The following is a 57,671-nucleotide window of genomic DNA, read 5'->3' as shown; positions in this document are numbered from 1 at the left end:
CCTCAGTCAGTCAGCAAGCCGGCAGCCACGAGGAGCACCTGGAAACTTCAAGCCGGCAATGATCCAATCCGTGTACATGTCGATCCGCAGGCGCACGCGCACATCGCCATTCGCTCTGGTGAGCGTCGTCATCACCGGCTCGGTCACACCATTCTCCGTTTCAGCGCGGACGCCAGTCTCGTCAGTCCACCCGCGGGCAACCATCGCCTTCACGATCTCTGAGTATCCAGAGCGAATCTCCGGAAGCACAGCATCGAGGCTTCTTGCTGGTCCATCCCGAACGGCCTCCGCGGTCCAGCTCTTCCAGGCATCGAGTTGAGCCAGGCTTCCGTCTGACTCATCGATCGCACACGGAGTGACTCGGGCAGGCTCGTCCGACAAGACTTTCGGTGGATCCTGTAGCGAGTTCAAGTCATCCAACGCCGGGGCCAACGTCATCTTCCAGGTGGAAAGAGCCTCTTCATCGGTGACCGTCGTCTGGGGATCGCGCGAACTGCCTGAGTAGTTGGCGAAAGCGACCAGCACCGTCGCCACGACAGTCAAGGCAACAAAGACCGAAACTACCGAAAGGACGATCATCCCAACGGCTTTCAGCAACTGCGACAACGTCCAGTCCTCCAGCGCACCCAGGCCAACTTTCAATGGACCAACAGATGTAGGTCGGCCGGGAGTCGCGAGCCGCCCAGATCGAACACCAAGAACCTAATACACACCCAGGGGTGTCGCGGGGTCTTTCTCAGGTCGGTGAACGAGCTGTGGAGGTGAGCGCATGACCGGGGCCATCAGGTCATTCGGTAGGCGCCGCGTCGACCACGAAGAGCTCGGCGCCCAGCGGGACCTGCGAGCCAGCGGAGGCTCCGACGGCGGTGACCACGCCGGCGAAGGGGGCCTTGAGAGCGACCTCCATCTTCATCGCCTCCAAGACACCGAGGACCTGGCCCTCCTCGACCTGATCGCCGACCTGGACGCGTACGTCGATGACGGTGCCGGGCATCTTGGCCTCGACGGCTCCGTCGCTGTGGTGGGCGGCGGCACCGGCGACGCGGTCGGGCGGGGAGAGGTCGAAGCGGTGTCCTTGGTGGACGATCTCGGCGAGGCCGGGCTGGACGTTGACGGCCGCCCAGTGACGTACGCCGTCGACGACCGCCACGAGGACGTGGTCGGCCGCGCTGATCTGCCGGACGAGGTGACTGACGCCATCGCTGGCGACACGGCTGGAGGGGCGGTCGACGGTGACACGGCGGTCGAGGTCGACGAGGGTCGGTGCCGGGGAGCCGGCCAGCCGCCAGCCGTCGGCGCGGAACGGCGTCGTGGTGTCCGAGATCGCCGAGAGCATCGCGCTGACCCAGGCGACGAGCGTGCGCGGCACGTCGGGGTCGGGGGCGGGCACCTCGTTACGGTCGAGCCAGGCAGTGTCGATCTCCGCGTCACGGAAGGCGTCGGAGGCCGCCAGTACGCGCAGGAAGCCGGTGTTGGTGGTCAGCCCGAGGACGGCGGTCGCGTCGAGCGCTTTGACCATCGCCGCACGGGCTTCCTCGCGGTCGGCGCCGTGGACGATGACCTTGGCGAGCATCGGGTCGTAGGCGGTGCTGACCACCTGCTCGCTCTCCAGAGCGTGCTCCACACGAGCGCTCTCGGGCCAGCGCACGATCGAGGTGCGGCCGGCCTGCGGCAGGAAGCCCTCGAAGGCGTCCTCCGCGTAGACCCGGACCTCGATGGCGTGGCCGTCGATGCGTACGCCGTCCTGAGCGATGCCCAGCGGCTCACCGGCGGCGACCCGGAGCTGGAGCGCGACGAGATCGGCGGCGGCGCCGTCGATGCGTACCGCCTCCTCGGTGACCGGGTGCTCGACCTGGAGACGGGTGTTCATCTCCAGGAAGTACGCCTCGCCGGACGCCTCGTCGAGGAGGAACTCGACCGTCCCGGCGCCGGTGTAGTCGACCTGGCGAGCGAGCGCGACGGCGCTGGTCAGGACCAGGTCCCGCTGCTCGTCGGTGAGCGTCGGGGCGGGCGCCTCCTCGATCACCTTCTGGTGGCGGCGCTGGACGGAGCAGTCGCGCTCGAAGAGGTGGATGACGTTGCCGTGGGTGTCGCCGAAGACCTGCACCTCGATGTGGCGGCCACGCTCGACGTACTTCTCGATCAGGAGGGTCTCGTCGCCGAACGCGCTCAGCGCCTCGCGGGCCGCGGCCGCGCGGGCCTCGTCGAGCTCCTCGGGCGAGCGGACGATGCGCATGCCCTTGCCGCCACCACCGGCCGCAGCCTTGACCAGCAGCGGGTAGGGGCTGTCCTCGCCCCGCGGCACCACCGGTACGCCGGCAGCGACCGCGATCTCCCGGGCCGCGTCCTTGCGACCCATCTGCTCGATGACCTCGGGCGTCGGACCGACCCAGGTCAGCCCCGCCTTCGCAACCGCACGCGCGAACTCGGCCCGCTCGGAGAGGAACCCATAGCCCGGGTGGATCGCCGCAGCGTCGGCCGAGACCGCGGCCGCTACCACCGCGTCCGCGTCGAGATAGGAGACCACTTCGACGGCCTCGTCGGCGTCACGTACGTGGGGCGCGTCCGCGTCGAGCGCGGTGTAGATCGCGATCGTGCGGATGCCGAGCTCGCGGCACGTCCGGAAGACGCGGCGCGCGATCTCGCCTCGGTTGGCGACCAGAACACTCTCGAACATTCCGGGTTCAGACATTCCAGTCACATCCTGAAGATTCCGTAGCGGGGTTCGGGGGTCGGCGCATTGGCCGCCACCGCGAGCCCCATCGCCAGCACCCGGCGGGTGTCGGCGGGGTCGATGATGCCGTCATCCCACAGGCGCGCGGTGGCGTAGTAGGGGGATCCCTGGGTCTCGTACTGGTCCCGGATCGGCGCCTTGAACTCCTCGTCGTCGGGCTTGCCGGCGACAGTCGCGAGCACCGATGCGGCCTGCTCGCCACCCATGACCGAGATCCGCGCGTTGGGCCACATCCACAGGAACCGCGGGTCGTAGGCACGGCCGCACATCCCGTAGTTGCCGGCGCCGTAGGAGCCGCCGATGACGACGGTGAACTTCGGGACCACCGAGCAGGCGACGGCGGTGACGAGCTTGGCACCGTCGCGGGCGATGCCCTTGTTCTCGTACTCGCGACCAACCATGAACCCGGTGATGTTCTGCAGGAACACCAGCGGGATGCCGCGCTGGTTGCACAGCTCCACGAAGTGAGCGCCCTTGAGCGCCGACTCGGAGAAGAGGATGCCGTTGTTGGCGACGATGCCGACCGGCTGCCCCTCGATGTGGGCGAACCCGCAGACCAGCGTCTCGCCGTAGAGCGCCTTGAACTCCTGCAGCTTGGACCCGTCGACGATGCGGCGGATCACCTCGCGTACGTCATAGGGGGTCTTCGTGTCGGCGGGCACCACGTCGGTGAGAGTCTCCGGGGACTCGACCGGCTCGTCGTACGGCACGGTCCGCGTCTCCTGCTCCGGCAGGGTCGAGACGATTCCGCGGACGATCTCGAGCGCGTGCTTGTCGTCGTCGGCCAGGTGGTCGACGACGCCCGACTTGGTCGCGTGGACGAGTCCGCCGCCGAGCTCCTCGGCGGTGACCTCCTCGCCCGTGGCCGCCTTCACCAGCGGCGGCCCGCCGAGGAAGATGGTGCCCTGGTCGCGCACGATCACGGTCTCGTCGCTCATCGCCGGGACGTAGGCGCCGCCGGCGGTGCACGACCCCATCACGGAGGCGATCTGCGGGATCCCGCGCGCGGACATGTTGGCCTGGTTGAAGAAGATCCGCCCGAAGTGCTCGCGGTCGGGGAAGACCTCGTCCTGCTTCGGCAGGAACGCGCCGCCGGAGTCGACGAGGTAGATGCACGGGAGGTTGTTCTCGGCCGCGATGGTCTGCGCCCGCAGGTGCTTCTTGACCGTCAGCGGGTAGTAGGTGCCACCCTTCACGGTCGCGTCATTGGCCACGATCATGCACTTGCGGCCGGCGACCATCCCGATCCCGGCAACCACGCCGGCCGACGGCACCGCCCACTCGTCCCCGTCGTCATACATTCCGTACGCCGCAAGCGGAGCCACCTCCAGGAACGGTGACCCGGGGTCGAGGAGCCCGTCCACCCGGTCGCGCGGGAGCAGCTTCCCGCGGTCGGTGTGCCGTTGCCGGGAGCGCTCGCTCCCGCCTTGCCGTACGCGCTCGAGCCGCTCACGCAGCTCGTCGGTGAGCTCCCGCAGGTTTGCCGCCATGGGGTCGAGGTTAACGGTTATTAACCTCTGCTGACAAGAGCTCGGCGCGCCTCGGCGGCCCGTCGGCGGGCCGCGGGGTAGGGCAGGTCGTCGGCCAGCTGTTCAGCAGCGGCCAGCAGGACCTCCGCATCAGCGCCGCGCCCGAGGCGCGAGCTCGCCAGCGCGAGCACGACCGTCGCATCGACTTCATCGAGATGCTCCCCGGCCTGACAGGCCCGCTCGACCTCGGCGGCGGCCACCCGGTGCGCTTCCTCGATGTTCTCGGCGGCGAACTGCGCCCGCGCGAGGAGAACCGGGACGTCCGTGGTTTCGGCGATGCTCGCGAGCGCCGCCTCCGGTTCCCCGGTGGCCAGGTGATGCTCGGCGAGGGCCGTCCGCACCACCTGTCGAGCCTGCAGGTCGCCGGCCGTGGTGACGGCATCCTCGGCACGGGCCAGCAGCGCTGCGGCGTCGTCGTGGCGGCCCGCCTCGGAGCGGACTGCCGCGAGCGCAGCCAACGCGTACGGCAGACACCAGGTCTCCTCCCACTCGGCGGCCGCCACCGCCTGCTCGGCGAGCTCACAGGCGGCGTCGCCCTCGCCGAGCAGCAGCCGGATCTCGGAGAGGTTGGCGCGCTCGAACGCGGCCGACGACGGGTCACCGGAGCGGAGGGCCAGCTCGAGCGCGCGGTCGCCGAGCTCGACGGCTCGGCGCAGCCGCCCGTGGCGCCGGGCGTTCTCGCGCAGCGTGGACAGCACGGCGACGAGCAGGGTCGGCTCTCCGTACGCCTCGGCCGGGGCCAGGGCTCGGTCCGCCGCCGCACGGGACTCGGCGGAGCGGCCGGCCAGACCGAGGTTGGTCGCCTGGCTCACGTACGCACGCGCGACCAAGCCGTGGCGTGCCGCTCCGGGCACTTCCTCAGCCGCGCGCAGTGCACGCAGCGCGGCGTCGTATCCGTCGTCGTAGCGCCCCTGCAACCGGCGCAGGATGGACCAGGCGAGCGCATGGTCGGCGGCGGCCTCGGCAGCGACTCCGGCACCCAGCGGGCGGTCGGCCAGCACCTCGGCGGCCCCGGCGACCTCGCCCAACCGTAGGAGTGTCTGCGCCAGGAGCGCGGTGCCGAGCACGCACTCGGACTCTTCGCCGCGCCGGCCGAGCTCGTCAATGGCGATCCGGAGCGTCTCCGCCGCGCGGACGAACTGCCCCATCCGATACAGCACGTGGCCGTGCGCGAGCCGTGCCCGAGCAGCGTCAACGTCGAGCCGGGTCACGAGGTCGCGGTAATAGCGATCGGCGGCGTCGTTGGCGTACAGCGCGGCGGCACGTTCGGCAGCGCGCCGCAGGTACTCACCCGCCCGCGGGTCGTCGGCTCGGGCGAAGTGGACCGCGAGCGTGTCGACCGCATCCGGTCGACGTCGCAGCACGGCCTCGGCGACGGCGGCATGCAGCTGCCGGCGGCGGACCCCGCTGAGCCGTTCGTAGCAGGTAAGCCGCACCACCGGGTGGCGGAACGCGAGCCCGTCCTCGCCTTGGCCCGAGACCACGACCTGCCGTTCCTCGACGAGCGATGCCGCGATCGCGCGCTCCACGGCGTCGGCGACGGAGCTGCCGGCAACCGGCGGCTCCAGCCCATGACGTGCGACGTCGAGCAGCTCGGTGAGCGCCACCTCGCCGCCGACCACGGCGATCGCCTCCACGATCCGCCGGGTGTCCAGGTCGAGCCGGTCGAGCCGCAGGCCCACCGCCTGCCCGACTCCGTCGGGCGTCTGAAGATCGCCGGTCGTACCGGTCCCCGGCCCGCGGGCCAGCTCGAGCGCGAACAGCGGGTTGCCCCTGGAGAGCCGCCACGCCCGCCGGAGCGTGTCCTCGTTCCGGTCGGCGGGCGGGACCGCGTCGCGCACCATGGCCACGCACGCCTCCTCGTCGAGCCCGTCGAGCCACTCGGTGACGCACAGACCTTGACGTATGAGGGAGGCGATGACCTTACGGCGGGGATCGCCCTCGGGGAGCTCTTCGGCGCGGTACGTGGCCAGGAAGCCCAGGTCGGTCCCGCGGTCGGCGGCGTGCCGGGCCAGGTGGCCGAGCAGCCGGAACGTACCGGCGTCGCCGGCCTGCAGGTCGTCGAGGACGACGAGGACCGGCCGCTCGGCAGCGAGCGCGCCGAGCACGAGCGCACCGGCACGGAACAGGCCGTCCCGCTCTTCCTCCGGCGTACGCTCGCCGTCCGCCGGCACCTGTCCGAGCGAGGGCAGCAGGGCGGCCAGCTCCGGGTACTCCGCTCCGACGTCGGCACGCTCGGCGGCGTCGCACCCTGCGAACCACCGGTCCAGGGCCTCCGCGAGCATCCCGTAAGGCGCTCCGCCTTCCGGCTCACGGCCCACGCCCCACAGGACCGCGGCTCCCGATGCGGCGGCGCGGGCCGCCGCCTCGGCCGCCAGCCTGGTCTTGCCCACCCCAGCCTCGCCGGTGAGCAGCACGACGGGCGGTCGCCCGGGGGCGGCGAGCCGCCCGAGCACCGTCTCCCGACCGCGCAACGGCGCGGCGGTGGCCGCCAGAACAGGCGCAGGCAGGCCAGGCGCAGCCGGGACCCGGGCCGGCGCTTCGGTGAGAGCCTCACGGTGCAGCCGCTCGATCGCCGGGCCGGGGCGTACGCCGAGCTCGGCGTCCATGGCCCTGCGGCACCGGTGGTACTGCGCCACCGCCTGCCGCCTCAGCCCCTGGCGCAGCGCCGCCTCGATGACGACCCGATGGGCAGCCTCGTCGGCCGGGCTACCGGCAAGGACCTGTTCGGCCAGGGCCACCGCGTCCCGCGGTTCGCCGGCGGCCAGCCGGACGTCCGCCAGGCGCAGCCGGAGCCGGTCGCGCAGCTCGGCGATCTGGTCCCGCCGGGCCTCCGTCCACGGCTCGTAGCGGTCCTCGGGCAGCAGATCTCCGGTGAACAGCGCCAGCGCACGGGCGAGCGCGTCGTCGCCTCCGTCTGCAGCCTCGCCGTTCGCCCTGAGCGCGGCCAGCCCCGCTTCCTCGGCCCGGTCGGCGTCGATCCGCACGGTCGCCGGGTCGAGCGCAAGCATCGGCCCGTCGGCCACCAGGTACGACGAGGCGGCCCGCGGCGCCAGCTCCGGCTCCAGCGCGTGACGGGCGGCATGCAGCGCGACGCGCAGGCTGCCGATGGCGGCCTGCGCGTCGATGCCGGGCCAGCAGGTCTCCATGACCTGCTCCCGGTGCAGCCGGTGGTCCGGCGTCACAGCGAGAAGCTTGACGAGGGCGCGCGCGCTCGGCCGCGGCCACTTCTCCGGAAGGGGAGGCCCGCCGTCACGCGTGACCCGGAACCCGTCGAGAAGGTGGAGCCGCAGCAGGGGTGCCGGGGGGTCGTGCCGCTCGTCCATCGGAGCGCCACTTTAGTCCCAGCGCGAGCAGACCGGTCGACGTCCTGCCCCGGGGGCAAGGCAGGACGCCGACCGAGACGGTCATGACAGGGAGTACGTCGCCATCCGGTGGATGGCGTTGTCCTGTCCGAAGACCCCTCCACCGATCAGCCCCGCGGTCCGGTTGACCCCGAAGTCGTCGTAGTTCAGCGAGACCATCTCATCGACTCCGTCACCGTCCAGGTCCGTGGCGAGGTAGTTCCGGCCCCCGGGCTGAGAGCCACTGCCCACCCCGTACTGGAATGACCAGCCCGTGGTCAGCACCGACGGGTCCCAGGCGCCCACGCCGCCATCGACTCCACCGAGCAACAGCGCGCGACCACCCGGGCCGGTCCCCATCGCGACGGACCGCAGCGGAGCGACCACCGAGCTGTAGGTCTCGACGCCGTCCGCGGCGAACCCGTGCAGCGTGCCGAAGCTGAGCTGGTAGAGGACACCGTCGGCGGTGAAGTAGTTGTCGTGCGACCAGGGGCTGCCACCGACGTACTGCTTCAGCAGCTCGCCGGTGCGCCCGTCGCGGATCTCGGTGACCACGTGCGGGGTGACTGCCGTGTTCGGGAATCCGGGCACATGGCTCATGATCAGCCAGGTGTGCACGACAGCATGGCCGTCGGCATAGGGGATCTCCGGCGAGGAGAAGACCGCCCGGTCGAGCAGCGCGCCGTGCATCAGCCCGCCGTCGGCGATCTCCGGGGCGTCAGGCTGAACCGTCCAGAGCGCCGTACCGGTGCCATCGAGCGCGACGGCCTGCTGGGTCGCGTCGTCGCGCTGCAGACCGTCGACGCTGCCGAACTGGGTGTGCACCCGGCCATCGGCGACGACGGTGTCGGAGAAGACGACATCGCCCTCGCTAGCGGGAGCAGCGTACGTCCACAGCGCCGTGCCGTCGCCGCGGTAGGCCCGCAGGGCGTCGGTGGGTACGAGGATCTCGGCCGCGTCGTCACCGGCGACGTCGGCGACGGTGACCGAGCGGACGTACTCGCCACCACCATCGATGGTGGCCTCGACCTTGCCGGTGGCGGCGTCGAGCACTGCGGTGGCGGTGTCGGCGGCGACCACGATCTCGGCATTGCCGTCGCCGTCGACGTCACCGGTCTCGATCCGGTGCACCTGGCCGGGAACCGTGGCCTCCCACAGCTGGCGCGGCTCGCCGCCCTTGAGCGACGTGCCGGACCAGGCCCAGACACCGCGCGAGGTCCCGCCCGCGACGACGTCCTTACGCCCATCGCCGTCGACGTCCACGTCCTGCGCGTACGCGAGGTCACCGCGCAGCGGGGTCAGGTCCGACTCCTTGCCGTTGCCCAGACCGTATGTGTGGATGTTCTGCTGCACGTCGACCGTACGCACCAGCGTGCTGCGGCCGGAGCGAACGACCTCGTGGTCCAGCGGTGATGCCGCCGTGCCGGCCCGGCGCCAGCGGACCTTGCCGTTGCCGCTGAAGGCGGTCAGGGACCCGAACTGGAAGCCGCTGAGGTTCTCCGCCCCGTTGCTGTCGGTGTCGTCCTGTGCCGAGGCGAGCAGGGTGCCGTCCACGATCGACAGCTCCCAGGTGCTGGAGCCGTTGCTGGCGTTGTCGGCAGCACGCTTGGTCGTGTGCGACCAACGGGTCACAGCCGGGTCGGTGCCGTCCAGGACACGGATCGTCGCGGCGTTGATCGCCAGGTTGGGGGCGAGCGTCGACTCACTGACCGCGTACTCGTCGCCGCTGCCGGCACCCAGGTCGCCGACCGTCATCGCGGTCGGGAACGCGTTGACCCGGGTGTCGCGGGTGGTGCGTTCGCCGCTCGCCAGAGCGTAGGACGCGACCTGATACCGGATCCCGTCGGTCGGGTCTGCCTGCTCGAGCGCGACCAGGCGGCCGCGGCCTGCGTCGAGGTGGAGCTGACGGACGTACAGATCGCTGTCCGACTGCCACCGCACGGCGCCGTCGGCAGTGTCGAGCACGAGCGTGCGGCCTCGGCCGGCGGCCTGGTCGGTCTTGTCGAGGTCCCACGCGGCGGCGATCATGCCGCCACCGAGGTCGGTGATCGCAGCCCACGCCGTAGGCCCGGCGGCCTCGGTGTCGTGGGTCCAGGTCGCCGTCGGCGTCAGCGCGCCGTCCGCGGCCTCGAACGTCATGCCGGTGAGCGTGGCGGTGCCACCGGTGCCGCGATCGTTGAGGCTGGGCGATTCCGCGACCAGGAGCGTGTCGCCCACGACCTTGAGGTGGGCCGCGTAGTTGTAGAACTTCGACCACAGGGTCTTGCCGGTGCGGCCGTCCAGCACGGTGACGTACGTGCCGACCTTGGCCGACCATCCCGGCGGGGACGACCCGACGCTGGTGGAGAAGACCACGTCTTCGACGCCGTCGCCGGACAGGTCGCCGGTGTCGTAGCCCTGGTCGGAGCTGGCGGTGAACGGACTGACCGCGTTGTAGCCGAGCACGAGGTGGGGACGGTAGAGCTCCTTCTCCCATGGCCGCCAGCTGCGTACGCCCCACTCGGTGTACAGCGAGTCGGTGGTGCGCGTCCAGGTGGTGGCGCCGTCGGCGTCGTGACGCTGCACGTTGCCGAGGCTGTGCAGCGTGAAGTAGCCGCCGCCGTCGGCAGCTGCCGTCACGCCCATCCCCTGCACGCCCTCGAGCGTGGACTCCTTGGTGAAGGTGACCGGGGTGTTCGGGTCGACGGGCTCCTCGGCGGAGTCCTCGGCCGCCGGCGGCGCATCTGCTGCGTCGTCCCGCTCGGCCGGCTCCTCCGGCGCGTCCTCGCCGTAGACGTCCACGTGGACGCTCGCGCTGAGGTCGGCGGCCTGCTCGCTGGTCAGGGTCATCGCCCCGTCGGCAGCGTCAGTGGTCTCGGCGGCGACCGCCTGAGGGGCGGCCGTCACCGCGAGGCTCGCGGCCGCGAGCGTGGTGGCGAGGCGGATGCCCCGCCTGGTGGTCCGATGGTTCATCACTGGTCTCCCTGTGCGAAGCGGATCGCCGAGCCGGCGGTGAGCACCGGCTGGTCGAAGGAGTATTGGAGGGCGTCGGAACCGAACTGGTTCTCGATGCCGACGGTGGCCTTGGAGCCCTTGGAAGGCACGGCCGCGTACTGCAGCGTGACCGAGTCGTCGGCCTCGGCGAAGACGGCCTCGAAGGTGACGCGGTTGCCGGAACCGTCAGCGACGAGCACGTTGGTCCACACCACCGCGAAGCGACGGTCGCCGGTCTTGCCGACCGTGCCCGTGGTCACCGTGGACTTCTTGTCGAGCGCGAGGTCGTCCCAATAGGCCGCGACGATCCCGTTGGGAGCGGCGTTCGACGGCAGCGCGTCGTTGTCGTAGTCGCCGACGCGCGGGGACAGGAAGTTCAGCAGGCCGTTGGTGGTGACCGCAACCTGGTTGTACGTCACACCGTAGAAGTCCACGCCGAAGGGGAGCGCGACGTTCGCCGCGTCCTCGTCGCCGCTGAGCGCGACCCGGGACTTGCCCGCGACCCAGCCGTAGGCGGTCGGGGCGCACGAGTGGCCCGAACGGTCGGTGCGAGCGGGCAGCGCGACCGTGGTGGTCTCGTCACCGTCGATGGTCAGGGTGGCGGCGTACTCGCCGTTGCAGAGCACGGGCTCGGCCGGCGTCGCCGTCAGCGTGTACTCACCCTCGGCGACCTGCGGCAGCGTGAATCGGCCGCCGGCGTCACTGGTCACTGCGTCGACGGGCGTACCCGCGACCGCGACCGTGACGCCGGCGAGCGGCTCACCCACGACGTCGAGCACCGTACCGGTCACTGCGTGGACCGGGACGGCCGTGAGGGACACGTCCTGGGTGAGATTCTGGTCGTCGGCGAGCTCGATGCCGGCGAGGGTGCGGGGCGCGTAGCCGTATCCGCTGATGGTGAAGTCGTACGTGCCGGGCAGCAGGTGGACCCGGTAGCTGCCGTCGGAGCCGGTCCTCACCGTGCGGGGGTTGGTGCCAGTGATCTCGACCTTCACGTCGGGCAGCGCAGCGCCGGTCACCTCGTCGGTGACGACGCCGGTGACGGTCGCGGCCTCCTTGCGGGCGGCGGTGACTGCGGCGAGCACGTCCAGCTTGCCCTCACCCCAGACGTTGTTGGCGTCGGCCGTGCCGCCGCAGTGCGTGTCGTCCACGTCGATCGCGGCACCGTTCAGGGCTGCCTGGGCGCCGGCGACGTCGCCGATCAAGGACGGGGCGGCCGAGAGAAGCAGCGCAGCGGCGCCGGCAACGTGCGGCGTTGCCATCGACGTACCGGAGATCGTGTTGTAGGACGAGTCCGGCCAGGTGGAGCGGACGTCGACGCCGGGCGCCGAGATGCTGGGCACCATCGACCCGTCGACCAGGGACGGCCCGAACCCGGAGAAGTTCGCGATCTTGCCGTTCACGTCGTACGCACCGACGCCGTAGGACGTCGCCTGCGCCCCGGGCGAATCGGCGGTCGAGCAGGTCACCCCGTCGCCGAAGTTCCCGGCCGCGAACGCCTGGAAGATCCCGGCGGCGTTCCACGCCTCGACCGTGTCCTGGTAGAAGGTGGTCTGGCCACCGCCCCAGGAGTTGTTGACGATGTCGGGGGCGAGCTCGGGGCGCGGGTTCGCGCCGTTCACATCCGTGGGCGCCAGGATCCACTGGCCGGCCTTGAGGAGCGACGAGTCAGAGCACGACTTGGCCTCGCAGCCCTTGGCCGCCACCCACGTGGCGCCCGGCGCGACGCCGATGCCGTCGGCGCCGACCATCGTGCCCATCGTGTGAGTTCCGTGCCCGTTGTTGTCGCACGGGGCGTCGGTGCACGTCCCGGTCGGGTCGTAGAAGTTGTAGTCGTGCGTGAACGTGCCGCTGCCGTCGTTGCCCCGGTAGGAGCCCACGAGCGCCGGGTGGTCGTACTGGACGCCCGAGTCGACGTTGGCGATGACGATGCCCTCGCCGCGGTCGCCGTACTGCGACCAGACCTGGTCGGCCTTGACCTCGGTGATCCCCCATTCAGGGGTCGCGGTCGTTTCGACCTCGCTGGTAACGGCGGCGTTCTCGCCCTCGGGGGCGTCCAGGGCGTAGTGCTGCTCCCGGACCAGCTCGGCGACGTCGCTGCGCTGCGCGAGCTCGTCGACGAGTGCCTCGCCGCCGGTGACCAGCACCGAGTTCGTGATCCAGAAGTCCTCGTGGCCGACCTTCTTGGCGTCGAGGTAGGAGGTCAGCGACTTCTGGGTACGGTTGGCCGCGGACCGGAGCGCACCGTAGGTCGCCGTCGCCTTGGCGTTCTTGCCCTTCTCGCTGCGGGCCTGCGCCAGGCTGGCCTGGTCCTTCAGGACGACGAAGAACGTGGCTTCGCCGCCGTCGGACACGGCCTTCTCCAGGGCCGGGTCGACCTCGACCGTGCTCGCTGGCTTCTCGGCCGCCGGCGCGGCCACGGCGGTGGCGGCGAGGGCCGGCCCTGCCAGCAACGCGACCGCGGCGGTGCTCGCCAGCGCTAGGGGCGCGAACCGCCGCCGGCGGGATGATGGGATCAAGCGCATCAGGGGTGCTCCTCGGGAAGATATGGGCACCCGTGACGCTACGAATCCGCCGTTACCGAGGCATTACTGCGTTGCGCGCCGAGGACGGCCGCGGGATCCCGTGATGGCGGTCGCCCCGGTCGCCGCGAACACGGTGAGCCTCATCGTGCACCGACGTACGCATCAGCAGCGAGCGGGTCCACGGCTGCGGCAGCGGTCCGTCGCCATGGGCTCGCGGAGACCGCTCGGGCTGCCGCACAGAGCGGTTTGACGAGGAGTGCGTACGCCGGCCACGGCACCCCGAGCCTGCGTACCTGGTCCGGCGTCCAGGCCGCTCGATCGATCAACCAAGCGAGGAAGCGTGCCGTTTGAGGAAGTGTGTTCCCGCGGATCCAGGCTCGCTGCTGGAAGTCGTCCCACTCCTGCTGTGTCATCAAGCGCGTCACCTCCGGCAGGAGTTGCTCCTCCTCGTGGCGAAGATGCTCGAGGAGGGGTGTCTCGAGATCGTCCAGCGCCGCGATGACGGCATCACCGTCGCCCCAGCCTGTGACGAGGCCACGAGCCGCGCTCTCGAGCGCCGCGAGGGGCCGGTCGATGGCCGCATGCTCGGACTGCATCTCGTCCAGCGACTGCTGGAGCCGCGCGTCGCGTTCGGCGAGGAACGGCCACAGCTCGATGTCCTCGCCCTCGTGGTGCCAACGAAGCTGCTCGATCAGCCAGAGAAGGTGCCGACCCAACCTTGCTTCGCGGGCACGGGATGCGCCGGTACCGAGGACCAGACGCGTACGCCGCAGGTCTCGACGGAGCGCGGAGTGGAACGCCACCATGGCGATCGGATCAGCCGGATCGGTCATCTTGGTCATGCATCCGTTGTATCGATCAATCCGCTGTATCGATAGCCAGTATCCGTAGTATCGTGATACCCGATGGATGCAGCCAAGCTCACGGCTTTCGTGGCCGTCGCCGAACGACGTTCCTTCAGCTCGGCCTCCGCGGATCTCGAGCTCTCCCAGTCGACGGTGAGCACCCGGGTGCGGGAGCTCGAGAGGGAGCTCGGTCAGGCGCTCTTCGTCCGGACCAGCCGGCGGGTGACGCTCACGGCGGCCGGCACCGCCGCCCTCCCGATGGCCCGGTCCGCGTTGGCGCACATGCGGTCACTGTCCGAGGTGGTTGACGAGGTGGCCGGCCTGCACCGCGGCACGGTGCGGCTCGGCATCATCGCGGGTGCCGCGCACGAGGATCTGCCCGAGCTCCTCGCCCGGTTCAGCACGAGCCATCCGGATATCGAGCTGACCATCACGTCGGCGCCGTCGGCCGACCTCGAGCGCGCCCTCGAGCAGGGCGAGCTCGACATCGGCTATCTCGTCACCGCCGAGCCGTCCCCGCTGTTCAGGCACTGGACACACGATCCCCTCTGCGCGGTCGCGCTGCCCCCGAACAGCCGCGGACAGGTCCCGATCAGCACGCTCCTCGGCAAGCGCCTCATCGTCCTCGACTCAGGCGCCTCCGCGCGCAGCAAGCTCGAACGTGTCGCCCGTGGCGCCGGCATCCGGCTGACGATCGGCGCACAGGTCGCAGACCCAGCGCTCGCCCTCGACCTGGGCGCGCACGATCTCGGCTACCCGATCATGCCCAGGGCCGTGTCACCGCCCGGCAGCCCGGTCCTCGTCGACCGCCAGGGGGCGCCGATCACGGTCAGCGCGGGCCTGGCCGCCCAGACCCAGCACCAGTCACCTGCCGCAGAGCTGCTGCTCGACACATTGAAGGACCTCGTGCCTGACGAACCTCGGTAGCACGATCCGTGAGCTGGTGGCGCCGGTCAGCCCAGTGCCGCGCGAGCCATCTTCACGAGTACGGCGCGAGTGGCCTCCTCGGGGAGGATCCGGTTGTGCGGGGTGGAGTTGATCAGCCCGAAGACGCCGTGGGCCATGGCGCGTGCGGTGTCGGGAGTCAGCGACGGGCTGAGGTCACGGAGCTGGTCGGCCCAGAGGTCGACGTACTTCCGCTGCAGGGTGCGCACCTGCTCACGCGCCTCGTGCGGGAGCGACTGCCAGTCGCGCTCCTGGACGACGATCAGGGCACGGTCGCGCAAGGCGAAGTCGACGTGCCAGTCGATCAGCGCCTCGATGGCCTGTGCGGTGCTCGACGCGCCCTTCACGCGGGCGCGGCCTTCGCGAAGCAGCTCCTGGGAGATCGAGACGAGCATCTCGGCGAGCATCGCGTCCTTGCTCGGGAAGTGCTTGTAGAGCGCCGGGCCGGAGATGCCGCAGGCCGCCCCGAGCTCGGAGACGGAGACTCCATGGAACCCGCGGGCGGCGAAGAGCTCGGCCGCGGTGTCGAGGATCTGCTCGCGCCTGGTCTTCGTCTGGGCCGCGGTCATTGCACGAGGTTAGCGCCGATTCACCGCCGTTTCACTCCTCGAGCATGTGACGTGCGCGAAGTACGGCGTCGAGCGCGATCTCGACATCGTCGATCTGCCCGCGGGTCGGCTCGCCGGCCACCGCCGCGTCGGGCGCGGGTGGCTGCCGCAGCCGCCGCAGCTGTCCCAGCAGGTCCTCCCGCTCCGCCCCGCGCAGATGCAGCAGCACGGACGCGTCGCGGTCGACCGTCCAGCACAGCTGGTGCAGCACCCCGAGCGAGTGGCCGCACACCGCGTGCCAGTAGCCGCAGGTGCAGGCAACAGTGAGCTCTTCGCCGTAGGGGACCAGCTCGACCCCCGCCTCCTCGGCGTGCTCGGCCACGTCCAGCGGGAGCTCGCCGACCAAGAGCGCCTCGGTCCGCTCAGCCGTCGCCACGACGACCTCCGACAGCGCCGCGACGGCATCTTCCGCCAGCACCGGCACCGAACCCGTCACGGTCCACAGCCCGCGCTCGTCCTCGACCGCCGCCGCGAACCGACCGGTCTCGACGACCAAGCCCCCGATCCGCCCCGAGCGGGCGAGCGACCGGGCGCCGGAGAGCTGGTTGTCGTCGTACGCCAACTCCTCGATCGCCCGCAGAAACGCCCGGCCCCACCACGACTCGACCCGAACGGCGCCGCGGCGGTGCGGCTCGCGGGCGAAGGTCAGCACGGCGCTCATCGGTTGCTCATCCGTTGCTCATCGGTTGCTCATGAGGCGATCCGGCGGCGCTTCTGGCGCTTCTGCGGACCGAGCTTGACCAGCTCACGCAGCTCTGCGTTCGACAGCTCGGTGAACGCGGCCTCGCCGCCGCCGAGGACCGCCTCGGCCAGGACCCGTTTGCGCTGCAGCAGCTCCGCCACCCGCTCTTCCACAGTGCCCTGGGTGATGAGCCGGTGCACCTGGACCGTACGCGTCTGGCCGATCCGGTGGGCCCGGTCGGTCGCCTGGTCCTCGACGGCCGGGTTCCACCAGCGGTCGACGTGGATCACGTGGTCGGCACGAGTCAGGTTGAGCCCGACGCCGCCGGCCTTGAGCGAGAGCAGGAAGACCGGCACCTCGCCGTCCTGGAAGCGCGTGACCATCCGTGAACGCTCTGCCACGGGGGTGCCGCCGTGCAGGAACTGGTGCCGGACGCCGGCGGCAGCCCAGTGGGTCTCGAGGAGACGGGCCATCGCGACGTACTGCGTGAAGATCAGGACCGCTCCCTCCTCGGCGAGCACCGTCGAGACCAGCTCGTCGAGGAGGTCGATCTTCTGCGATCGCCCGGCGATCCGGCCGCCCTCCTGTTTCAAGAACTGTGCGGGATGGTTGCAGATCTGCTTGAGCCCGGTCAGCAGGCTCAGCACCAGCCCGCGCCGCTGCGGGTCCTCGGCGTCGAGCCGCTCGATCCGGGCCATCGCGTCGCGTACGTAGGCCTCGTAGAGCACCGTCTGCTCCCGCGTCAGCGCCAGCAGGTGGTCGGTCTCGGTCTTGGGCGGTAGCTCGGGGGCCACCCCGGGATCCGACTTGCGGCGCCGCAGCATGAACGGGCCGACCAGCGCAGCGAACTCCTTCGCCTTCCCGACGTCCGCGCCCGCCTCGATCTGGCTCGCCCAGGCTCTCCTGAAAGCGAGCCGGCTGCCCAGCAGACCAGGCACGCACCAGTCGAGCAGCGCCCACAGCTCGGTCAGGTTGTTCTCCACCGGGGTGCCGGTCAGCGCCACCCGGGCGTGCGACGGGATCTCGCGGAGTGCCTTCGCGGTCGCCGAGGCGGCGTTCTTCACGTGCTGCGCCTCGTCGGCGACGACGAGCCCCCACGACACCGCGGAGAGGAGCTCGACGTCGCGACGCATCGTCCCGTAGGTCGTCAGCACCACGCCGGTGGCATCGTCGAGATCCCGGGCCGCGCCGTGGTGGCGGCGCACCTCCACCTCGGGCGCGAACCGGGCGATCTCGGCCTCCCAGTTGCCCAGCAGGCTCGCCGGGCAGACCACCAGGGTCGGATTCCCCCCGGGGTCTGAGCGAAGTGGCCCCGAGCCTGTCGAGACCCCCTGGCGATGGAGGTGGAGCGCGATCGTCATCAGCGTCTTCCCGAGCCCCATGTCGTCGGCCAGACAGCCACCGAGCCCGAGCGAGGTGATCCCTGCCAGCCAGGTCAGCCCCTCGACCTGATAGCCCCGCAAGGTGGCCTGGAGACCGGCGGGCACCTCGACAGCAGCCCCCGAGGTCGCCGCGATCACCTCGTCGCGGAGCCGCGCGATCGACGCTCCGATGATCACCTTCTCGCCCGGCGCAGCCTGGGTGATCTCCTCCGGAACCTGACCGGTCAGGGCGACCGCCAGCGCCTCCACACCGGTGATCCGCTTGAGCAGCCGCTTGCGCGCACGCCGCAGGACCGACGGATGGACGACCGCCCACGCGCCCCTCAGCCGCAGGACCGGACCCGCGGCAGAGGCCAGGGCGTCCATCTCGGCGGCATCGAGCGGCTCGCCACCGAGCGCCAGCTGCCACTGGAACGCGAAGAGCCCCTTCTCGCCTAGTGGCGACTCCCGCATCAGATCCTCGCGTGCGGCGGTCGACGAGGACGGCGCCCGGTCGACCGCGACCGACGTGGTCAGATCCCGCGACAGCGACCGTGGCCAGAGCACGTCGACACCGCGCTCCTTGAGCCATTCGACCCCGTCCTCCAGCAGGCCGACGACCTCGTCGGTCGACAGAGTCACCGAGGACGGCACCGGCAGATCGAGCAACCGGTCGAGGACCGGCCAGGCCTCAGCAGCGCCGCGGAGAGCGACCTGCGCATGCGTACGCGCCCGCGGGCCGAATCCGTGATCGTCCTCCTCGTCCCACAGCCGCGCGGCATCAGCCACGTGCAGCGGGTCGGCCTCGTCGTGCACCTGTGGCACCAGCGTCAGCGACCCCGCGAGCAGGTCCTCCTCCGGCGCCTCGACCCGGAACGAGAGCCGCACCAACGACGGCAGCTTGGCCGTCACCGGCCCCTCGTCGCTCCGATAGCGCGCCAACCGGGTCTGCAGCGACTCCCGGAACGCCCCCGACCCGGAAGCCTTCGGCGCCGAGGTCGGCACGGCGTCCGCCACCGCAGCCACGATCTCCCGCACCAACAGCTCGGCCGCCTCGCCGTCCACGTCGCCGTAGGCGCGCGACGCGGCCAGCAGCCGCACCCGCTCCTCGTCCTCCGGCGTGTAGCGGACCGCCCACGAACCACCATCGGGCTCGAGCTGGCCCGCGGCCACGAACCGGAGCCCGAGATGAGCTGCAGACGCGACCAGCGCGACCGAAGGATGCAGGTCGGAGGCGGCGTACGCCTTCTTCAGGACCGGCAGCGCGGCTCGCATCGGCAACGACACCGACCGTCGGGAGTCCACAAACTCCACGGCCGAGTCCCGCGGCGGCTGCGCGGGCCGGAAGACGGCGCGGCCGGTCACGGGTACGAAGGACATGGACACGACCGTAGCCGCCACCACCGACCGTTTCTCATCCTCGAGGATGAGAGGTTCGCCCCCAAAGATTGAGGCGGGCCGTCCCGGGGCACTGCGACGGTGGCTGACATGACCGAGACGACCCACCCACGCACCGGCCTCCCACCCGGCCAGCGACGCATCGACTTCTTCCCACGGTTCGGACGGCAGAACGACCAGCCGCCACCGACCGTCCCCGAGCACCCGACGGTGGTCTTCGGCGGAGCGCTCACGACTCCCATCGAGATCGCCGTGGACGAGCTCGTCGGCGCCGATCGTCGCGACCTCCATGCCGACTTCCACTGCGTCGCGGGCTGGTCGGCGACCGGCCTGCACTGGGAGGGCGCCGCCTTCGCCGAGGTCTATCAGCGGTACGTCGCACCCGCCGTCGTACCAGGCACGACCATCACCCACGTCATGGTGCGTGGTCTCGACGGTGAGCACTTCGTGGCCGAGCTGGCGGATCTGCTGGCCCACGACGTCATGCTCGCCGACCGGCTCGACGGCCGGCCGCTCGACGGCGACCACGGCGCCCCGCTACGGCTGGTCAACCCGGCGCAGTACGGGTATGCCAACATCAAGCACGTCTGCCGCATCGAGGTGCTCGCGGCCGCACCGCCGGAAGGCGCTCCGACGCTGGCCGACCGGCTGCTGCAGTCCCACCCGCGGGCGCGGGTCTGGGAGGAGGAGCGGCACGGCACGCTGCCCGGTTGGCTGATCCGCCCGATCTATCGAGTGATCAAAGCCGTCATGCTCGCCCCTATCGCTCGCCGCGAGCGTGACTCGAGTCACCGCTCAGATGCGAATAACAACTAGGTCCGTTAACAACTCACACGTAGGCTGTCAACCCGTGACAGAAACTTCTGCCAAGCCTGAGAAGGCGCCGGACGACCACCTCGACAAGAGCGTGCTCATCGTCGCGGGCGTCGTCGTGCTCGGATCGATCATGTCGATCCTCGATATCACCGTTGTCTCCGTCGCGCTGGAGACCTTCCAGCGCGAGTTCGACGCCACCTCCGCAGAGGTCGCCTGGACGATGACCGGCTACACCCTCGCCCTCGCGACGGTGATCCCGCTGACCGGTTGGGCCGCCGACCGGTTCGGCACCAAACGCCTCTACATGACCGCGATCGTGCTCTTCGTGCTCGGCTCGGTGCTGTGTGCGCTGGCTACGTCGCTGCCGATGCTGGTCGCCTTCCGAGTCATCCAGGGCCTTGGAGGCGGCATGCTGATGCCGCTCGGCATGACCATCCTGACCCGCGCCGCCGGACCCGAGCGGGTCGGTCGCGTGATGGCGATCCTGGGTGTGCCCATGCTGCTCGGCCCGATCATGGGCCCGATCATCGGCGGCGCGCTGATCGACTCCGCCTCCTGGCACTGGATCTTCCTGATCAACGTCCCGATCGGCGCCATCGCTCTGGTCTACGCCTGGCGGGCGCTGCCCAAGGACCACGTCGAGCCGTCGCAGTCCTTCGACTTCCTCGGCATGATCCTGCTGTCCCCGGGTCTGGCGTTGTTCCTCTACGGCGTCTCCTCGATCCCCGAGGCCGGCACGCTGCTCGACACCAAGGTGCTCTCGTTCATGATCGTGGGCCTCGTCCTGATCGCCGCGTTCGTCCCGTGGGCGCTCTCGCCCCGTAACGACCACCCGCTGATCGACGTACGCCTCTTTGGCAACAAGGAGCTCACCGTCGCGGTGATCACCCTGGCGATCTTCGCGATGGCGTTCTTCGGTGCCTCACTGCTCTTCCCGCTCTACTACCAGCAGGTACGCGGCGAGGACGCCCTCCACGCCGGCCTGCTGCTGGCTCCGCAGGGTCTGGGCGCGATGGTCACGATGCCGCTCGCCGGCATGCTCGCGGACCGCACCGGTCCGGGCAAGGTCGTCCTCAGCGGTCTGACCACGATCGCGGTGGGCATGTTCATGTTCTCGCGGCTCGACGAGGCCACGCCCTACTGGTACCTCCTCTTGTCGCTGTTCATCATGGGCCTCGGTATGGGCGCGACCATGATGCCGACGTTCGCCGCTGCCCAGGCGACGCTGCGTGAGCACACCATCGCCCGAGGTACGACCCTGGTGAACATCGTCCAGCAGGTCGCCGCCTCCGCCGGCACCGCGCTCTTCTCGGTGCTGCTCACCAACGCCCTCTCGGGCAAGGAGTCGATCTCCGCGGCGGACGACCTCGCCGACAAGCTCGGCGTCCCCGCGGCAGGCCTCGAGAAGTTCATGACCGACCCCGCCAACCAGCAGAAGATCGGTGAAGCGGCAGCCTCGCTGGGCCTCGACCCGGCCAAGCTGCCCGAGATCTTCAAGGCGATCCCGGTCGAGATGGCCGAGGCCTTCTCGACCACCTTCGTGATCGCCGCGGTCCTGGTGCTCGTCACGCTCATTCCCGCCTGGTTCCTCCCCAAAAGCAAGGCCGAGCACGGCGCCGCCGCCCCCACGGTCCTCCACTGATCCGCTCGCGCGCACGTACGCAGGGCCGGGCTGCCATCGGCAGCCCGGCCCTCGTTCTCTTCGTGACCGTGTTGACCCTCGCGGGCTGCCGCTCAGTTCCTGACGTTGGCCCCGCCGCAGACCCTGTTGCAGAGGTCGCGCTCCCGCCGACGGAAGGCGTCTTCGACTACCAGCTCGGCGGCACCTCCGACCGGCTCTCCGATGGCACCGCGATCGACGTCGTCGTACGTGACGCCACCGCTGCGCCGCTCGAGGGCGCCTATAACGTCTGCTACGTCAACGGCTTCCAGACGCAGCCCGACTCCGACTGGTCCGGGCACCCGAGTGCCCTGCTGCGTGACGCTTCCGGCAACCCCGTACACGACCCCGACTGGCCCGACGAGCTCGTCCTCGACCCCTCCACCGCGTCGGCGCGGAAGTCGATCCTGGAGGTCGTCGGTCCGGTCATCCAGGGCTGCGCGGACAACGGTTTCGACGCCGTGGAGATCGACAACCTCGACACCTGGACCCGCTTCGAGGCGATCTCGCACGACAGCGCCCTCGCCCTGGCCGAGGCGTACGTCTCCGCCGCCCACGACCTCGGTCTCGCGATCGCCCAGAAGAACGCCGCCGAAGCCACCCGCCCCGCACGTGACCTGGGTTTCGACTTCGCCGTCGTCGAGGAGTGCGCCGCCTACTCCGAGTGCGCCACCTACACCGACGTCTACGGCGACCACGTACTGCAGATCGAATATCCCGACACCTTGGGCGAGACAGGCATCTCCTTCGCCAACGTCTGTGACACCCCCGACCGCGCCCCGCTCACCATCCTCCGCGACCGTGACCTCGTAGCGCAGGCCCATCCTGCGTACAAGTACGACGCTTGCTGGGGCAACTATCGATAAACAATCGACGCTCGTGCATACCATGGTTATATGAGGCCATGACAGCCAAACACGTCATCTCGGGCGCATTAGCGGGCGCGGCACTCATGGCCGCCACAGCATGTTCTGCCTCCTTTCACATCGGCGGGTCCATGGACGAGGAAGACGTCGAGAGAAAGTTGTCGAAAGCGCTCGAGGACCAGACGGGAACGAAGCCCGACAAGGTCGACTGCCCCGACGATCTCGAGGGCAAGAAGGACGCCACCATGAAGTGCGTGATCGAGGACGGCAGCAACGACATCCCGGTCACGCTGACCGTCACCGAGGTCGACGGTTCCGACCTCAGATTCCGTTACGACGTCGCTGATGCCACCGAGGACGCGAGCACGTCAGGGGCGACAGTCGACGAGATCCAACTCGAAGAGCGAATCTCCACCATGCTCGAAGAAGAGGTCGGTCAGAAGCCCGACGCGATCGACTGCCCGGGCGACCTCGTGGGCGAGGTCGGTCAAACCATGAGATGCACGCTCACCGCGGGCGCCGACCAGCTGGGCGTCGCCGTCGAGGTGACCGAGATTGAAGGATCGACGGTGAACTTCCACATCGAGGTCGACGAGAGCTGAGCCGATGACACTGCCGCCATACGGCATCCCGCCCGATGCCGTACCCCTCTACGAACTTCTCTGTCGATCGACGGAAGGCTCGCCCTACATCGTGGAGCCGACCGCGAAAGGCTTCGACTTCAAGGTCGATATCGCCAACGCCCAATGGTGGGACCTCCTTGGCCGCTCGGGGCTCACCAAGTCGTACGTCCACCACATCACAGTCACCGACTCAGGCACCTATTCGATCACCGATGATCTCTGCACCATCAGCTGGAACGTCGGCGTCCCGACCGCGCATTACACCTACAAACGAACATACGGCCGGAACATATCCATCGGCTTCGGCAAGGCCTACGCGCTCGACGACGATCTGATACCCGCCGAGGTCTACAGCTACACGTACAGCACCGAGGAGAGTCGGCGGGTCATCCAGTCCGCCGCGCGATCGCTCGGCATGAAGGAAGAATGGCCCGCGGCCGCCATCGTCGGCCTTGTCTTCGCCATCATCGGCTCCCTCGGCGCCGTGGCCGCACTCATCACCGTCGGAATCCTTCGCCTAGCCAGTTAGGTGGATGACATGCCCACGCCGCTCGCGCAGATGCTGCCCGAGATCGTGACCCTGAACGTCCCGGGGCAGCCCTTCAGCTACTACGCCAAGGGCAATCAGATCATCGATTGGTGGGACATCGCCAAGGTGACCAGCCTCTACCCGACGCAGGCCACTCACGCCGACGAGTCCTACCGCCTCAACGTCACCCTCGACGAGCGCAATGGCTCGTTCGTCTACACCGAACTCCGCAAGTCGTCTGAGTGGAAGGCAGAGTTCACCGACGACTGCTTTAAGCTCGGCGGCGAGATGGGTGGCACGCCGGCAATCGCATCGCGAAGTCATGGAGCTCCCAGTTCGGCGGCCTCAATCGCTCCTCGACCGGCGGCAACGACGGCGAGACGAGACTCGATCCAGTCATATACTCCTCCGAGACCAGCCGGATCAAAGACCCTCTCTTCGGCTGGCTCCAGTCTCATGGCTGGACCCACAAGGTCTTCCTCGGCAAGCTCTTCGCACGCTGACTGGCGACACTGCGCGGACACTACATCGGCTCGCGGTCCACCTTGATACCGAAGTCGAAGGTCGTGCCGGCGTTCCCCGTCACGGTGATGACCGCCCCATAGCGCTCCCCGCCGGCCGCGGTGAGAACGCACTCGACCGTAACCCCCTCGCTGGGCTGGATGGCTCCAGGGCAGGCAACGTCTGCCGGGCGATCGCCAGTGCGCTCTTCGAGCTTGCCTGCGATGGCCGTTTCCAAGTCGTCTTGGGTGACGGTGGTGCCCTTCTCATCGACCTCCACGTCGAGATGGAAGTCAGCGCCGTCGACATCAGAGACGGTCACAGTCATACCCGTGCTGTCGTTCTCATGCGTGAGGGTGCAACGCATCTCCTCACCATCTTCGAGACGAATAGCATCGGGGCAGTCGATCCTGTCGACCTTGATTCCGATCTCCTTCTCAAGCGCTGATGATGCATACGCTTCGACATCCTTCTCTGGAAGCGTCTTGCTCGGCGCATCGGCCTCACCGCACGCAGTAAGCACCGTAAACACGCTCACTACAACGGCAGTCGACAGCTTGATCTTGGGCATCCGGCCCCCTTTGGTCCGATTGTTTGTCGCCCTGCAGCTCAGACCACCTTGCCCACGCAACACCAGGCCTGGGACTCAAGTCATACAGGGGCAGGCAGGGACGTCATTCCTTGACCAGCTTGGTGAGTTCTGGACCGAGGGTCTCGACTACTTCGGTGACGTGGTCACGGTTGGCCGGCGACACTGCCCAGACGGTCACGTCCGTCACCATTGTCGATCCGGTCTCGTGCTGGATCACCCGGACCAGCGGCCCCGGATCTGTCTCGGCAACGCGGCAGGACGATTCTCCTCCCGCATTTCCCGCTGATGCGCATCGGTCCGCACCGGCATCCTCGGCGGCATCTGAGGCACCCACGGCGTCGGCAGCACCGAATGACGACACCTCTGTCTTGATGTTAAGCAAGCCGTCTGGTGTCTCAGCGACCAGAGTGCAGCCCGTCCGCACCAGATATGGTGATTTGTTCTCCGACGGGGTGGGAGCCCGGAGAGTCCACGGACCAGGGTTCGATGACTTTGCCGCTGCTTCGGTAACGGCACACAAGTCGCCTTCAACAGCAGCGGCGGAATATCCTGCAGACGGGTTGGCGTCCGGGTCCTCACCGCAGGCCGCAAGCAACACCGCCCCAACTGCCAGGCTCCCGAGATGCATGAACGACCTGGTGGATCGGACGCCGTGCGACCTGAGTCGATGGGGGCTACCACTTCGATCCGTTCGTGAGGTCTCGACCGTCCAGCCCCGAGATCGTCGGCCAGGTACTCCTGCCGAAACGCGTCCGCGAGCGTCCCACTGGAAACCCGCATACTTACGAGTCATCGATTCGGATTCCGGTGAAACGAACTGCGGCGTCGAGAGTCACGCTGACCCTGTTCTCCGGGTGCTTCCTCTCTTGCGGCGGGACATCTTGAAAGTACGTGTCGCCTTGGCTGTCTTGCAACAACAGCAGTCGCTCTTGACCCTCCGGACCAAGCCCCATGATGCCGCCCTCCGAGTAGGCACTGAACGTCACTTGTATACCTGACAGGAAGACTTCCTGTCAGTCGACGCGTCACTTCGTACGCGTTCCGCTGGTTAAGGGAAACCGGGGCTGGCCACAGCCTCAGCGGCGCCCGCCCTCCGCCTCATTGGGAGTCCAGCCGAGGAGGCGTTGGAACCCAGGACGTCGCTAGCAGTCTCAGTCCAGTCGTCGGTGTAGTCGGCTTTCCCCCCTTGGTTCCGGCTGCCGTTCTGGTCACGCTTCTTGCCGCCGCGGCCACCGGCAGCGCCGGTTGCTCCGCGGCCAGCAGCGCCGCCCCGGGCCGCGCTGCGTCCCCAGCCCCAGCGCCTGCACCCGCACGACCGTCAGCAGTTCCTGCCCGGCGGCTATGGACTTGGCTGTGGCCGATACGAATGCGGCCACCCACCGCCGCTGACGTGATTACATGAAGGCATGGCAGCCAAACGCGCTATCTCGTGCGCTATCTCGTGCGCGGCACTGATCGCCGCCACAGCATGTTCCGCCTCGGACAACACCCGCTCTACATTGGACGATGTGGGACTCGAGCAACGACTCTCCACCTTGTGGGAGGAGCAGGGCGACCAGAAGCCCGACAAGGTCGACTGCCCGGATGACCTCAAGGCCAAAGAAGGCACGACCACGCGGTGCACCTTGACCACCGGAGGCAACCAAGTCATCGTCAAGGTCACCATCAAGGAACTCGATGGAACCACGGTGAGATTCAACGCCGAGGTTGATGAATAGGTCCTTGACGACAACCGAAGTTCTGGAAGGTCTCTAGCTTCGTTTCAACTGAGCGGAAGCGAATGGGCTCTCGGGATGAAGAAGAAGCAAAGGACTCGCGCGAACCGCGTCTTCCGATCGTCACCACCACCAGCCCTATTGCCGCACTCAACCTCGGGCGATAGCCGCGATCGTATCAAAGGCTCGGCTTCTCCTTTTGCCCCTCAAAGAGGCCGCTAGACCCTTCTGGAGGACATCCAGGATTCATCTCCGTGTGTTGAGACGGATCACTAGGATTCACGCAAATCCCGTACGAATCTCCGCGACTCATACTCGTACTGTAGATGCTCTTCTTTCCATAGAAAGTTTTCCCATCATAGTCGTATCGATAGACAACGATGTATGAACTGCCCGCATCTGTTAGTTCGAGAACCTCGGCGCTTCCTTCCTCAGTAAGAGCACTTACATCATCGCCGCCACGGACGAAGATAAACCACACAACTCCGAAAAAAATGGCAACCAGAGCGACTAGAGAGCCAACACCGATCAGAACCCACTTGAACACTCGAGTCTCCTATCCGAACAGCCGTACGCTAGACAACAGCGACGAGGCTAGCCGACGACCAGTCGCGGTGCCTGGGACCGCAGCGTGTACGAGGTACATGTCAACGCGGTCGGTTGCGATCAGCAGATCGTTATGCAACTCCAATCCCTCACGGGTCCCGCCCACAGACATGCTGAATGCTGCGAACGCCCCGCGCACGCCAACCATCTCGGGCCGAATGAGTTCCCCAGCGGCGGTAGGCCGTAACCGGGCCCTGACCCGATCTACCTCAGCGAGTAGGCGGTTGCGCAGCCCACCGACTGACTCCTGCTCTCCCGGCCGAACAGCGACGATGAGGCTTACCAGACTGTTCCCATCTCCGATCCACTGCCACATTTCGCCATGGGTTCCTACTGTATGAGTTGGCGACCAGGCAGGAGCTTCCAACGCCATCCGCCCTAGATCGACCAACCTCGTTGCCAGTGACGAAACCTCGCCTGCGGCATGCCCAGCTGTCACGTCGTCAACTCCTGCCGGCTCCGGCTGGTCGAGTTTCCGGTTCGACACCGACGAACTCCGTCATGTTTGGCGGACGAACCAGCGTGTGCTGCGTTGCCGTTTGCTTGACGCCGCCTTCGACTCGTCCGGCATCCTGGTCCGCTTCCGTGACAGTGGTCGCCCGCACAACCACCTGTCCGTGATCCATGGCGATATCCGCAGCACGGGACATGTCCCCTGATTTCAGAGCTTCCTCCATCTCGTTCCACTTGACATTGTCGCGATTCATCTTGAGTTCGACGTCCCCGCCCCCACCAGATCCTAGGCCGGGAATATCGAGGCCGAGCTTCTTGTTCGCAATCTCGCCGGTCAACGCGCCTGAGAGCGATACTTCCTGAGCCACACCGCGCGTGTTGGTCTTGACCTCGCCTGAGAAGTCGAACGCACCGCCTGCCTTCGTCCCTGCTTCCGGAATACCACCATTCACCCCCAACGACCCCTCAACCCTGATCCCGTACTCCCGCTTTTCCTCGTCATACCAGCCTTCGGCGCGGGCACCGGTATGAGTGTCAACATACGGAGTCTCGAATCCGATATCGGCTTTCACGTAAACGCCGACCCTCTTGCTAGTTACGTCCTGCTCGTTGACGTATTCTGCGAGACCGGTGGGCATCGGTCGTCCCGAGATCCAGCTCACGTCCTTCGCCGCGTCGTCGAGGCCCGCCAAGAACAGTTCGGCTTCCTCCTTGGACTTGAACGTGATCTCGAAGTCGGTGAAACCTCCAACACCGGCGCTGGCTTCGACCCCATCATCCACTCCGAGCCCGACCCCGGCTCCCATCTTGAGGGACATCTTCACCTCACCGTTCTGCATGACCCGATACTGCGCGGAACCCTCGAAATCAGCGGTGAGGAACTTGTAGACTGGGATGCTTCCTTCGAGGTAGGTCATGATCGTGTCAATGGCAATCTCGCTCCCGAACTTCTCAGCGATCTCCTCTGGACTCATCTGGTCGAGCGAAGGCGGAAGTTGGGCTGCCGCGGCCGCAGAGAGGGTCCCGTCGCCACCACCGGTCTTTCCTGAGGCAACATCCGCCATCGATCTGGCGAGGCCGACGTCGGCTGCATCAGCACGCGCGAGTGCTCTCTCGATGCGTGCGACGAACTCCTTCACCTGGGCGTCTTGGTCCTCGAGTGCGTCTTCGTAGCGGCCCTGGTCAGCCTCAAGATGATATGACGGCACGTTTGGATCTGGCTTCTTAAGTTTGGGCGGCAAGACCTCGCCGGTCTGTTGGTTCACCTGGTAGTCCCCACGGGACGCTTCGTCGAGGACCGCGTTCAAGTCGTCCTGCGCACCCTTGATCTCTTTGCCAGCCTCTTTCGTAGCGAGAGCGAGATCAGACAGTTGAGCTGCGATGTCGTTGAGTTCTAGTCGCTTCTCTTCGTACGCCTTCAAGGCCACTGCGCGCGACGGCGCGACCCAGGACTCGGGAGGCTTGGCGTCGTTGATCTCGTCCTGAAGTCTAACGACAATCGTGCGCTTGTCGTAGAAATGCTCGGCCAAACTGTCGACCACTCGCGGCTTCCACGCCAGCACTTCAGCGATGGTGACCATCAGAGATCACCACCCATCCGCTTGTCGAGATACGACATGCGGGCGCTGGGCGAATCACCCGGATCGAGGACCGCTGGTCCCCGATTTACCATGGCCCCTGAGGAGCCATCCTGCATCCCGTGGCTGATAACAGATTCTTGCCTTCTGCCCTCATCTGCAGCCAGTTGATCAGCGGACTCGTACTCTGCCGTCGCGTTCCGCAACGCGTCCGCCTGCTCAGTTGCGCCTTCGCACCAAGACTTGAACCGACGGTGAAACTCGCTTGAAAGTTTGGCCACCTGACCGGCCGCAGCACTACCAGGCATGGCCGTCGCCACCTCCGGCACTCGGTCCGTAGGATTCGCGTTTTTGACCTGATCGCTCGCCTCGTCCCACGCCTCAGCGGCACGCCTCATATCCGACGGCGTCACCTTGATCATGTCGGCGGGGTTACTGTCGATCAACACGGCGCGCCCTTGAATGGGTCGTATGAGGTCCCGGGGTCAACATCCTTCATACGGACGTCGCCCTCCGCTCGGATGGGCTCCAGGTCGCCGACGCTCACGAGCACCTGCTCGTGCCGTCGGTCGCTTCAGCTAACCCAAACTGGATCGTCGCCTTGGCCCTAGTGCACATATAACCCCCGAGATTTGCGGTCCATGACACCTACGTCTTACCCGATCCAGGGCAGTCTAAACGTAAAAATTCGACTCCGCGAGCATCGGAACGCCACCATTGAGGAAGAGTGCCCTCGAAGACTTGGACGCATTTCGGCGCCGTACGCCGCCGAGGGATGTTACCGGACTAACGACGGCTCGCGTCGTCCCCAGAATCGTCACCGTTCGACGCATTCGGGACCCAGCCTCGGGAGGCATTGGGGTCCAAGACGTCGCTGGCGGTCTCGGTCCAGTCCTCGGTGTAGTCGGCCTGCCAGTCCTGGTCCTGACCGTTCCGGGGGTCGTCCTTCTTGCCGCCGCGGCCAGCACCTGCACCGGCGCCAGCGCGGGATCCGGCGCGGCTGCCGGCACCGGCCGTGCCCCGTCCACCCGCGGCACCGGCACCGCGCGCGCCGGCTCCTCGAGCACCGGCCCCCGCCGCACGGCTTCCGGCTCCGGCCGCGCCTGTGCGGGCGCCGGCACCACCTCCGGCCCTAGCGGCTGTTGCACTCTTCGTGGCAGCCGACCTCGAGGTCGTGCCTGCGGTTGCTGCCTTCGCGGCGCCTCCGCCGAACTTGCTGGCGATCGCCTTGGCGACGCCGGCGCTCAGCAGCGCGCCACCAGCTCCGATGGCCAGTGCGGCGGCGCCGCCTGTGCCACCGCCCAGCGGGGCCAGTCCATCCGCTGTCTCGACCATTGCGTACGACGTCGCAGGGGCGGGCGAACCGTCGAAGTTGATCCACTGGCCCTTCTCGTTGTCCCACTCCGGACGGTTCTGGGCCTCGTACTCCTTGATGTTCTCCAGCTCGGCCGCCTTCAGGTCATGCCCCCAACCACCGGGGTACATGACACCGGCGTTGTAGTTCGCTGCCCGCGCACGCGCCGCCGCAATGTCGCTGTAGGAACCGGGCACCGCGGTCGGCGAACCCGACGGGCGCTCCTGACGGGTGTTGTCCGGGTCGATCAGCGCACGTACCTTCGGGTCTGCGTCGATCACTGCGGCGTCGACGGCCTGAACCTTCGCGGCTGCCTTGCGCTCGGCGTCCGCGATAGCTGCCTCACGGGCTGCGTGATCAGCTCGCGCCTGCGCCAATGCTGTGTCGTTCGCCTCGGCCTGCCGTTTCCCGACCTGCTTCGCATCCGTCGGGAAGTCAGCCGGGTTCACGCTCGGGTGCGAACCCGGAAGATCGTGGTCAATCTCCGCCTTGGCTTTCATCGCCTCGTAGACCCGCAGCCGCACCACATCGAGCGCGTCTATCGCATCCCGGACCTTGTCACGCTTCTCATGCGCGAACTTCGAGGAGTCGACCATGCTGTTCTTGATCGCTGCCCCGGACGCCGACGTCTCCGAGAATCCATCGCTCGCCTTGTTTGCGTTGTCGCTCATGGTCTTGCCGGCGTCGCTGAACGCCCGCCGCCCATCTTCCCAGCCATCAGTCATCGTGACGATCGCGTCAGGGTTGGCTCCCCGCACATAGTCATCGAGCCGAAGCGCCCAGAAACCTTTGACAGACACGAACCCTCCCGGAAGCGATAAAGGGCCCGTCCGACCCCGCCTGAGTAAAGTACACAACATCGTGCCAGGACTGGCCAGAGTCCTTCCACGGTTTTGCTCTACCCTCGACGCATGATGACCTCTCGGCCACTCTCGTTCGCCGCCCTAGCCATCGCAGCGACTCTGACCGTATCGGCCTGTTCTTCCGGCGAGAAGCCGACAGCAGACCCGACAAACCCGTCAGAAAGTCCGTCCCCGGTCGCTGAGTCTAGCGCGGCGACCGTTCCCTCGGACTGGCAGACCGTGGACCTCGACGGCGTGGCCGAGATCTCCGTTCCCCCCGACTGGACCGTCAAGTCCACCGGCGACGCCTTGGACACTCTGCAAGCCCCGAAAGACTCGGTGGGCTTCCCGCCCGGATCGGCCACGGTCGGGGTCGGAAACCTCGCGGGCGGCGATCAATCGGAGCAGTTGGAGCGGTCGGCCAATTACGAACTCAAGACCACCTACGCGGGCTACACCAACCTCAAGCGGCTTCCCAACGAGGTCATCAACGACACCACGTTCTTCAGGCTGCAGTTCGAGGGCGGGGCCGACTGGTACGACGTGTACGGCACCGTCACCCCCGACGGCGAGTACAGCATCGTGTTCCAATGGAAGTTCATGAAGACTCTTGATCGCAAGCAGGCCGAGGCGATCTGGAGTCCCGTGATGCCGACGTTCAAGATGCTCTGAGACCAGGGCCGCCAGGGTCGCTTCAGAACGGAAGGTTGCGAGCCCTCGCGAGGGTGTCCTTGTTGAAGAGCACCAGCGGGGTGCTCATGATCCTGGTGGCCTCCACGAACTTCTGAATCACCACGGCAGCGGCCTCTGCCTCCGCGTCAGCACCTTCCAGCTCCTTGATCGCGAGCCCGACGCCTTCGTCCATCCTGGTGAGGGCGGTCTCGGACTCGGTCAGCGCCTTGTCGATAGCCGTATGGCCCTCCTTGACCAGGTTGAACAGGTACATCCCATCTGCAGATCCCCCGAACATCCCGTCCGCTGGAGCAGTCATTCCGTCCCGCGCGACGACGACGTTCTTCTTCTCGTCCTCAAGGTCCTTCCGCACCTGGCCGAGCGCGAGGTAGTCGACTCCGACCTCGTGTCCGTTGTCACCCATGGTCTGCCCTCCCGAGGCTTCCGTACGCACCCCCGGCGGGTGCCTCAGTAGGAGTAGTACACCGCAGATCAAGCGGGGGCGCGACCTGGATGCTCACAGTGCGACGGGGAGCGTGGCGTAGCCGCGGAGGATGCGGGTGGGGCGGCGTACGGCTTCACCCCTGACGCGCAGATCGGGAAATCGATCGAACAGCAGGCGGAGGCCTACGCGGGCCTCGAGGCGAGCCAGGCTGGCGCCGAGGCAGAAATGGGCGCCGGCGGAGAGGGAGAGGTGCTGGTCGGCGTTGGGGCGGGTGATGTCGTACGTGTCGGGGTCCTCGAACACCAACGGGTCACGGTTGGCTCCGCCGAGGACGACGGCGACGGCGGTGCCTTGGGCAACGTCGACGCCGGCCACGCTCGTCGGAGCGTAGGCCTGACGGACCGTGGCCATCACGGGCGGGTCCCAGCGCAGAGTCTCCTCGACGACACTGTCGGCCAGCGACGGATCTTCGAGGAAGAGGGAGCGCTGGGAAGGATGCGCATCCAGCGCGGCCACCGCGTTGCCGAGGAGGTTGACGGTGGTCTCGAAGCCGGCTGCGAGCAGCAGGAGACCGAGGGCGTGGAGCTCGATGTCGTCGAGGTCGCCCGCGATCACCAAGGCGCTGAGGAGGTCGTCGCCGGGGTCGGCGCGGAGGCGGCGTACATGGTCCTCGAACCAGTGGTGCAGCGACCTCATCGCAGCCTCGACCTCGGAGTAGTCCCGCCACGACAACCCAGGGTCGAGGATGGCGGCGGCCTGGTCGCCCCAACGGAGGATGTCGGCTCGATCCGAGTCCCGCACCCCCAGCAGCTCGGCGATGACAGCGATCGGGAGCTTCGCGGCGTACTCCTCGATGATGTCGACCTGCCCCTCGCGCGGGTCGATCTGATCGAGCAGGTCTCCGGCGACAGCAGTGACCATCTCGGCCATCGAGCTGATCCGGCGGGCGGTGAACGCCTTCGAGACGTGCTTGCGGTAGCGGGTGTGCAGCGGCGGGTCGACGGCGAGCATCGACGGCGGATCGACCGGACCGAGAGCATCGCGGGCACTCACCTTGGCGAGCAGCCACCGCAGCGGCGCCGGCAGCTCGCCCTGACCGTCGCCGACGCCGAAGTCGCTGCTGCGCAGGATCTCGTTGGCCGCGGCGTACGAGACCGTGCCGGCCATGAACGGGTTCAGATGGAGCTGCCCGCGCGCTCGCAGCGGCCCGTAGTTCGGTGTCCCCCGGGACCACATCAGCTCGGCGAGCGGGTCGCCGCGTCTGGATGCGAAGCTCAGCACCGCTCGGTTGATGCCCTGGGAGAGGGCCCAGCGGGCGTACGAGCGCGGCTTCTCGAGCACCGACAGCTCAGGCCGAGGCATCGGCGAGCTCCTCCCTGAGCTCGGGGGTGCCGATGCGGTCCATCAGCGGAGCCAGGTCGGCGAAGAGATCGGCGAAGGTCGCCTCGTACTCCTCCGGCGACAGGGCCGGGTCCAGCTGGGCCTGGAAGCGGATCCGCCAGCGATGCCGAAGCGCTTGGGCCAGCCGCTCCGGGGTGCCGAACGCCTCGGCATACTCCGTCGACCAGGGCAACCGGCGCGCGAAGCCGGTACGCAGCTCCGTCTCCGCCTCGTTCAGCAACCGGAACCGCTCATGGGTCTGCGTCCACGTCATTGTGTTCACCGTCCTCTTTGCTGGGTGATCACGACGCTATTGCCCCGGCCGGCCCCGCACATCGGACGCTGGCAGGCACCTGGATTCCTACCCAGGTAGGAGACCGGCCGCCTGCCACGGTCGGATGCGACCCAGATCACGCGTTCCTAGACTGGGCGACATGAGTGTCCAGAGCCTTGCGCGCGACGTACGCGACTTCCTGGACGGACGCGTACGCAGCAAGGACCTCGACATCCCCTGGTGGGCGCCGCTGCTGTCGGCCGCCGGGCTCATCGCGATGGTCACCGTCGCGGTGCTCCAGCGCGAGATGGCCGGCGCGATGGTCCTCGCCGGACTGGTCATCACCGTCCCGTCGCTGAGCATCTTCTTCATCCCCAACACGGGCGAGTGGCTCAAGCACCACATGTGGGTCGTCGACCTGGTGCCTACGCTCGCCGGTTCGGCCTGGCTGATGTCACAGCCGCCGACGGGGTTCTGGCCGCAGCACGACTTCGCGCCGGCCGTACTGGTGCCGCTCACCCTCGAGATGGTCGTCCGTGAAGGATTCCGGACCGGCACCCTCTACGCCATCGCTTCGGCCGTGGTGATGGGGGTCTTCGCCACCGACACCCCGAGCGGGATCGGGGTCCACTTCCTGCTGCTCTTCGTCGGCTGGATCCTCGGTCTGCTGATCCTCGCGCAGATGCGCGCGCTGCGCGCCGAACGGCTCGCGCGCGAACAGGAGCACTCGCGTGCCACGGAGGCCGAACGCACCCGGATCGCCCGCGAGATCCACGACCTCGTCGGACATTCGCTGTCGATCACGCTGCTGCACCTGACCGCGGCGCGGCGCTCCGTCGCCGAGGGGGACGACCCGGACGAGGCGGTCTCCGCGCTCACCGAGGCAGAGACCGTCGGGCGCCGGGCGATGGCCGAGATCCGCCGTACCATCGGGGCACTGTCGACCTCCGGTGCGGGAACGGCGCCACTCCCCGGCGCCGCGGACGTCGTCCGGCTCGTCGAGGAGAGCCGCAGCGCCGGCCAGACGATCACGTTCTCGTCCTCCGGCGACCTCTCCCGCATCGATGCCGGCGTCGGACTGGGCATCTACCGGATCCTGCAGGAGTCGCTGGCCAACGCGATCCGGCACGCTCCGGGGGCGCCGGTCTCGGTCTCGTTGGCGGTCACCGACGGCGTACGCCTCTCCGTCCAGAACCCGCTCGTCGGCAGCCGGCGCGGAGCCGGTGCGAGTACCGGGGAAGGGTCCGGGCTGGCCGGCATGGCTGCCCGCGCCGAGCAGCTGCGCGGCCGGTTGTCGGCCGGAGCCGAGGAGTCGATATGGAAGGTTGACCTGGTGATCCCGCCGCACTGTCTCGTACGCAAGGCCCTCGCATGACCGCCGTCAACGGCTCGGCGCCGATCCGGGTGATCGTCGTCGACGACCAAGAGCTCGTACGCAGCGGCCTGCGCCGCATCCTGCGCCGCCGCGACGGCTTGGAGATCGTCGCCGAGTGCGCAGACGGCTCCGAGGTGGTCGCTGCGCTCTCGGCCCATCCCGCCGATGTCGTGGTCATGGATCTGCGGATGCGGCAGGTCGACGGGATCACCGCGACGGGTCTCGTGCGGGCGCTGCCGTCCGCGCCGCCGGTGCTGGTGCTGACCACGTTCGACGAGGACGAGCTCGTCTCCGGTGCCCTCCGCGCCGGGGCCGCCGGCTTCATCCTCAAGGACTCGCCTGCCGAGGAGCTGGTCATGGCCGTACGCTCCGTCGCCCTCGGCGACGCCTGGCTCGACCCGGCCATCACCGGCCGCGTCCTGGCCACCTACCGCTCGGCGGTCGCGCCGTCGGCGGCGGCGAGCGCGGTCGAGGTCTCCGAGCTCACCGACCGCGAGCTCGAGGTCCTCCGTGGCCTCGCCTCCGGCTGGACCAACTCCGAGATCGCCGAGCGGCTGGTCATCTCCGAACTGACCGTGAAGTCCCACATCGGCCGCATCTTCGCCAAGCTCGACCTCCGCGACCGCGCCGCCGCGATCGTCTTCGCGTACGACCACGGCATCGTCAGGCCGGCGACCTGAGCGATGCCGTGATCGTGGCTCGTCAGCGGAGCGGGTCCTCGACCAGCACCACGTAGGTGGCGGTGGTGTAGCCCGGTTTGGTGAGCGTGACCACCAGCCGCAGGGATCCGTTCTTCCACTCGCCGGCCAGCTCGAGCGACCGGTCGGTGCCGACCTCCTCGTAGACCGGCGTGCCCTTGCCGGTCTCCTTCTGGCGGACCTGCCAGGAGTACGTCACGTCCGCGCCCTCCGGCGCGGTGAAGTCGGCACGGATGGTCTCGGTGATCCACACGTTTCCGCTGATCACCGGGGCATCGACGGCCGGAAAGACCCCTTCGACGACGGCGCCTGAAGGCTCGGAGACTGCCGTGCCCGGTTTCCAGGTCTCCTTGGTCGCGAACACCTCCACGGACATCACCGCACCCAGATCATCGGCACCGAGGACGTACGCTGCCTCGGTCGCGCCGGTGATGAGGCGGCCGTTGCGCGACCACTGGTAGGCGAAGGTCGCCCCCTCGGCGCTCCACACACCCGGGTAAGCAGTGAGCGTCTCGCCGACCTGCGGGGTGCCCGTCACGATCGGCACCTGGGCGTTCACCAGCGGACCGTGGGAGACGACGTCGGTCGCCTCGGAGTCCGCGGTCGCGGAGAGATAGCCATCCTTCTCCGCGGTCACCTGGACGCTGAGCCGATGTCCGGCATCGGCCTCGGTGATGGCGTACGTCGCCTCGATCGCGCCCTCGACCGGTTCGCCGTCGCGCAGCCACTGGTAGTGCACCGATACGTCGGTGACGTCCCACTCGCCGGCGGTGGCAGTCAACTGCTTCCCGACGAGCGCGTCGCCGGAGACCACGGGAGCCGTGACCGCCGTGATCACCGGCGGCTGCTTCTTCTCGACCACGAGGTCGTGCGTCACCGCGCCGGAGTCATCCGCCCTGACGGTGAACTCCTCCGAGTACGCCGGGAGGTGCACGTCGTCCCACAGGTCGATGGCCACCCGGTAGGTCCCCGCGTCGAGGGCGCGGGTCTGATAGCGGCCGTCGTCGTCGGTGAACTCGTAGGTCACTGTCTCCCAGCTGCCACCGAAGTCGTAGTCGTAGAACTGCTGGACCTGAACCTCACCCCACGCGACCGGACTGCCGTCGGCGTACGTCACCTGACCCTCGACCCTTGCGCCGTCGCTCAGCTCGGCGTCGGCCGTGCTGGTCTCGCGGACCGCGACGGTCACTGAGTCTGCCTCCTCGAAGGAAGACTTGTCAGAGAACCACTCGCTGCGGTGGCCCTCCTGACTGGTGAACTGCAGGCGGTAGCTGCCCGCAGGGACGCCGCCGACCTGGTAGCTGCCGTCGTAGCTGATGGAGCCGCTGCGTACGAAGTCTTGGGTGCCAGCGTCGTAGACCTCGACATAGCCGTCCCCGATCGGTTCCCCATCGGCGCCAGTCACCGTGCCTGCGATCAGGCCGCCGGTGGATGCCTGGAGGTCGACGACGGTCGGTCCGTCGCTCACATCGACGAAGCGATACGTGTCCTCGGCGTAGAGGTAGTCGTCCTCAAGGTAGAAGTCGACCTCGTATCGCCCAGACGACAGATCGGGGAACGAGTAGGTGCCGTCCGCGGCGGTGTGAACCGATCCGATCCATTCCCAGGTGTCGGCGTTGTAGACCTCGACGGACACGCCGGCGACGGGCTGGCCACCGTCGTCGGTCACGGTGCCCGTGATCGATCCGGCCCCCTTGCTTGACGCCAGGACGGCGTCGACCGGGCCCGATTCACCGGCGATCACATCGGTAGCGTCCTCGATGGAGGCAGCGTCGGCGTAGAACTCCTTGGTCCAGCCAGTGCCGGAGAACGCGACTCGATAGGTGCCCCCGGCGACCAGGCCGCGGAAGGTGAATCGCCCGCTGCTGTCGGTGGAGACGTCGCTGAGAGCGCTCCAGTCGCCCGCGGGCTCATAGAGAATCACGCGGATGCCGTCGATCGGATCACCCGCCTCGTTGGTCACGGTGCCGGAGATGGTCTCGCCCATGTCCAGTGCGGCGTCGATGTCGCTCACGGTGCCGGAGCCGACCACCACGTCTGTCGCCTCGTCCCTGGTGGCCGCGTCGTCGTAGTACTCGCCGAGGAAGCCTTGCTCCTCTGCCTCGTACCCGACCTTGTAGGTGCCCTCGAGAACGTTCAGCCGGTAGGTCCCGTCGGCGCCTGTGCTGGCGCCCCGGGCACGATCCCACTCCTGGGACTCCTCGTCGAAGACCCAGGCGCTGGCGTAGGCGTTCTCGATCGGGCTGCCACCAGCGTCGGTCACCCGTCCGGTGATCTGGCCGTATGCCGACATGACCGCGTCGACGCCGGACGTCTCGCTCAACCCGACGCTGACCGTTCGGCCGGCGTCGACCGTGGCCGCCGCGTCGTAGTAGACCGGCTCGACCGTGGCAGGTTCACGGTGCTCGTAGTCGATCTCGGAGAAGCCGAAGCGGTAGTCACCAGCAGGGAGGTAGAGGGCGTAGTCGCCGTTCGCGTCGGTGAGGACCCGGTAGTCGGAGCGGTAACCCCAGTATTCGTCGTCGTGCAGGATGTAGGTGGTGACGGTGATTCCGTCCAGCGGCTCACCGGCCGTGTTCTCGACGTGACCGGTCACGGTGCCGTGCGGCACCTCAGCCAGCTCTCGGTCGACCCCGCTCAGAGTCGCACCGCGCTCGACGACCTGCTCGACGTACGTCTCGGTCTCCCAGCGCACCTCCTCGTTGCGAAGGCCGGGACTGCCCTCGCCACCGCTACGGTCCGAGGTGTTGAACACGATGCGGTAGTCGTCAGCCGGGACGCGGAGCTCGTAGGTGCCGTCGCTCTTTGTCTTGCCGACGTCGACGACGTTGTCCAACCAGCCGCCCTGCTCGGAGTAGGCCCGGGCCTCGAGCCTGATCCCGCCGAGCGGCCCCGCGCCGGCGCCGGTCACCGTACCCGTGATCACGGTGTTGGCCACGAGCGCGAAGTCCGCCGTCACAGACCCGTCGCTGACGACGACGTCGGTACCACCGTCGCTCGGCCATTGCGCGTCCGTGCCATAGACGGCTTCAGGGTAGTGGTCGTTGGCCGGCCTGACCTTGAGGCGATAGGTGCCCGCGGCCAACGGCAGGTCGTACGAACCGTCTGCTGCGGTCTCAGCGACGATGTCGTTCCACCGGTCGTCGTAGCAAGGCGCCCAGTCGCCGCCTTCAGGACAGTAGGCCGTCACTGTCGCTCCGGCGATGCCGGCGCCGGTGTCGGCATCGACGACCCGGCCGGTGATCCCTGGCCCATCGAGGGCAGCGGCCGGTGAAGCACCGCCGAGCAGGGCGAGCCCGCCGGCCGCCAGCAGCACCGCCAGCAAACCGACGAGCGCACGAAGAATGGTTCTCATCTGTGTCTTTCCATACCCACGTCGCGGCGTGGGACGGCAGCCGGCCACGACGCCGGATCACCGGTCGCCGCCGAGTGCGTCGACATCACTCCGAGACTTCTACGGACCTGCCCTCCCGCAGATGTCGGCCTCGCCGACAGGGCGGGTTCAGTCTGGAGTAGGTAAAACCACGACAACGTAACCAGATTCACTCGGATAACCAACAGTCGACCCGGCATCTGTCGAGACGTCACTCGCGTCGGTCGAGTGGGCAGTGGATTGACGTCTCGACCGACCGGACCGACGTCTCGGCCGGCGTAGGTGACGCCTCGGCGGACCGGCGTGACGTCTCGGCCGACGCCGGTGACGTCTCGGCCGACCTACCTGACGCGTCGGCGGAGGCAGGGATCAGGTGGTGGTGGCGAGGACGAGGGGGTGGACGGTGGCGGCACCGGCGTCGAGGAGAGCACGGGCGGCGAGGGTGACGGTCCAGCCGGTGGCGACGCGGTCGTCGATGAGGAGTACGTCAGCGGCGGGTGGGACGTCGGCGTGGAGGGAGAAGCGGCGTCCGATGGCGGCGACGCGCTGGGCCGAGTTGGCGGCGCCCTGACCCGGGCCGACGTCGGGGTCGACGATGGCCCACGAACCGAGGACGGGGACGCGGAGGTAGCGGGAGAGACCCTCGGCGAAGTCGTGGGTCAGGGTCGGGCGGGTCGCCGACTCGACGTAGACGATGCCGCTGACACGAGGTTGCCAGTCACCCAGGACCTCCACGACCGCCTTCACCAACGGAACCGGCACCGGACCGTCCTGGGCCGGTTCGCGGAAGAGGTCGCGCAGGGCCTGGCCGTAACCGAGGTCGGTCAGTCGCGCGACTGCGCGCCCTTCGAGCGGGCCCTGTTTGATCTTGCCCTTGAGCGCGATGCCGAGCCGGTCGAGGCCGGTGGGCCACATCTTCTTGGGCTCGACGACGACTCCGGGCCGCGCCAGCCGAGCCGAGGCCTCCTCGACCGCTCCCTCCGACACCGCCGAGGTCACCGCGAAGCCACCGCAGTTGTCGCACCGGCCGCAGTCGACGGCACCGGGGTCGTCGAGCTGTTCGCGCAGGAACCGCATCCGGCACTGGTCGGTCGAGATGTAGGCGAGCATCGCGTCCTGCTCGCGGCGCCGGGCCTCGGCCACCCGCGCATACCGCTCCGCGTCGTACTCCCACGGAACCCCGGTCGCCTCCCAGCCACCGCCGACCCGGCGCGCAGCGCCATCGACGTCGAGGACCTTGAGCATCTGCTCCAGGCGTGAGCGGGACAGATCGACGTACGTCTCCAGCGCCTGCGTCGACAAGGCGCGCCCCGCCTCGGACAAGACGCTCAAGGTCTGGCGGACCTGCTCCTCGCGCGGGAACGCCAGCGAGGCGAAGTAGGCCCAGATGTCGCGGTCCTCGACACCCGGGAGGAGCACGACGGAGGCTTCCGACGTGCCGCGACCGGCACGGCCGACCTGCTGGTAATAGGAGACCGGCGAGGACGGCGCACCCATGTTGACCACGAACCCGAGGGTCGCGTCGAAGCCCATCCCGAGCGCCGAGGTCGCCACCAGAGCCTTGACCTTCCCGGCGGCCAGCGCTTCCTCCAGGTCGGCCCGCTCGGCCGCCTCCGTGCGCCCGGAGTAGGCGGCCACGTCGTGGCCGCGCGAGCGCAGATAGTCGGCGATCTCCTCGGTCGCGGCCACGGTCAGGCAGTAGACGATGCCCGACCCCGGTTGCTCGGCGAGGTGGTCGGAGAGCCAGGCCAGCCGCTGCTCCGGGGTCTTCAACGAGACCACCCCGAGCCGCAGCGACTCCCGGTCCAACGAGCCGCGCAGGACGAGGACGCCCGAACCCATCTGCTCGGCGACGTCCGAGGTCACCCGCTCGTTGGCGGTCGCGGTCGTCGCGAGCACCGGGATGCCCTCGGGGAGATCGCCCAGCAGCGTACGGATCCGGCGGTAGTCGGGCCGGAAGTCGTGGCCCCAGTCGGAGATGCAGTGAGCCTCGTCGATCACCAGCAGGCCACATTCGGCCGCCAGCCGAGGCAGCACCGCGTCGCGGAACTTCGGGTTGTTGAGGCGCTCCGGCGAGACGAGCAGGACGTCCACCTCGCCCGCATGGATGGCCTCCTCGATCGAGACCCAGTCCTCGGGGTTGGTCGAGTTGATCGTCACCGCCCGGATCCCGGCACGCTGCGCGGCGGCGATCTGGTTGCGCATCAGCGCGAGCAGCGGCGAGACGATCACGGTCGGCCCGAGACCGGCCTCGCGGAGCAGCAACGTCGCCACGAAGTAGACCGCCGACTTCCCCCATCCGGTCTTCTGCACGACCAGCGCCCGGCGACGCTCGACGGCGAGCGCCGAGATCGCCGACCACTGGTCCTCGCGCAGTGAGGCGTCGTCGCGCCCCACCAGGGCACGCAGATGCGCCTCTGCACGGGAACGTACGTCGCCAGCCGGATCAGTCATGCTCCTAGGTCTATCAGGCACCACCCACAGACTTGTCCAACGCCAACCGAGGCCAGTCGGCGAGGTCATCCAGCATCTGCCGATCGTGCGTGGCCACCATCACCGCCGCAGGCGTCGCCCGCAGCGCGTCCGTCAGCTCGTCGACCAGACCGGCCGAGAGATGGTTGGTCGGCTCGTCCAGGATCAGCAGGTGCGGATGCGAGGCCAGCCGCAACGCCAGCTCGAGTCGGCGTTGCTGCCCTTGGGAGAGCGACGACGCAGGCGTACGCCGCGCCTCGGCGCCCACCAGTCCGGTCGACCGGAGCGACGGGATCGCCCGCTCCGGCACCACCCCGGCAGCGATCAGCTGGCCGCAGTGCCGCTCATAGACCTCTGCCGCCGTCAGACCTGGGGCCCAGACCGGCTCCTCCTGACCGACCAGCGCGATCCGCGCCCCCGACGAGGTCCGCACCGACCCCTCGGGCGGAAGAAGTACGCCGCCCAGGACCTGCAGCAACGTCGACTTACCTGCCCCGTTCGGGCCGGTGACGAGCAACCGCTCGCCACCGTCGATACCGAAGGAGACCGGCCCCGACAGCCGACCGGGCACGTGCACGCCCTCGCACCGCAGCAGCGTGCCGCCGACGTCGGAGGGCAGCGACGGGAACCGCAACGACATCGGTGGCTCCGGGACGGAGACGCGGTGGGCCTCGAGCGCAGCGAGGTCACGGTTGAAGGAGCGCACCACCCCGGGCGCCCGACTCTGTCGCTGGTGCTTCCCGGTGCCCTTCGGCGGGCTCCAACCGGTGTTCAGCCGGTCACGTGCTGCCGAGACCGAGTCCTGCAGGCGGCGATGCTCTTGCTGCTGGGCCGCGAAGTCCTGCTCCCAGCGCTCCCGGTCCCGGCGCCGGCCCTCCTGCCAGCCGTCGTACCCACCGGCGTACGTCCTGGGCCGACCGTCCTCGCTCGGGTCCAGGTCGAGGAACTCAGCAGCCACCTCGCGCAGCAGCATCCGGTCGTGCGAGACCACGACGACCCCGCCGGCATGCGCGCGGACCCGCTCGGTCAGGAACGCCAGCCCCGACGCGTCCAGGTGGTTCGTCGGCTCGTCGAGCACGAGCAGGTCGTGGTGCGCCCCGAGCAGACAGGCCAGCCGCACCCGGTAGCGCTGGCCGACCGAAAGCGTCACCAGCTCCCGGTCTTGGTCGGTGCACGCGCCGAGCGCCTCGAGGGCGATCTGCACCCGGCGCTCGGCGTCCCACGCGTCCAGCGCGGTGGCGCGCTCCAGCGCAGCGGCGTACGTCCCGGCGGAGTCCATCGGATCTTCCGACAGCGCGGCCGCGGCCTCGTCGAGAGCGCGGAGCGCGTCGTTGGACTCGGCCAGCGCAGCGGAGGTGAGCGTGCCGACGGTGTCGCCGGGGCGTACGTCCAGGGCTTGCTGCGCGATGCCGAGGCTGCCGTGTCGTTGGACACGGCCGGAGTCGGGATCGAGCAGCCCGGCGAGGACGTGGAGCAGGGTGGTCTTGCCCCGCCCGTTCTCGCCGACGATGGCCAACCGGGACCGGTTGGCGGCGGAGACGGTCACCGAGACGCCGCGGAGAACCGGGCGACCGCCGAGGGTGACCGAGATGTCCTCGGCGCGCAGGTGGGCAGAGGTGTGATGGGTCTGTACAGACACGAAGATGAACTTCCAGCTCGCATACGGGAGCCGGGGAAGCGAGAGCAGCTACCCGGCTGATGGCCGGACAGCGGCGTGAGTATGCCTCGCAGCGCCGCCGTCAGGCAGCGGAGCGCAGGCGCATGGAAGCGATGCCAAGATGCATGCCTCCAGGGTAGGCGACGCCCCCTGGTCGAGGCGAACCGATTGATGGTGGCGTCGGGGTAGTCCGGGAGCAAGCTGCCTATATACCGGCGAGTAATAGGCAGTTTGCTCCCGGACTACCCCAACGCCGACCGAAAAGAAACGCCGAGCCGGCGCTGTTGGTCCTCCCCCACGGGGACCCGCAGAACCGGCTCGGCATCTCCAGTATGCGTCCTATCGCCACACCGGCCTAACCACACGCCCGAATTCGTACTTTAGTTACCCAATGCGGTCGATCGAGTTCTCTGCGATCAGCCCACCGAGACCGCGGTCCACGCCGCCTCGACCGCGGCGACCTCGGCGCTGGAAGCCCCGTAGAGGTCCGAGGCCGCCCGGACCGTCGCAGCGCGCGCACCGGCGTAGTCGGTGGTCGAGGTGAAGTAGGTCGAGTTGGCCCGGAACCAGATCTGCTCCGCCTTGTCGCGCCCGATCCCGGCGATCGTCGAGCCGTCACAGGTGGTGCTCGAGTGGGCGACGCCACCGAACGTCTTCGAGCCCGAACCCTCGGCGAGCAGGTAGAAGAAGTGGTTGCCGACACCGCTGGAGTAGTGGACGTCGAGATCGCCGGTCGAGGACGACCAGCAGTTGACCGACTTGCCGTCGGAGGACGGGTTGTCCATCCGGCGCAGCGGGTCGCCGCCGTCGAGGATGAAGGACTCGCCGATCAGGTAGTCGCCCTGATCCTCGGCGTTGTCGGCGTAGAACTCGACCGCCGTGCCGAAGATGTCCGAGGTCGACTCGTTGAGCCCGCCGGACTCACCGGCGTATTCCAGGCCCGAGGTGTTCTCGGTGACGCCGTGCGTCATCTCGTGACCTGCGACATCGAGCGAGACCAGCGGCCCGTAGCCGACACCGTCACCGTCGCCGTACGTCATCTTCTCGCCGTCCCAGAAGGCGTTGACGTAGTTCTTGCCGTAGTGGACCCGGTTGAAGGAGCCCGACCCGTCACCGAAGATGCCGTCACGGGCGTGGACGTTCTGGAAGTAGTCCCAAGTGACGTTGGTGCCGTACTGCGCGTCGGCCGCGGCGGTCGCCCTGTCGGCGTTGGAGCCGTTGCCGAAGGTCGTGGTCGGGCTGGTGACCACGGTCCCTGCCGAGCACCCGAACCCGAGGAGCTGGCACAGCAGGCTGTCCTCGGCATTCTTCATGTCGGTCGTGTAGGTGCCGCCACGGGTCTCGTCACGGAGCTCGTACGTCGAGCCGTTCTGCTTCACCTGCAGCGGGACGGTCCCGGAGTAGAGGGTGTTGCCCTCGCCCTCGATGGTGTGGATGCCCTCGACCCGGCGCAGCACCTTGCCGGTGGCGGCGTCGACGTAGGTCGCGAGGCGAGAAGGAGTGCCATCGGCATGCTTCCCGGTGGTCGTCACCCGCCACGCCAGCGTCGGGGAGCCCTCGACCGCGTCGACGACGAGCCGCGGCGCGTGCTTCTTGTCGGTCTTGAGACCGGTGATCGTCCTGGTGACCGCGTCCAGCGTCAGGGCGGCCTTGGTCGCCGCCGCGCCGGTGACGGTCGGCTTCACCGACAGATCGAGCACCTCGGTCAGCCCCTGGGAGACGGAGGTGACCTCGCCGGACCGGCTCTGGTGGGCGACCAGGTCACCGCCGACGACATCGAGCCCCTCGTACGTCCGGTTCATCCGCACGTGCGTCGCCCCGTCGGCATCCTTCAGGGTCACCACCGGCTCCAGCTCCTGGCCGGGGCCGACCTTCCAGGTCGTCGGCTTGCTCGTCAGCGCACTGACGGCCTCATCAGCGATCGACTCGTCGTCGATCACCTTCTGAGCCGCCAGACCCGTCTGCGTGATGCTCGTCGGCGTGATGGCGGAGGCGGAACCGGCGGGGGTTGCCCCGGCCGGGCTTCCGAAGGAGGCGATGAAGGCAGTTCCTGCAACAGCGGCAGCGGTGGTCACACCCGCCGTTCGAACGAATCTACGCATGGGATTCTCCTCGAGATCAGGACCAGGATTGGACGGGATCCTTCCACCCGAATCAGGCCCATGACCGAACAAGTTCCCGCAATGCAGGTTTATGAACCGGTCTCCCCGCGTAACTCGTTTACGTTGTTATCAAGAATTAACCAACGCACCCGGGGGCATCTCACCAGATCCGCACGCGCTCCTCGGGATCGAGCCAGAGACCGTCGCCGGGAACGGTGCCGAAGACCTCGTGGAACTCGTCCAGGTTCCGCGCGATGTTGGCGCGCAGCTCCGGCGGGCTGTGCGGGTCGATCGTGAGGTACTGCCGGGCCTGCTCCTTGCGCCGCACCGTACGCCACACGTAGGCCCAGTTGAGGAAGAGTCGCTGCCGGTCACCGACCTCGGCCGAGCCGCCGGTCGCGAGCATGTAGGCGGTGTGGGCGATCGTCAGGCCGCCCAGGTCGCCGATGTTCTCGCCGACGGTCAGAGCCCCGTTGACGAACTCACCGGGCAGGTCCCGCGGCGACAGCGCCGAGTATTGCGCGATCAGCGCCTTGGTCTTCACCTCGAACGCCGCCTTGTCCGCCGGCGACCACCAGTCCTGCATGTTGCCGTCGCCGTCGAACTGCGCACCCTGGTCGTCGAACCCGTGGCCGATCTCGTGGCCGATCACGGCGCCGATGCCGCCGTAGTTCTCTGCCGGGTGAGCGTCCAGCGCGAAGAACGGACGCTGCAGGATGCCCGCCGGGAAGCAGATCTCGTTGGTGCCGGGGTTGTAGTAGGCGTTGACCGTCTGCGGGAGCATGAACCACTCGTCGCGGTCCACCGGGCTGCCGAGCTTGCCGAGCTGTCGGTCGGTCTCGAAGATGCTCGCCGCGGAGACGTTGCCGATCAGGTCGTCCTTCGCGATCGTCAGCCCCGAGTAGTCGCGCCACTTCGACGGGTAGCCGATCTTCGGCGTGAACTTGTCGAGCTTCTCGTACGCCTTCTGCTTGGTCTCCTCGCCCATCCAGTCGAGCTCGGAGATCGACTTGCGGTAGGCGGCCAGGAGGTTCGCCACCAGCTCGTCCATCTGCGCCTTCGCCTCGGGCGGGAAGTGACGCGCGGCGTACTCCTTGCCGACCGCCTCACCGATCGCACCCTCGACCAGCGCGACCCCGCGCTTCCAGCGTTCGCGCAGCTCAGGAGTGCCGTTGAGGGTGCGGCCGTAGAAGTCGAAGTTGGTCTCGACGAAGTCGTCGGTCAGGTAGGGCGCCGCCCAGCGCAGCACGTGGAAGTAGAGCCACAGCTTCCAGTCGTCGATGTCGACCTCGCCGAGCACGGTGGAGAGGTGGGAGAAGAAGGACGGCTGCCGCACGACCACCTCACCGAGCACCGCGTCGGTGGCCAGCTTCGAGCCGGAGAGGTTGCGGACGTACGCATCCCAGTTGAAGTTGGGGGCGAGCTCGCGCAGCTCGGCGAGGGTCAGCAGGTTGTAGGTCTTCTGCTTGTCGCGGGTCTCCTCGCGCGCCCAGTGGCCCTCGGCCAGACGGGTGTCGATCCGGATGATCGTCTCCGCCGCCGCACTCGGGTCGGGATGCTCGGCGAGCGCATAGAGCCGCTCGAGGTAGCCCTTGTACTTCCCGAGGACCTCGGCGAACTTCTCGTCGAAGTAATAGTCCTTGTCGGGCAGCCCGAGGCCACCCTGGAGCAGGTTGAAGATGTAACGGTCGGACTGCTTGTCGTCGTTGTCGACGTAGGACCCGAACAACCCGTGACCGCCGATCCGCTCGACCTCGCCCAGGAACGCCGCCAGGTCGTCCGCGTCGCGGAGCCCGTCCACGGCAGCCCTCAGGCCGTCAAGAGGACGTACGCCGCGCTCGGCGACCGCTGCCTCGTCCATGAAGCTCGCGAACAGGTCACCGATCTTCTGGGCGTCGCTGCCCGGCTCTCCGCCGGAGGCCGCGAGCTCCTCGATGATGGCGCGCACGTGCTTCTCCGCCTGGTCGGCGAGCATCACGAACGGCCCCCAGCTGGACCGGTCGGAAGGAATCTCGACCTCCCGGAGCCAGGTGCCGTTCACGAACCCGAACAGGTCGTCCTGGGGTCGGATGCTGTCGTCCATGCCCGGGCGGGCGTCATCGAGGATCGTCACGTGCCCAGCGTAGATGCGGGGTCCCAAGCAGGTCAGCAACAACCCCGGATCAGCCGGGTTTGACGATGCGGTTCATCTCGAAGTGCATGGGGTCGGTCCACTTCCAGTTGCCGCCCCAGGTGAAGCCCCAGCGCTCGAAGATGGCGACGACGGTGCGGTCCATCTCGCCGACGGTTCCGCGCTGGTTGCCGGCGGTGTTGAGGTCGACGGCGGTGCCGAAGGCGTGGTTGGAGAGCTGGGTGCTGTTGGCGATGAAGCGGGGGTAGTAGCAGCCGGCGTACTGCTTGGGGTCGATCGTCTTGGCCAGGCCGCGGTCGACCACCTCCTGCAGCGCCGCACGCAGCTGGGGGACCATCACCTTGTTGCAGGTCACCGAGCCGAGGATCGGGACCTGTGCGGTCACGATGTGAGAGCTCACCCAGCTCGCGGCAGGCGTGATGGTGCCGTCGCCGTTGGCGCGGTAGGTGTAGTTGCCGACCGCCTCGGCGACGGTGCCGACGACGTGGGCCTGCTGAGGTGCGTTCGGGTCCAGGCCTGCTCGCGCGACGACGTCGAGGCGCTGCACTGAGGCATCGGACCCGACGATCTTCTGGATCGGCTTGACGACCCGGTTGGGGGCGATGGCGGCGGTGGAGACGATGAGCGCGTTGCCCTTCTCCATCCCCATCTCCTCGCCCCACTTGTGGTTGACGACGGCGGCCGCGAGTCCGGGCGGCTGCGGTGCGTAGGCGCCGACGTGGACCGAGGTCGCGTCCTTGCTCGACCCCAGAGTCACGAAGCCGTCCTTGTCGGCCGGGAGCTCGTCCTGGCGCTCGGGGTCGATCGCCACCTCGCCACCGGCGATGCGCTGCCAGACCTCGTCGGAGTCGGCGCTCTGGAAGGGGGCGAAGTTGCGGTAGCTCGACGGATCGACCGCGACCACCTTCACCAGCCGTCCCTGCACGCTGACCTGGGCCATCGAGATCTGCTCGACGCCGGAGACTCCGTCGAGGCCGCGGACCTTCTTGACATCGCCGGCCGAGAGGGTCCCCTCGGAGAGGATCAGCAGGTCGGTGGAGTGGAGCGTCCCCTCCCGCTTGCCGGGCATGTCGACGGCGTGCGACGGGTCGGCGACAGCGCTCTCGCTCTCGTCGGTGGCGGGCTCACTGGTCTCCGCGCTCGGGCTGCTGCTCACGGAGCCCGGCTTCGACGGCTCGCCCGAGCAGGCGGCCAGGGTCACCACCAGGACCGCCCCGATCGCGGCGGCCGCTCTCCACGAGACCTTTCGCATCCGTCCACCTCCCCGCAGGAAGGTTAGGCGAGGGCTGGTGACTGCCCAACTCGCCGGTAGGAAGACCCGGATCACGCACGCAGCACCCGCGACATCAGCCAGGCGATGTCGTCGGCGGTCTCGCCAGGTGACTTGGTGGGCTGCATGACATGGCTGAGCACCACGCGCACGGTCATCTCGATGGCGGCGTCCGCCTGCGCATCGCTCAGCCCGTGGTCGAACTTCCTGATGTGCTCGTGGATGATCGCGGTCGCATAGCCGAGCAGTCCCTCGCTATGGCTGGTCAGGAAGGGCAGCAGCTCGGTGTCGGCGCCGTGGGTCGCCGAGACCACGGCGTGCAGCAGCTTGTTGTCCTGGGCGCGGTCGAGAACGGCGTACGTCGCCTGGCGGATCGCTCGGAGGAAGTCGTCCTCCGCGTCGAAGGCCGACCTCACGCCGGCGAGGAACTGCTCCAGCTCACGCAGGATCAACGCCTTCGCGAGCACCGGCTTCGCGCCGATGTCGTTGTAGACCGTCTGCCGGCTTACCCCGCATCGCTCGGCGATGCGCGACATCGTCACGCTCGCCCACCCTGCCTCGGTGGTCATCTCGACAGCGGCATCGAGGATCCGCTGTCGGGTGGTTTCAGGTACGCCGGCCCCCATGGGCGCAAAGTCTAGGACCTGTCGCCGGCCGGGATGACGAGACCAGGTGAACCTGGCCACATTGTTTTGCACTCAATACCCCCGGGGTGCAAAAATGCACTCTGTGAGAGAAAGTGCAACTCGATGATGCGGCAGCTCGACCGCACCGCGGCGGCGATCCACTCCGCCGCGCTCGAGATGACCGATGAGTTCGGCTTCGACGGCTGGACCATGGACCATCTCGCCGAGCGGGTCGGTGTCTCGCGGCGTACGTTGTTCAATCACGTCCCGAGCAAGATGGACGCCGTCCTCGGACCGGACCACGAGCCGGATCCGGCCCTGGTCGAGACCTTCGTGAAGGGCGGGCCGACGGGCGAGCTGTGTGCCGACCTCTGCGCCTTGATCCGTACGCAGCTCGAGGTCGATGGCATCGACAACGAGCAGCTCCGACTCATCCGGCACGTCTTCGTCAGCAATCACCAGGTGCTCCGGGCCGCGCACGGTCGCTTCGAGAAGGCGACCAACCACTTCTCCGACGTGATCTCGCAACGCGAGGGCAACCGCATGTCTCCGGAGCTCGCCGGAGTCCTCCTCAAACTCGTGATCGTCGTCTTCGACGCCGCGCTCAACCGGGCCATCGAGAGCCCATCGGACGGCACTGTCGCCGACCAGTTCACCCGGATCTTCGACGACCTCGTCGATCTGTTCTGACAACTGACCAAGGGGAACCCTGTCATGGCCAAGCTGCTCTATCGGCTCGGAAAGACCGCCTACCGGCGGTGGCCGATCTTCGTCGCCATCTGGCTGATCGTCATCATCGGCATCGGCGCGGTGGCGACCACGATGTCCAAGCCGATGTCCACGACGTTCAGCATGCCCGGCCTCGAGTCGGTCGAGGCGGCCGAGGAGCTGCCCGAGATCATGGGCACAGAAGGCGGCTCCGTGCTCGACGCCGCCTCCATCGAGGTCGTCGTCGCCGCTCCGGAGGGCGAGACCCTGACGACGCCGGAGAACCAGAAGGCCGTGGCCGACCTCGTCGCGGACCTCGCCGCACTCGACGACGTCCCCGACCAGATCTCCTACATCTGGACCCCGGAGCAGGCCAAGGCCGCCGCTCCCGCGTACGCCGAGATGATGTCGGCCGAGAGCGGTCAGCAGGTGCCGACCGAGCAGGCCGAGCAGATGCTGCTCGGTCAGCTCCAGGCGCAGCCGACCCTGTCGGAGGACGGCCGCATCGGCCTGATCTCGACCGAGTTCGAGGACGTCGAGGTCGCCGACGTGACGCCCGCGATGCAAGAGGAGGTCACCGACGTCGTCGAGCAGGCCGCCGAGGACACCGGGCTCCAGGTCGAGGTGCGCGGACAGGGCATGCAGGTGATGGAGATGGGCAGCGCCAGCGCCGAGCTGATCGGTATCGCGCTCGCTCTGCTCATCCTGCTGCTGACCTTCGGCTCCTTCGTGGCCGCCGGGCTCCCGATCCTCACCGCCGGTTTCGGCGTCGCCATCGGCACCCTCGGCATCACCGCGCTGACGGCCTTCACCGAGGTCTCCTCGACCACTCCGATGCTGGCCACGATGATCGGCCTCGCGGTCGGGATCGACTACGCGCTCTTCATCCTCGCTCGCTACCGCAGCGAGCTCGACCACACCGACGACCGTGAGGAGGCCATCGGTATCGCCGTCGGCACCGCGGGCTCGGCCGTCGTCTTCGCCGGCCTCACCGTCGTCATCGCGCTCGCCGCGCTCAGCGTGGTCGGCATCCCGTTCCTGACAGCCATGGGCATCGGCGCCGCGGTGACCGTCGTGGTCGCCGTCCTGGTGGCGCTGACCCTGCTGCCCGCGCTGCTCGGCCTGTTCAAGTCGAAGGCCTTCGGCCTGTCCGTACGCCGCTACCGGCCCAAGCGCGAGGCAAACGGCCGCGTCCTCAACAACGGTGTCCGCTGGGCGCGGTTCATCGGCAAGGCCCCCATCGCCTGGGCGCTCATCGTGATCATCGGTCTCGGCGCGCTGGCGATCCCCTTCAAGGACCTGCACCTGGGGATGCCGAGCGACAGCACCGCACCCGAGGACAGCTCGCGCCGGCAGGCGGTCGAGCTGGTCGTCGACGGCTTCGGCCCGGGCCGCCTCGACCCGATGATGCTGGTCGTCGACGCCCGCGACATGCCGGGCGACCAGGCCGAGAAGCAGGCCGCGTACGCGGAGGTCGCCGAGTGGGCCGGGTCCATGGACGGGGTCGCCAAGGTGGTGCCGCCGTCGGGCAACGAGAACGGCGCAGTGATCCTGATCGAGCCCGAGACGGCGCCGGAGGACGAGGCGACCGACGAGCTCCTCGCGGAGCTGCGTGAGGGTGAGGGTGCGCTCGAGGAGCAGACCGGCGCCGACCTGGCCGTCACCGGTACGTCGGCGATCATGTCCGACATCTCCGAGAAGCTCAACGACGCGCTGCTGCCCTACCTGGCCATCGTGATCGGGCTGGCGTTCATCCTGCTGATGCTCGTCTTCCGTTCGATCCTGGTGCCGCTGACGGCGACGCTCGGCTTCCTGCTCTCCGTCCTGGCCACCCTCGGCGTCACCGTGGCGGTGTTCCAGGAGGGTGCCTTCGGGATCTTCGACGGCCAGCCGATCGTCAGCTTCATGCCGATCTTCCTGATCGGTCTGGTCTTCGGGCTGGCGATGGACTACCAGGTCTTCCTGGTGACCAGGATCCGCGAGGCCCACGTCCACGGCGCCTCCTACAAGGAGGCCGTGGTCGACGGGTTCCGCAACTCGGCCCGGGTGGTCACCGCTGCCGCGCTGATCATGACCGCGGTCTTCGCGGGCTTCATCATGATGGACGACCCGATCATCAAGTCGATGGGCTTCGCGCTCGCCGCAGCGGTCATCTTCGATGCCTTCATCGTGCGGATGCTGCTGATCCCGACGCTGATGTACCTGATGAAGGAGAAGGCCTGGTGGCTGCCGAAGTGGCTCGACCGGATCCTCCCGAACGTCGACGTCGAGGGCGAGAGCCTGGAGCGGCACTACCTCGCCGACCACTACGCCGACGACCCGCGTGAGCCGGAGCTCGTCAAGAGCTGACCGTCCCGTCACAGCGAACAGCCCCCGACCTCGTACGAGATCGGGGGCTGTTCGCTGCCTGCGGGGGATCGGCAGGGGTAACACGTCGTTCGTGGTACTACTCGCCCGTTATAACGACCGGATAGAACTACGAACAGCGTGTTACACCAACGCGGCCGCACCAAGAGTTGCCTCGTAAATAGGATGGATCCATGACGACGAGCCTGCCCTTCGGCATCGACTTCGGCGGCACCGGCATCAAGGGTGCCCCGATCGACCTCGCGACCGGCGAGTTCGCCGCGGAACGCGTACGCATCCCGACGCCCGAACGCTCCACCCCCGAGGCCATCGCCGAGATCTTCGTGGAACTGCTCTCGCACTTCCCGGACTGCGACGGCAAGGTCGGGGTGACCGTTCCGGGCGTCGTACGCCACGGGGTGGTCCACTCCGCGGCCAACATCGACAAGTCCTGGATCGGCGCCGACGCGGACGCGATCTTCACCGCGGCCACCGGCCGCGACGTGCACGTGGTCAACGACGCCGACGCCGCCGGCCTGGCCGAGGTGCGCTACGGCGCCGCGAAGGGCCGCCGCGGACTGGTCATCATGACGACGCTCGGCACCGGCATCGGCTCGGCGCTCCTCTATGACGGCGTGCTCGTTCCCAACTCCGAGCTCGGTCACCTCGAGCTCGACGGCCACGACGCCGAGACCCGCGCCTCCAACGTCGCCCGCAAGCGCGAGGAGCTCTCCTGGAAACACTGGGCCAAGCGGCTGCGCAAGTACTACCAGCACCTGGAGATGCTCTTCTCGCCCGACCTATTCCTGGTCGGCGGAGGGGTGTCGAAGGAAGCGGCCGAATTCCTGCCGCTGCTCGACCTGGACACCGAGATCATCCCGGCGAAGCTGCTCAACACCGCGGGGGCCGTCGGGGCCGCGCTGTACGCCGAAGAGCTCGCCACCGACTGACGGCGGCGGACCGGGTGGGTGGCGCGGCGGAGCCGGGCGGTCCCACGGAGCACCTGCCTTCTTGGTCTCCTTGACCTGCGCGAGGAACGCCCTGCGTCTCGCCCGCCGCTGCCGGCGACCATCCCGTCGGCCTTGCGCCCACGGGCTGCGAAACACCCGGAACGCCGCGTACGCCGCCCCGGCGAGCACCAGCAGCGTGATCAGCCCTGCCCAGAATGCCCACGACGCCCGGGCCTCGACCCCGGCGGCCGTCGCCGAGGCGTCGTCGAGATGCCCGTCGTCCAGGTCGGCCCGCGCGCTCGCGGCACCGGCGTCCAGGAACAGCACGAGCTCGCCGAGCTCGGTGACCGGGTTCTGGGTGCCGTCGACCGCCGCGCTGGCCGCGCCGACCGTCTCGGTCGCCGCGGCCGCCTTCGGCAGCAGGGTGGCGAGCTCTTGGTATTCGCTGGTGGCGTCCGCCGTCTCGTAGGCCGTCTCGACCGACGAAGGCACGCGAATCCCGGCTGTCTCGGCCGCGTCCTGCACGGCGACGGCGTCCTTGCTCACGCCCTCGACCATCTCGATGACGGACTCCGCACCCTGGAACTGCCAGATCGACATCGGGTCACGGACCCCCGCCGGGGGCGCCCAGTCTCCGTTGGCACGGTCGAGCGCTTCGTACGTCTTGCGGGCTGCGGCATGCTTCTCGAGCAACCGCACGTCCGGTTTGCTGAGCACCCAGGTGCGCAGCGTCTTCTCGGCCTTCGTCGCGGAGGCGCCGTGCTTCAGCGCCAGGTCGAGGAATGTCGACCAGTCACCCGGACGCGGGTTGTCGCCGTCGGACGGAATCGCGTAGGCCGTGCGCCCCTGATAGACGTCACTCAGCAGCGCGGCCAGCTGCTTGTCGGAGAGACCCTCGACGAGCGCGGAGACGGCGATGACAGATGCCGGATAGCCGTAGGCATCGGAGCCCTCGACGCCCGTGCGGGCCCGCGAGTCCCAGGAGGTGAGCGGGAAGGCGTCCTTGCTGCGTCGCTTCACCTTGGGGTAGCTCTGCCCCTTCGCGCCGGTCTCCTCGGCGACCCGCTGGGCGACCATCTCGGTCAGCCCCTCGGAGAGCCACCGCCCGCTGACGGTGTCCGGGTTGATCCAGGCGTGGGTCATCTCGTGGTAGAGGACGGCGGCATCGAGATCCTCGGAGACGACGATCTCGTCGGCATCGGAGTCGAACCAGGCATAGCCGAGAGCCTCTGAGGAGACGTCTTCGCGGATCGTGTCGAGGCCACCCGGCCACTCCTGCCCGATCGTCTTCTCCAGAACGGGCAGGCCGGCGCGTACCTGCTTCTTGGCGAAGTCACGCCACTCCTTGTCACCGGGGAAGCTCTGCAGCGACACGTCGGCGTCGCCGACGGCCACCTTCTCCTCGTCGTAGGCCTTCGGATCTCGGGCGGACACGCCGCCCTCGATGAAGTCGCCGGTCGCCTTCCAGGTCGTCGTACGTCCCTTGGTCTTCTCCTCGAAGCCGGGCACGGAGCTGGAGAAGTCCATCGACTTCGGCAGCACGACCTCGACGGTCACCGAGTCGTCGTCACCGACACCGAGCACGGGAAAGACGGCATACCCGTCGCCGATCCGGATGTGACTCTTCTTGGCCCGGATCGGGGCGCCCCGCAGCTCGTAGGTCCAGGTGATGGTGCGGGACTTGCCGTAGTAGAGGTTCGGGAACGATGCCGAGGCCACCTCCAGGCCGGTGCCCTGGATCTTCTCGGTGCTCACCTTCAGCCTCGAGCCGTTGCTGGTCGCCTTGACCTTCTTCGCCCCTGCTGGGATCGGGATCGCGTGACCGGTCAGGAAGTAGTACGTCGTCGCTGTGCTCGGCTGCTGGTTGGTGACCTTGATCTTGGACTTCACCCTGACTGCGCCTTCGTCGAGCACGTAGCGGGTGCGTGACGACTCGGCGACGCCGTCGTCGGGCGCCGCGACCGCCGCGGGCGAGGTCATCACCAGCCCAGCACCCAGCACCCCCAGCGCGAGCACCACTGCTGCCGTACGCCGGAGCCGACCTGCTCGCTGACCGCTTTTCACCCGGGAACCTTAGACCCATGCCCCGTTGGGTACGAGCCCTTTTGAAAGCTGCCGCTCCCGAATCAGGCCATGATCTCGACCTCGGCCTGCTCGACGTCCTCCGCCTCGCCATCCGGATCGCGCTGTTCCCTGCGCGCCCGCCGCCTCGCCCGGACGCGGACCGCGATCCAGCGCGAGAGCCTGAACAGGCCGTACGCGGCACTGATCAGTGCCAGCCACGCCGCGATCCCCGCGATGAGCACCCACGTCGAGCGAGCGGCGATGACGTCTGCCGTCGCAGCCGCCTGTTCCACGCTTCCGGCGTCGAGATCATCCCGTGCCTCTGCGGCCGCCGAGTCGAGGCGGAGCAACAGCTCACCCACCTCCGTCACCGGACCGTCGAAACCCGCGACGGCCGCGGAGACCCCTCCGACCTCGGCGGTCACCATGCCGGCCTTCGCCAGCGCGGCGGCCACATCTCCGTACTCGCTGGCCACGTTCGCCGTCTCGTACGCTGCCTTCATCGCCGTCGACGCCGGCAGGCCGGCGTCTGCCGCGGCGATCTGGAACTCGCCGGCCTCCTCGGCCGCGTCTCCGGCGAGGTCGCGGATGGTCGCCGCGTCCTGGAACTTCCAGTACGCCATCGCTTCGCGCAGACCCTTCGGTGGCAACCACTCGCCGTCGGCCTCGTCGATGACGTCATAGGCCGCCTTGGCCTTCTTCGCCGCCGCCAACTGCTTCGCCTGGCCTCTGGTGAGCACCCAGGTCTTGAGCTCGCGGTCGATGTTCTGGTCAGCACCGTGCTTCACCGCCAGGTCGAGAAACGTTCCCCAGACGGCCCCACCGCCCTGATAACCCTCTTCCTCGGGCCCGTCATAGGCGGTGCGACCCAGGTACAGATCACGGACGAGCGCAGAGAACTGATCGTCGTCGAGATCCTCGAGCATGGCGGCGACGGCGGTGTAGGCAGCTGCGTACCCATAGAGGTCGGTGCCGCGGTTCGTCTGGCTGAACGCCCCCCATTCAGTCAGCGGGAACGCTCCTGGACCCTTCCGCCGCGGCGTCTTGCGAGGCTCCTCCTTCACGCCGGTCTCTCGTGCGACTCGCGCGGCGATGACCTCTGTCAGTCCCTCGTTGATCCAGCGCTCGTCGGTCGTGTCGTGGTTGGTCCACGCGTGGGTGAGCTCGTGGTAGAGCGTCGGGGCGTCGAGCCGCTCCGAGACGACGATCTCTCGTTCGCTCGAGTCGAACCAGGCGTACCCCGTCGCTTCGGAGCTCGTGTCCTCGCGGATCACGTCCAGCTCGCCGGGCCACTTCTCGCCGACGATTCTCTCCAGGATGGGCACGGCCTCGGCGATGTTCCGCTCGGCGAAATCCAGCCACGCCTCGTCACCGGGGAACGCCTGGACGACCACGTCGGTGCCGCCGATCGAGACGGTCCGCTCGATGTTCTTCTCACGGTCGCGGAGTGAGACACCGGCGAACTCGACGTCCGAGGCCGTCCAGGTGACCGACTTGCCGGTCTCCTTCTGGATGAACACCCCGTCACTGGCATCGAGCTCCATCGCGGGTGGCCCGACGACCTCCACCGTCGTGTCGTCACCGATGCCCACCGCCTCGAAGACGGCGTAGCCGTCGCCGACCCGGACGTTGCTCTTCTTCGACCGGATCGGTGCAGCGGGCATGGTGTAGTCCCAGCTGATGGTGCGCGTCTGGCCGTAGTACAGGCCCGAGAAGCCGACTCTCGCAAACGACCCAGGACCGTTCGGCACCGGCTCCAGGCTCACCGGCAGTGTGGCACCGTGGCTGGAGGCTCTGATCTTCGTGGCCTTCGCGGGGACGTAGATCCAGTACGAGTTGTAGTAGTAGCGGGTGTTCCCCTGGTCCGGCTGCTGGTTCGTGATCGTCAAGTCGATGGAGGCCCGCACCTCACGAGCCTTGACGTCCACGACGTAGCGAGCGTTCGATGATGCGGCGAGGCCGTCACCAGGGGCTGCGGCTACAGGGGACGCTGTCGCCAGGGCCAGCCCGGACGCCAGCACGCCGATGAAGACCGACATGGCCGCAAAGC

41 protein-coding genes are annotated in these 57,671 nt (G+C 68.3%); 14 read left to right on the top strand and 27 right to left on the bottom strand.

Translation table 11 applies throughout. The annotated features are described in order from the left end of the window. Positions 1-6 precede the first annotated feature (6 nt). The 7 genes from IEY84_RS10225 to IEY84_RS10195 form a co-directional block, all read right to left on the bottom strand. Entirely contained in the window at positions 7-606 is a 600-nt protein-coding gene (locus IEY84_RS10225; RefSeq protein ID WP_183542703.1) for a hypothetical protein, read from the bottom strand. Positions 607-787: 181 nt separating this feature from the next. Then, the gene (locus tag IEY84_RS10220) at positions 788-2,692 is read right to left on the bottom strand and encodes an acetyl/propionyl/methylcrotonyl-CoA carboxylase subunit alpha (protein ID WP_229788573.1); all 1,905 of its coding nucleotides are present in this window, start codon (positions 2,690-2,692) and stop codon (positions 788-790) included. A 5-nt stretch (positions 2,693-2,697) separates the two neighbouring features. Then, positions 2,698-4,224, bottom strand: a complete 1,527-nt coding sequence (locus tag IEY84_RS10215) for a carboxyl transferase domain-containing protein (RefSeq protein WP_183542700.1) — start codon at positions 4,222-4,224, stop codon at positions 2,698-2,700. Positions 4,225-4,244: 20 nt separating this feature from the next. Continuing rightward, positions 4,245-7,589 (bottom strand): ATP-binding protein, encoded by a 3,345-nt coding sequence (locus tag IEY84_RS10210; protein WP_183542698.1) that lies wholly within the window; start codon positions 7,587-7,589, stop codon positions 4,245-4,247. A gap of 81 nt (positions 7,590-7,670) precedes the next feature. Further along, positions 7,671-10,559, bottom strand: a complete 2,889-nt coding sequence (locus IEY84_RS10205; RefSeq protein WP_183542696.1) for an FG-GAP repeat domain-containing protein — start codon at positions 10,557-10,559, stop codon at positions 7,671-7,673. After that, entirely contained in the window at positions 10,559-13,105 is a 2,547-nt protein-coding gene (locus IEY84_RS10200) for a S8 family serine peptidase (RefSeq protein WP_183542694.1), read from the bottom strand. Before IEY84_RS10200 ends, IEY84_RS10205 begins: the two co-directional genes overlap by 1 nt. Positions 13,106-13,245: 140 nt before the next feature. Further along, positions 13,246-13,947: a hemerythrin domain-containing protein gene (locus IEY84_RS10195; protein WP_183542692.1), complete on the bottom strand. Its 702-nt coding sequence runs from the start codon at positions 13,945-13,947 to the stop codon at positions 13,246-13,248. 63 nt (positions 13,948-14,010) lie between these two features. Here IEY84_RS10195 and IEY84_RS10190 point away from each other — a divergent pair, with 63 nt between their 5' ends. Further along, the gene (locus tag IEY84_RS10190) at positions 14,011-14,877 is read left to right on the top strand and encodes a LysR family transcriptional regulator (RefSeq protein ID WP_183542690.1); all 867 of its coding nucleotides are present in this window, start codon (positions 14,011-14,013) and stop codon (positions 14,875-14,877) included. Between the two features lie 26 nt (positions 14,878-14,903). Here IEY84_RS10190 and IEY84_RS10185 read toward each other — a convergent pair whose 3' ends face one another. The 3 genes from IEY84_RS10185 to IEY84_RS10175 are packed head-to-tail and all read right to left on the bottom strand — an operon-like array spanning position 14,904 to position 18,926. Then, the gene (locus tag IEY84_RS10185; RefSeq protein WP_183542688.1) at positions 14,904-15,464 is read right to left on the bottom strand and encodes an SACE_7040 family transcriptional regulator; all 561 of its coding nucleotides are present in this window, start codon (positions 15,462-15,464) and stop codon (positions 14,904-14,906) included. Between the two features lie 31 nt (positions 15,465-15,495). Then, on the bottom strand, positions 15,496-16,164 hold the full coding sequence (locus tag IEY84_RS10180; protein WP_183542686.1) for an SWIM zinc finger family protein: 669 nt from the start codon (positions 16,162-16,164) through the stop codon (positions 15,496-15,498). Positions 16,165-16,193: 29 nt separating this feature from the next. After that, positions 16,194-18,926 (bottom strand): DEAD/DEAH box helicase, encoded by a 2,733-nt coding sequence (locus IEY84_RS10175; protein WP_183542684.1) that lies wholly within the window; start codon positions 18,924-18,926, stop codon positions 16,194-16,196. A 108-nt stretch (positions 18,927-19,034) separates the two neighbouring features. On the opposite strand from IEY84_RS10175, the gene IEY84_RS10170 reads away from it, so the two are divergent. The 6 genes from IEY84_RS10170 to IEY84_RS10145 all read left to right on the top strand — a co-directional run bounded on the left by IEY84_RS10170 (position 19,035) and on the right by IEY84_RS10145 (position 23,987). Next, the gene (locus IEY84_RS10170; protein ID WP_221208538.1) at positions 19,035-19,760 is read left to right on the top strand and encodes a molybdopterin-dependent oxidoreductase; all 726 of its coding nucleotides are present in this window, start codon (positions 19,035-19,037) and stop codon (positions 19,758-19,760) included. Positions 19,761-19,794: 34 nt separating this feature from the next. Continuing rightward, positions 19,795-21,402, top strand: a complete 1,608-nt coding sequence (locus IEY84_RS10165) for a DHA2 family efflux MFS transporter permease subunit (protein ID WP_183542680.1) — start codon at positions 19,795-19,797, stop codon at positions 21,400-21,402. Between the two features lie 62 nt (positions 21,403-21,464). Further along, complete coding sequence (locus IEY84_RS10160) at positions 21,465-22,286, top strand: endo alpha-1,4 polygalactosaminidase (protein WP_229788571.1); 822 nt, start codon at positions 21,465-21,467, stop codon at positions 22,284-22,286. Further along, the gene (locus tag IEY84_RS10155; RefSeq protein ID WP_183542678.1) at positions 22,265-22,888 is read left to right on the top strand and encodes a DUF4333 domain-containing protein; all 624 of its coding nucleotides are present in this window, start codon (positions 22,265-22,267) and stop codon (positions 22,886-22,888) included. The genes IEY84_RS10160 and IEY84_RS10155 overlap by 22 nt, the downstream gene beginning before the upstream one ends. A 4-nt stretch (positions 22,889-22,892) precedes the next feature. Further along, positions 22,893-23,438, top strand: coding sequence for a hypothetical protein (locus IEY84_RS10150; RefSeq protein ID WP_183542676.1), 546 nt, complete (start codon positions 22,893-22,895; stop codon positions 23,436-23,438). 9 nt (positions 23,439-23,447) lie between these two features. Beyond that, positions 23,448-23,987, top strand: coding sequence for a hypothetical protein (locus IEY84_RS10145; RefSeq protein ID WP_183542674.1), 540 nt, complete (start codon positions 23,448-23,450; stop codon positions 23,985-23,987). On the opposite strand, the gene IEY84_RS10140 is transcribed toward IEY84_RS10145, so the two are convergent. Beyond that, positions 23,962-24,510, bottom strand: a complete 549-nt coding sequence (locus tag IEY84_RS10140) for a DUF4333 domain-containing protein (protein ID WP_183542672.1) — start codon at positions 24,508-24,510, stop codon at positions 23,962-23,964. The two genes, IEY84_RS10145 and IEY84_RS10140, sit on opposite strands and share 26 nt — an antisense overlap. 103 nt (positions 24,511-24,613) lie before the next feature. Further along, positions 24,614-24,913 carry a hypothetical protein gene (locus tag IEY84_RS10135; RefSeq protein ID WP_183542670.1) on the bottom strand — a complete coding sequence of 100 codons (300 nt, stop codon included), beginning with the start codon at positions 24,911-24,913 and terminating at the stop codon, positions 24,614-24,616. Between the two features lie 1,024 nt (positions 24,914-25,937). Between IEY84_RS10135 and IEY84_RS10130 the strand changes: the two genes are divergently transcribed. Continuing rightward, the gene (locus IEY84_RS10130; RefSeq protein WP_183542668.1) at positions 25,938-26,249 is read left to right on the top strand and encodes a DUF4333 domain-containing protein; all 312 of its coding nucleotides are present in this window, start codon (positions 25,938-25,940) and stop codon (positions 26,247-26,249) included. Between the two features lie 175 nt (positions 26,250-26,424). On the opposite strand, the gene IEY84_RS10125 is transcribed toward IEY84_RS10130, so the two are convergent. From IEY84_RS10125 to IEY84_RS10110, 4 genes are all read right to left on the bottom strand, one after another. Then, entirely contained in the window at positions 26,425-26,793 is a 369-nt protein-coding gene (locus tag IEY84_RS10125) for a DUF3592 domain-containing protein (protein ID WP_183542666.1), read from the bottom strand. Between the two features lie 502 nt (positions 26,794-27,295). After that, positions 27,296-28,885, bottom strand: coding sequence for a hypothetical protein (locus IEY84_RS10120; protein WP_183542664.1), 1,590 nt, complete (start codon positions 28,883-28,885; stop codon positions 27,296-27,298). After that, entirely contained in the window at positions 28,885-29,331 is a 447-nt protein-coding gene (locus IEY84_RS10115) for a type VII secretion target (RefSeq protein WP_183542662.1), read from the bottom strand. Before IEY84_RS10115 ends, IEY84_RS10120 begins: the two co-directional genes overlap by 1 nt. 337 nt (positions 29,332-29,668) lie before the next feature. After that, positions 29,669-31,036, bottom strand: coding sequence for a hypothetical protein (locus IEY84_RS10110; RefSeq protein ID WP_183542660.1), 1,368 nt, complete (start codon positions 31,034-31,036; stop codon positions 29,669-29,671). Between the two features lie 111 nt (positions 31,037-31,147). Here IEY84_RS10110 and IEY84_RS10105 point away from each other — a divergent pair, with 111 nt between their 5' ends. Continuing rightward, positions 31,148-31,750 (top strand): hypothetical protein, encoded by a 603-nt coding sequence (locus IEY84_RS10105; RefSeq protein ID WP_183542658.1) that lies wholly within the window; start codon positions 31,148-31,150, stop codon positions 31,748-31,750. A 22-nt stretch (positions 31,751-31,772) separates the two neighbouring features. Here IEY84_RS10105 and IEY84_RS10100 read toward each other — a convergent pair whose 3' ends face one another. The 3 genes from IEY84_RS10100 to IEY84_RS10090 form a co-directional block, all read right to left on the bottom strand. Further along, positions 31,773-32,174 (bottom strand): hypothetical protein, encoded by a 402-nt coding sequence (locus IEY84_RS10100; protein WP_183542656.1) that lies wholly within the window; start codon positions 32,172-32,174, stop codon positions 31,773-31,775. A gap of 93 nt (positions 32,175-32,267) precedes the next feature. Continuing rightward, entirely contained in the window at positions 32,268-33,557 is a 1,290-nt protein-coding gene (locus IEY84_RS10095; protein WP_183542654.1) for a cytochrome P450, read from the bottom strand. Then, positions 33,544-33,849: a hypothetical protein gene (locus IEY84_RS10090; RefSeq protein WP_183542652.1), complete on the bottom strand. Its 306-nt coding sequence runs from the start codon at positions 33,847-33,849 to the stop codon at positions 33,544-33,546. Before IEY84_RS10090 ends, IEY84_RS10095 begins: the two co-directional genes overlap by 14 nt. 160 nt (positions 33,850-34,009) lie before the next feature. Here IEY84_RS10090 and IEY84_RS10085 point away from each other — a divergent pair, with 160 nt between their 5' ends. Then, positions 34,010-35,224, top strand: coding sequence for a sensor histidine kinase (locus IEY84_RS10085; protein ID WP_183542650.1), 1,215 nt, complete (start codon positions 34,010-34,012; stop codon positions 35,222-35,224). Next, positions 35,221-35,904: a response regulator transcription factor gene (locus IEY84_RS10080; RefSeq protein ID WP_183542648.1), complete on the top strand. Its 684-nt coding sequence runs from the start codon at positions 35,221-35,223 to the stop codon at positions 35,902-35,904. Before IEY84_RS10085 ends, IEY84_RS10080 begins: the two co-directional genes overlap by 4 nt. A 22-nt stretch (positions 35,905-35,926) precedes the next feature. On the opposite strand, the gene IEY84_RS10075 is transcribed toward IEY84_RS10080, so the two are convergent. The 7 genes from IEY84_RS10075 to IEY84_RS10045 all read right to left on the bottom strand — a co-directional run bounded on the left by IEY84_RS10075 (position 35,927) and on the right by IEY84_RS10045 (position 49,553). Further along, entirely contained in the window at positions 35,927-39,277 is a 3,351-nt protein-coding gene (locus tag IEY84_RS10075; RefSeq protein WP_183542646.1) for a carboxypeptidase regulatory-like domain-containing protein, read from the bottom strand. A gap of 387 nt (positions 39,278-39,664) precedes the next feature. Beyond that, positions 39,665-41,749, bottom strand: a complete 2,085-nt coding sequence (locus tag IEY84_RS10070) for a RecQ family ATP-dependent DNA helicase (RefSeq protein ID WP_183542644.1) — start codon at positions 41,747-41,749, stop codon at positions 39,665-39,667. 13 nt (positions 41,750-41,762) lie between these two features. Beyond that, positions 41,763-43,406 carry an ABC-F family ATP-binding cassette domain-containing protein gene (locus tag IEY84_RS10065; protein ID WP_183542642.1) on the bottom strand — a complete coding sequence of 548 codons (1,644 nt, stop codon included), beginning with the start codon at positions 43,404-43,406 and terminating at the stop codon, positions 41,763-41,765. Between the two features lie 434 nt (positions 43,407-43,840). Beyond that, positions 43,841-45,526: a M4 family metallopeptidase gene (locus IEY84_RS10060; RefSeq protein ID WP_183542640.1), complete on the bottom strand. Its 1,686-nt coding sequence runs from the start codon at positions 45,524-45,526 to the stop codon at positions 43,841-43,843. A 160-nt stretch (positions 45,527-45,686) separates the two neighbouring features. Next, the gene (locus IEY84_RS10055; RefSeq protein ID WP_308424451.1) at positions 45,687-47,639 is read right to left on the bottom strand and encodes a M13 family metallopeptidase; all 1,953 of its coding nucleotides are present in this window, start codon (positions 47,637-47,639) and stop codon (positions 45,687-45,689) included. Positions 47,640-47,688: 49 nt separating this feature from the next. Next, the gene (locus IEY84_RS10050; protein WP_183542638.1) at positions 47,689-48,909 is read right to left on the bottom strand and encodes a M15 family metallopeptidase; all 1,221 of its coding nucleotides are present in this window, start codon (positions 48,907-48,909) and stop codon (positions 47,689-47,691) included. A 71-nt stretch (positions 48,910-48,980) separates the two neighbouring features. Further along, positions 48,981-49,553 (bottom strand): TetR/AcrR family transcriptional regulator, encoded by a 573-nt coding sequence (locus IEY84_RS10045; RefSeq protein ID WP_183542636.1) that lies wholly within the window; start codon positions 49,551-49,553, stop codon positions 48,981-48,983. Positions 49,554-49,676: 123 nt separating this feature from the next. On the opposite strand from IEY84_RS10045, the gene IEY84_RS10040 reads away from it, so the two are divergent. From IEY84_RS10040 to ppgK, 3 genes are all read left to right on the top strand, one after another. Further along, entirely contained in the window at positions 49,677-50,243 is a 567-nt protein-coding gene (locus IEY84_RS10040; RefSeq protein ID WP_183542634.1) for a TetR/AcrR family transcriptional regulator, read from the top strand. 24 nt (positions 50,244-50,267) lie between these two features. Next, positions 50,268-52,610, top strand: coding sequence for an MMPL family transporter (locus tag IEY84_RS10035; RefSeq protein WP_183542632.1), 2,343 nt, complete (start codon positions 50,268-50,270; stop codon positions 52,608-52,610). 191 nt (positions 52,611-52,801) lie between these two features. After that, entirely contained in the window at positions 52,802-53,557 is a 756-nt protein-coding gene (gene ppgK / locus IEY84_RS10030; RefSeq protein ID WP_183542629.1) for a polyphosphate--glucose phosphotransferase, read from the top strand. 2,126 nt (positions 53,558-55,683) lie between these two features. Here ppgK and IEY84_RS10025 read toward each other — a convergent pair. Further along, positions 55,684-57,660, bottom strand: coding sequence for a hypothetical protein (locus IEY84_RS10025; protein ID WP_183542627.1), 1,977 nt, complete (start codon positions 57,658-57,660; stop codon positions 55,684-55,686). Positions 57,661-57,671: the final 11 nt, after the last annotated feature.

This window comes from Nocardioides albus, from assembly GCF_014648255.1.
Lineage (GTDB): Bacteria > Actinomycetota > Actinomycetes > Propionibacteriales > Nocardioidaceae > Nocardioides > Nocardioides albus.
This window is presented reverse-complemented; position numbering and strand designations above follow the sequence as displayed.

Excerpts from the sequence above, each read along its gene's own strand:
- IEY84_RS10220 (WP_229788573.1), bottom strand. The coding sequence starts at position 2,692 with ATGTCTGAACCCGGAATGTTCGAGAGTGTTCTGGTCGCCAACCGAGGC.
- IEY84_RS10215 (WP_183542700.1), bottom strand. The coding sequence starts at position 4,224 with ATGGCGGCAAACCTGCGGGAGCTCACCGACGAGCTGCGTGAGCGGCTC.
- IEY84_RS10210 (WP_183542698.1), bottom strand. The coding sequence starts at position 7,589 with ATGGACGAGCGGCACGACCCCCCGGCACCCCTGCTGCGGCTCCACCTT.
- IEY84_RS10205 (WP_183542696.1), bottom strand. The coding sequence starts at position 10,559 with ATGAACCATCGGACCACCAGGCGGGGCATCCGCCTCGCCACCACGCTC.
- IEY84_RS10200 (WP_183542694.1), bottom strand. The coding sequence starts at position 13,105 with ATGCGCTTGATCCCATCATCCCGCCGGCGGCGGTTCGCGCCCCTAGCG.
- IEY84_RS10195 (WP_183542692.1), bottom strand. The coding sequence starts at position 13,947 with ATGACCAAGATGACCGATCCGGCTGATCCGATCGCCATGGTGGCGTTC.
- IEY84_RS10190 (WP_183542690.1), top strand. The coding sequence starts at position 14,011 with ATGGATGCAGCCAAGCTCACGGCTTTCGTGGCCGTCGCCGAACGACGT.
- IEY84_RS10185 (WP_183542688.1), bottom strand. The coding sequence starts at position 15,464 with ATGACCGCGGCCCAGACGAAGACCAGGCGCGAGCAGATCCTCGACACC.
- IEY84_RS10180 (WP_183542686.1), bottom strand. The coding sequence starts at position 16,164 with ATGAGCGCCGTGCTGACCTTCGCCCGCGAGCCGCACCGCCGCGGCGCC.
- IEY84_RS10175 (WP_183542684.1), bottom strand. The coding sequence starts at position 18,926 with ATGTCCTTCGTACCCGTGACCGGCCGCGCCGTCTTCCGGCCCGCGCAG.
- IEY84_RS10170 (WP_221208538.1), top strand. The coding sequence starts at position 19,035 with ATGACCGAGACGACCCACCCACGCACCGGCCTCCCACCCGGCCAGCGA.
- IEY84_RS10150 (WP_183542676.1), top strand. The coding sequence starts at position 22,893 with ATGACACTGCCGCCATACGGCATCCCGCCCGATGCCGTACCCCTCTAC.
- IEY84_RS10145 (WP_183542674.1), top strand. The coding sequence starts at position 23,448 with ATGCCCACGCCGCTCGCGCAGATGCTGCCCGAGATCGTGACCCTGAAC.
- IEY84_RS10140 (WP_183542672.1), bottom strand. The coding sequence starts at position 24,510 with ATGCCCAAGATCAAGCTGTCGACTGCCGTTGTAGTGAGCGTGTTTACG.
- IEY84_RS10130 (WP_183542668.1), top strand. The coding sequence starts at position 25,938 with ATGGCAGCCAAACGCGCTATCTCGTGCGCTATCTCGTGCGCGGCACTG.
- IEY84_RS10120 (WP_183542664.1), bottom strand. The coding sequence starts at position 28,885 with ATGGTCACCATCGCTGAAGTGCTGGCGTGGAAGCCGCGAGTGGTCGAC.
- IEY84_RS10105 (WP_183542658.1), top strand. The coding sequence starts at position 31,148 with ATGATGACCTCTCGGCCACTCTCGTTCGCCGCCCTAGCCATCGCAGCG.
- IEY84_RS10100 (WP_183542656.1), bottom strand. The coding sequence starts at position 32,174 with ATGGGTGACAACGGACACGAGGTCGGAGTCGACTACCTCGCGCTCGGC.
- IEY84_RS10095 (WP_183542654.1), bottom strand. The coding sequence starts at position 33,557 with ATGCCTCGGCCTGAGCTGTCGGTGCTCGAGAAGCCGCGCTCGTACGCC.
- IEY84_RS10090 (WP_183542652.1), bottom strand. The coding sequence starts at position 33,849 with ATGACGTGGACGCAGACCCATGAGCGGTTCCGGTTGCTGAACGAGGCG.
- IEY84_RS10085 (WP_183542650.1), top strand. The coding sequence starts at position 34,010 with ATGAGTGTCCAGAGCCTTGCGCGCGACGTACGCGACTTCCTGGACGGA.
- IEY84_RS10080 (WP_183542648.1), top strand. The coding sequence starts at position 35,221 with ATGACCGCCGTCAACGGCTCGGCGCCGATCCGGGTGATCGTCGTCGAC.
- IEY84_RS10075 (WP_183542646.1), bottom strand. The coding sequence starts at position 39,277 with ATGAGAACCATTCTTCGTGCGCTCGTCGGTTTGCTGGCGGTGCTGCTG.
- IEY84_RS10070 (WP_183542644.1), bottom strand. The coding sequence starts at position 41,749 with ATGACTGATCCGGCTGGCGACGTACGTTCCCGTGCAGAGGCGCATCTG.
- IEY84_RS10060 (WP_183542640.1), bottom strand. The coding sequence starts at position 45,526 with ATGCGTAGATTCGTTCGAACGGCGGGTGTGACCACCGCTGCCGCTGTT.
- IEY84_RS10050 (WP_183542638.1), bottom strand. The coding sequence starts at position 48,909 with ATGCGAAAGGTCTCGTGGAGAGCGGCCGCCGCGATCGGGGCGGTCCTG.
- IEY84_RS10045 (WP_183542636.1), bottom strand. The coding sequence starts at position 49,553 with ATGGGGGCCGGCGTACCTGAAACCACCCGACAGCGGATCCTCGATGCC.
- IEY84_RS10040 (WP_183542634.1), top strand. The coding sequence starts at position 49,677 with ATGATGCGGCAGCTCGACCGCACCGCGGCGGCGATCCACTCCGCCGCG.
- IEY84_RS10035 (WP_183542632.1), top strand. The coding sequence starts at position 50,268 with ATGGCCAAGCTGCTCTATCGGCTCGGAAAGACCGCCTACCGGCGGTGG.
- ppgK (WP_183542629.1), top strand. The coding sequence starts at position 52,802 with ATGACGACGAGCCTGCCCTTCGGCATCGACTTCGGCGGCACCGGCATC.
- IEY84_RS10025 (WP_183542627.1), bottom strand. The coding sequence starts at position 57,660 with ATGTCGGTCTTCATCGGCGTGCTGGCGTCCGGGCTGGCCCTGGCGACA.